The sequence below is a fragment of the Pseudosulfitobacter pseudonitzschiae genome, assembly GCF_900129395.1.
Lineage (GTDB): Bacteria > Pseudomonadota > Alphaproteobacteria > Rhodobacterales > Rhodobacteraceae > Pseudosulfitobacter > Pseudosulfitobacter pseudonitzschiae.
This window is the reverse complement of sequence record NZ_FQVP01000001.1, coordinates 169,397-225,169: the sequence shown is the minus strand read 5'-3', so window position 1 is coordinate 225,169 and position 55,773 is coordinate 169,397. Positions and strand designations below refer to the sequence as shown.

The following is a 55,773-nucleotide window of genomic DNA, read 5'->3' as shown; positions in this document are numbered from 1 at the left end:
TTGACACGTTGATCATAGGCGCCGGTGCGGCCGGCATGATGTGCGCGGCCCATGCGGGTGCGCATTCTGACAAGCGCGTCGTGATCGTGGACCACGCCAAATCGCCCGGCGAGAAAATCCGCATCTCGGGCGGCGGGCGGTGCAATTTCACCAATATGTATTGCGACCCGCAGGCCTTTATCTCGGGCAATCCGCATTTCGCCAAATCGGCGCTGGCGCGCTACACACAATGGGATTTCATCGAGCTGGTCGACCGCCATGGCATTGCCTGGCATGAGAAAACCTTGGGACAGCTGTTCTGCGACGGCTCGGCCAAGCAGATCGTGGCGATGCTGACGGGAATGATGGCCGATGCAGGGGCCACGTTGCATTTGCAAACTTCTGTCCAGAGTGTTGCAAAGTCTGCGGAAGGCTTTGCAGTTGCCTTGCAAACCCCTGATGGCGCTTTGCAAATTCAGACGCGCAATCTGGTTCTGGCCACGGGCGGCAAGTCGATCCCCAAGATGGGCGCGACCGGCTTGGCCTATGACATCGCGCGCCAGTTCGCGATACCCGTCACTGAAACCCGCCCCGGGCTCGTCCCCTTTACCTTTTCCGAAGGGCGCTTTGTCCCACTGGCCGGTGTCGCCGCCCCGGCGCGCATGGCGGCGGACGGCCCCAGCTTTGACGAGGCGGTGCTGTTCACCCACCGCGGCCTGTCCGGCCCTGCGGTGCTGCAAGTGTCCAGCTATTGGCGCGAAGGTCAGACCGTCACGCTGAACCTTGACCCGCAGAACACCATCGCCCCCGCCCTGCGCGCGCAACGCCAGCACTACGGTCGGCGCAACCTGACGACGGAACTGGCCGCCCATCTGCCGTCGCGGCTGGTGGACTTCATGAAAGACGACTGGGTGCTGACCGGCAACCTGGCCGACCAGTCCGACGCGCGCATCGACACGCTGGTGGACCGCATCCAGAACTGGCAGCTGACCCCCACGGGCACCGAAGGCTACCGCACCGCCGAGGTCACCCTTGGCGGCATCGACACCGACGCGCTGTCGTCAAAAACCATGCAGGCCAAGGACGTTCCGGGCCTCTATGCCATCGGTGAAGCGGTCGATGTCACCGGCTGGCTGGGCGGCTACAACTTTCAGTGGGCGTGGTCGTCGGGCATGGCGGCGGCGCGGGCGATTGCGGCAGCCTAAGACAAACCCAGCCGCGCCCGAACCTCTGCCACGAAGTCGTCGCCGCGTTTCTCGAAGCTGTCGTACTGGTCAAAACTGGCCGCCGCCGGCGCCAGCAGCACCGTATCGCCCGCCTCGGCGTCGGCCATCGCCGCCGCGACCGCCGAGGCCATGGTCCCGCAAACTTGCGTTTCGGCGTCCAGTTGCACGGCAAAAGCCGCCGCTTCGCGCCCGATCACATAGGCCTTTTTCACCGACCCCGACACCGCGTTCAGCGGGTCCAGCCCACCCTCTTTCTGCAAGCCACCACAGATCCAGCGGATGTTCTGGAACGCCTCCAGCGCCTTCAGCGCGCTGTCGACGTTGGTGGCCTTGCTGTCGTTCACATAGGCCACGCCGCCCGCCTCCGCGATCAACTGACTGCGGTGCGGCAGGCCGCCAAAACTGTGGAACGCCGCTTCGATCACGCGCGGGGCCAACCCCAGCGACCGGCAGGCGGCAAAGGCGGCGCAAGCGTTCTGATGATTGTGCGCCCCGGGCAAGCCCTTGACGCCGCGCAGATCAATCGACGCCACCTGCTTGCCCTTGCGATACTCCGACAGGAACCCCTTGCGCGCAAAGACGTTCCAGCCCGGTCCGGCCAGTTTCGCCGCGACCGAAATGCGGATCACACGGTCGTCGGTCGGTCCCTCGGACAGCTGCCCTGCCAGAAACCGTCCCTCGACCTCGTCCACGCCGATCACCGCGCGGTCGGGGCCACCCTCGGCGAACAGGCGACGCTTGGCCGCGAAATAGCCCCCCATGCCCGCGTGCCGGTCCAGATGGTCGGGGCTGAGGTTGGTGAACACGGCCACATCCGGCGTCAGGCTGCGCGCCAGGTCGGTCTGGTAGGACGACAGCTCCAGCACCACAACGCCGCCGTCCTGCGGCGGGTCGATGTCCAGCACGCCGCGCCCGATGTTGCCCGCCAGCTGGCTCTCGCGCCCAGCCTCGGTCAGGATGTGATGGATCAGCGCCGAAGTGGTCGATTTCCCGTTCGATCCGGTGACCGCGATCACACGCGGCACGGTGTCGTAAGAGGCCCATTCAGGTGTCGCAAAGCTCTGGAAGAACAGGCCGATGTCATTGTCCACGGGCACGCCCGCAAGCTGTGCAGCCGCCACGATAGAGTTGGGCGCAGGGTACAGATGCGGAATGCCGGGGCTGACGATCAGCCGCGCGATATCGCCAAAGGCGCTGGGATGATGCAGGTCCTGAACGGTGAACCCTTCAGCCTCGGCCTTGGCCTGCGCGGCCGGGTTGTCATCCCAGCAGATCGGCACCGCGCCACCGGCTGCCAGCGCACGGGCAGCCGACAGGCCCGAACGGCCCAGCCCCAGAACGGCGACACGGGCGCCTTGGAAACCTTGGACGGGGATCATTGGACGCAATCCTTTACGGTATGGGCCTTTACGGTAAGGGGTACAGGGGCTCTGCGCCGTCCCTGCCCTTGCAGGCAGCGCCCCCCACGGATTTCTTCAAACCTCAGACGCACAGATGCGGTCATGATTACCGGACCTTGAGCGTGGCAAGGCCGATCATCGCGAGGATCAGCGAGATGATCCAGAAGCGGATGACGATCTGCGGTTCGGCCCACCCCTTTTTCTCATAGTGGTGGTGGATCGGTGCCATCAGGAACACGCGCTTGCCGGTGCGTTTGAAATAAAGCACCTGGATGATGACGCTCAGCGCCTCGACCACGAACAGGCCGCCGACGATGGCCAGCACCAGTTCATGCTTGGTCGCAACCGCGATGGCGCCCAGCGCGCCGCCCAGCGCAAGGCTGCCGGTATCGCCCATGAACACCGCAGCGGGGGGCGCGTTGTACCACAGGAAACCCAGCCCGCCCCCAAAGAGCCCCGCGGTGAAAATCAGGATTTCACCGGTGCCGGGGACGTAATGCACGTCAAGATATTCGGTAAAGTCGACGCGGCCCACCGCATAGGCGATCACGCCCAATGCGCCTGCGGCGATCATCACCGGCATGATGGCCAGCCCGTCCAGACCGTCGGTCAGGTTGACCGCATTGGCCGACCCCACGATCACGATGATGGCAAAGGGCACGAACAGATAGCCAAGGTTGATCAGCGTGTCCTTGAAAACCGGCATCGCCAGCTGGTTCTGCAACTCGGCCGGATGATACAGCGCCGAAACATAGCCCGCGATGCCTGCGATCAGGAACCCCAGCAGCAGGCGCATCTTGCCCGACACCCCTGCGGTCGTCTGCTTGGACACCTTGGCATAGTCGTCGGCAAAGCCGATGGCGGCAAAGGATATGGTGACGAACAACACAACCCAGACAAACGGATTGTCCAGCCGCGCCCACAGCAATGTCGACGTCAACAGCGCCCCCACGATCAGCAGACCGCCCATGGTCGGCGTGCCGGCTTTGACAAAATGCCCCTCGGGGCCGTCATTACGGATCGGCTGGCCCTTGCCCTGGGTGCGGCGCAGCACGTTGATCAGCGGCTGACCAAAGATAAAGCCGAACAGAAGCGCCGTCAAAAAGGCCCCGCCCGCGCGGAAGGTGATATAGCGAAAGAGGTTAAAAACATCGCCACCGTCCGACAGTGCGGTCAACCAATAAAGCATTTCAGATGTTCCAACTCATTTTATTATTCTGGCCCGAAGCGGGTTCAGACGTTTTCGACCGGATGGCCCATTTTGCGGATTGCGTCAACGACCAGCGCCAGTTTCATGCTGAGCGAGCCCTTGGCCAGCACAACATCGCCTGCGTCCAGGCGCGCGCGCAGCACCTTGGCCATCTCTTCGGAGGTTTCACACCAGCGGCCGCGCTGATGCTCGGGCAGCGTGTCATACAGCGTGCGCATCAGCGGACCGATGCAATGCACGCGGTCGATGTTTTCCATCGCGTCCAGATCGGCCAGTTGTGCGTGCAGTTTTACGGCATCATCGCCCAGCTCTTTCATGTCGCCCAGCACCGCGATCCGTCGGCCCCGGCGCACACGGCCTGTGTCGTGGGTGACTTCGGCGGCGGCCAGCACGTCCAGCGCCGCCGCCATCGACGTGGGGTTGGCATTATAGCTGTCGTCGATCAGTTCCAGCGTCAGGTCACGTTCGACCGGATCAAGAAAGATCGTTTCACGCGCGCCGCGCCCCTTGAAGGGCGTCCAGCGCCCCAGACTTTGCGCCGCCAGCGCCAGATCGGCGCCCAGCTCGGCACAGGCGGCCAGCGCGCCCAACCCGTTCATCGCGAAATGCTGCCCCGCCGTCGCGATCTTGAACACCAGCGGGGTGCCGTCCACTTCGGCCTGCACGACGGTGGTGTCGCTCAGCAGCCGCACATCCTTCAGGACATAGTCAAAGCCGTGCCAGCCAAAGCCCACATCCTTGCGCTTGGCGTCCAGCGCCTTGGCCTGCAGGATGGCGGCGGTTTCCACGTCGTTGTTCAGGATAGCAGAGCCGCCGTATTCCAACCCGTCGATGATGCTGGCCTTTTCCACCGCGATGCCTGTGATGTCGTCGAATGCTTCAAGGTGTGCGGCGGCCACTGTCGTGATCAGCGCCACGTGCGGCCGCGCCATGCGGGCCAGCGGGGCGATCTCTCCGGGGTGGTTCATGCCGATCTCGATCACCGCGTATTCGGTGTCCTGCGGCATCCGCGCCAGCGTCAGCGGCACACCCCAGTGATTGTTATAGCTGGCCACGGACGCATGGGTGCGCCCCTGATCGGACAGCATGGCCAGCAACATTTCCTTGGTCGAGGTCTTGCCGACACTGCCGGTCACCGCGACCACGCGGGCACGGGTGCGGGCGCGGCCCTTGCGACCCAGGGCCTCCAATGCCTTCAGCACGTCGGGAACGATCAACAAGGGTGCGTTATTGGCGACACCGTCGGGCACATGGGTCACCAGCGCCGCGGCAGCCCCCTTCGCAAGGGCTTGCGCCACAAAATCATGACCGTCGCGCACGTCCTTCAGGGCCACGAACAGGTCACCCGGTTCCAGCGTGCGGGTGTCGATGGACACACCCTTTGCAGCCCAATCCTTGGTGACGGTGCCGCCCGTGGCCTCGGCGGCGTCGGCGGCGGTCCACAGCGGATCTGTCATGTCAGGCGTCCTTCCAGAGCGGCAACAGCAAGGCTGGCCTGCTCCGTGTCATCAAAGGGCAGCACGTCGTCGCCAACGATCTGCCCCGTCTCATGCCCCTTGCCCGCAATCAGCAGCGCATCACCCGGCTCCAGCATGTCCACACCGCGCAGGATCGCCTCTGCCCGGTCCCCGACCTCAAGCGCCTCGGGACAGCCGCCCAGAACGGCGGCACGGATGGTGGCAGGGTCTTCGGATCGGGGGTTGTCATCGGTGACGATCACCACGTCGGCATTGGCCGCCGCTGCCGCCCCCATCAACGGGCGTTTGCCTGCGTCACGGTCACCGCCAGCGCCGACGATGGCGATCAGACGGCCCATCACGTGCGGGCGCATGGCCGACAGCGCGGTTTCCACCGCATCGGGCGTATGGGCATAATCCACAAACACCGCCGCCCCGTTTTCGCGGGTCGCGGCCAGTTGCATCCGTCCCTTGACCGTCACCAGATGCGGCAGCGTGTCAAACACATGCGACGGCTCGGCCCCGCAGGCGATCACCAGCCCTGCAGCCAGCGCCACGTTGTCGGCCTGAAAATCCCCGATCAGGTTCAGACGCGCCTGATAGACCTTGCCCAGATGCACCAGCCGGATGTCCTGCCCCGTGGCGTCCATGCGTTGCCCCGCCAGATGCAGATCGCCCCCTGCGCGGCCCACGGTCATGACCTGCTGGCCGCGCGCCTTGGCGATGGCGGCCATATCGACACCGCGCTCGTCGTCAATGTTGATCACGGCAGTGCCGTCTTCGGGCAAAACACGGGCGAACAGGCCCGCCTTGGCGTCGAAATAGGCGTCAAAGCTGTGGTGATAGTCCAGATGGTCCTGCGTGAAATTGGTGAAACCTGCCGCGCGCAGCACCACGCCGTCCAGCCGCCGCTGGTCCAGCCCGTGCGACGAGGCTTCCATCGCCGCATGGGTGATCCCGCGCGATGCAGCCGCCGCCAGCGTGCGGTGCAGGGTGATCGGCTCGGGCGTGGTGTGGGCCAGCGGGGCGGTCCATGCGCCCTCGACACCGGTGGTGCCAAGATTGATCGCGGACAGGCCCAGCTCGATCCAGATCTGCCGGACAAAGGTCGAGACGGATGTTTTGCCATTGGTGCCGGTGACCGCGACCATCACCTGCGGCTGCGCGCCAAAGAACAACGCGGCGGTGCGGGCCAATGTCTCGCGCGGGGTGTCGGTGATGACAAGTGCCGCGTCAGAGGCCGCAAGCGCATCACGCGCCAGCTCGGCCCCCGCCCGGTCCGTCAGAATGGCAGAGGCACCGCGCTGCAATGCCCCCTCGATAAAGCTGGCTCCGTGCACACGGCTGCCCGGCATGGCGGCAAACAACGTGCCCTCGCGCGCTTCGCGGCTGTCAACGCACAGGTTGACCAGCGGCGGATTCGCCCCCGACACGGCCATCAGCCCCAGAGAATTCAACGTGATACTGCGGGGCGTGACCATAGAGTTGCCTTTTCGGCTTAGTTGCTGCTGGTCAGCGTTATATCAGCCAGTGTGGTCGGTTCAACGGTTGGTCTCAAACCCAGCAACGGCGCCAGACGGCGGATCATCTCGGCGGCGACGGGCACGGTGGTCCAACCGGCGGTGCGACGCGGCTTGTCGCCCGAAGTTTCCACCGGCTCGTCCAGCGAGACGATCAGCACGTATTTCGGGTCATTCGTCGGAAACATGCTGGCAAAGGTCGAGATGTTGCGGTCCTTGTAATAGCCACCCTGAGGGTTGGGCTTGTCCGCCGATCCGGTCTTGCCACCCACCGCATAGCCGGGCACTTCGCCAAAGCTGGCAGTGCCGTCGGTCACCACCTTGCGCAACATCATGCGGGCATCAGCGGCGGCCTTGGCGCTCATCACCCGTTCGCCCTGAAGGTTGCGCACGTCCTGCTTGAGGATCGTCGGCTTGACGATATAGCCACCGTTGGCAATCGCCGAATAGGCAGCGGCCAACTGCATGGGCGAGGTCGACAGACCGTGGCCATAGGAAACGGTCACCGCGCTCAGATCGGTCCATTGCTTGGGCAGCAACGGCTTGCCCTGGGCCGCTTCGACAATTTCGAAGGGGGTCGCTTCGAAGAAACCCAGTTTCTTCAGGAATTCCTGCTGACGCGCCGCACCGATCTGCAAGGCCAACCGGCCCGACCCACGGTTTGAGGAATGCATGATGACATCGGTGACGCTGATCACGCCATAGTTCTTGCGGTTGAATTCACCGATGGGATAGCCACCCACCCGCATCGGCGGCGTGGTGTCGATCATCGTGTCGGCGGTGACCAGCCCCAGATCGATGGCCTGCGCGGCTGCGAAAATCTTGAACACCGAACCCAGTTCGTACACGCCCTGCACCGACCGGTTGTACAGCGGGCTGTCGGACGGATCACCCGCGATTGCGGGGCGCGGGCGGTTGTTGGGGTCAAAGGTCGGCAGGGACACGACCGAGATCACCTCGCCGGTGTGCACGTCCATCAGAACCGATGTGGCGCCCTTGGCGTTCATCAGCTTCATGCCGCCCCACAGCACGCGCTCGGCGGCGGCCTGAACCGTCAGGTCCAGCGACAGGGTCAGCGGTTTGCCCGCATTGTCGGGATCGCGCAGATAGTTGTCGAAATATTTCTCGACCCCGGCCACGCCGATCACCTCGGCGGCGCTGACGCCTTCCTTGCCAAAGGACGCGCCGCCCAGAACATGGGCCGCCAGCGTGCCGTTGGGATAAAGCCGCATATCACGCGGACCGAACATCAGGCCCGGATCGCCGATCTCGTGCACGGCCTGCATCTGCTCGGGGCTCATGGTTTTCTTGATCCACAGGAACTTGCGCTTGCCGGTAAAGTCGCGGACCAGCCGGTCGTGATCCAGATCCGGGAAGATCTGCACCAGTTTTTCAGCGGCGGCGACCGGGTCGATCATGTGCGTCGGCTGCGCATAAAGCGCGTGGGTCTCGAAGTTGGTCGCCAAGAGCGCGCCGTTGCGGTCGACAATGTCGGCACGGGCGGCGGAAATGGACGCCCCCGGCGCATAGGTGCGCGGCTCCATCGGCTCGGAAATCGACAACAGCCCCATGCGCGCGCCCACCACGACAAAGGCGCAGACAAAGAACATGCCCAGAATCAACAGGCGGCTTTCGGCCCGCGCCCGCATCCGGTCGCGCATTTCCTCGTGGCGGATGCGTTTGTTCTCGCGTTCGATCGCGTCGGGGTTTTCGCCGTTCGCACGGGCAGGCAGGATACGCGCCAGCGGGCGCAGGGGGACGCGGATCATTCGCTTGCCTCCATGTTCGAGACATCCACGGGGTTGGTGATGGGCAGGAATTCGGGCGCAGGCGGATAGGCGACCTGATCAATCATGCCGAATTGCTCGGGCGCCAGCGGCAACAGGCCGAGGCTGTCAAAGTTCACATCCGCCAGATCGCGCAGGCGGTCGGGACGGTTCAGATAGGCCCATTCGGCCCGCAACACGGCCAGCCGCGCATGGGACTGCTGGATCTGGTGGCGCAGCCTGTCCGTCTGGGACAGGGCCTTTTGCGTCGCGTAATTCTCGCGGTAGGCCCAGAACGCCAACCCGATCACGGTCATCACTGTCAGAATATAAAGAACCGATCTCATTTATTCGAACACTCCAGCCGTATGCGGCATACCTATGGATTTTGCGTCAATCTGACCTGCGGGAACCTCGGTGCGCGTCGCCACCCGCAGCTTGGCCGACCGCGCGCGCGGGTTGGCGTCCACCTCGTCGGCGTCCGCGGCAATGGCCTTGCGGGTCTTCTGGGTAAATTGCGCGGCTTGCGCCTCGGCCTCGGGGGCATAGCGGTTGGCGTTGGCCTGACTGCCGGTGCGTGCGGTCAAAAAGCGTTTGACCATGCGGTCCTCGACCGAATGAAACGTGACCACAGCCAGTTGCCCGCCGGGTTTCAACGCCCGCTCGGCCGCCATAAGCCCCTGATAAAGCTCGCCATATTCGTCATTCACCGCGATGCGCAGCGCCTGAAAGCTGCGGGTGGCGGGGTGCGACTGGTTCGGCTTGGACCGTGGCAGGCAGGATTCGACGATCTTCGCCAGACGCAGGGTCGTGGTGATCGGCGCGATGCCACGCTCGCGCACAATCGCCTTGGCGATGCGACGGCTGGCGCGCTCCTCGCCGTAGTGAAACAGGATATTGGCCAGCACCGCCTCGTCCGCGTTGTTGACCAGATCGGCCGCCGACGGCCCGTCCTGGCTCATCCGCATGTCCAGCGGCCCGTCGCGCATGAAGGAAAAGCCGCGCTCGGCCAGGTCCAGCTGCATCGAGCTGACGCCCAGATCCAGTACAACACCGTCCAGATCCTGTACATATTCGTCCAGTTTCGAAAACACGCCCTGCTGCATGACGATCCGGTCGCCATAGTCGCCCGCCCAGCCCGCCGCCATCTCGAAGGCCAGCGGGTCACGGTCCACGGCAATCACGCGATCAGCGCCCGCCTCAAGCAGCGCACGGGTATAGCCGCCCGCGCCAAAGGTTCCGTCCAGCCATGTCCCCGTAATGGGCGCGCAGTGGCGCAGGATGGCGTTGATCAGAACCGGAATATGTGGCCCCCCAGCCATGATCAGTCCAGCTCCCCGTCCAGGTAGACGGACGGGTCAAGGTCCGGGTCATAGCCGTCGCCCTCAAGGTCGTCATGGACCGCGTCAAAGGTCTCCGGGTTCCAGATTTCAAAGGTATCACCCGAGGCGGCAAAGCGGGCCATGTCGGTCAGGCCGATCTTTTCGCGCAGCTTTGCCGACAGGACGATGCGGCCCGTCTCATCCACCACGGTTTCGATGGCTTGCGTCGAATACAGACGCTCCATCGCCTTGCGCTTGGCCGAACCGCGCGGGTGTTTCGAGATCTTCTCGTCAACCTCATCCATGGCCTCGATGGTGAACCCTTCGAGGTAATCGCGGGTCTTGCCGCCATAAACGATGATGATGCGGGGCGGCAGGCCTTCTTTCCAGTCAGGATCGGACCCTTCGATCACACGGCGAAACGAGGCCGGGATTGACACCCTGCCCTTTGCGTCCACCTTGTGGTCGCTTTCGCCTCTGAACCTGCGTGCCATCTGGCCTGGTCCGTCCCAATATTGCGCCCGTTATGGTTCGGGCTTTGTGTGTCTCGCGCCCCCGCGAATGCCGCCCCCAGTGCTTGAAATAAAAACGGCGGGTTGATCTGCTGCCACTGATCAACCCGCCGCCTTGTCCCGCTGGGCGGGATGTCCAGCTGCGCGCGCCACCTGGGGGGATGTCTGCTCGCTCGCGCGCCGGATCTTTGGTCTGATGAAAGCGAGGTGCCTGTATGAAACCTGCTAGAGTCTTGTTTGTCTGCGTGGGGTCGTTTGGTGCCCCGTGTCTCGTTCTCATCCGATGAACAAGTGATCGCATGGGAATTCATGGGCGGCAATAGTTTTTTATGGGACCCAGCCACAAATTGTTGTCCGAGCGTCACGTTATACACAACATATTGTGGATAAAAATCGGCGGATTTTGGCTTAATTTGTTCGAGATAACGGGTCGAACACAACATCTTGTGCGAGTGTGAGCCTAAAATCAGCCGCCCATAATTTCCCAAAAAACTTATCCACAGGGAGCAAAGATATCCCATGTTTCCCTTATGTTCTCAAGTGATTTTCAGAGATCCGCCCGGAATCGGTCCCAAATCCCGGAATCACGGCCCCGTGATTCGGATTTCAGAGGTCATTTCCCAATCCCGTCCCATGATTTCCCACACCTCCCGCGCCAGCCCGCGCCGATCCCATGAAATCCCGCGTCTTGCACATGAACTGCGGATCAGGTGAACGTCGCACCCATGACATCCCTGCGCGCCGCCCTTGCCATCTGGACTGACGCCCTGCGCGCGCTGGCGACGCAGGCGCTGTTCGTGGCGGGCGTGCTGTTGCCGCTGTTTCTGGTGGCGGGTCTGGTGCCTGCGCTGATTTACACCGTCGAAGTGCCACTGCCCCCGCCTCAAAAATATTGGGCCGGGGTCGTGGTCGGGGCCGTGATGGCCTCGGCGGTTTATGCGCTGATTGCTGCGCTGTGCTGGGCGCGGCGTGTCTATATATACAGACACACCGCCCATCAGCCTGAACACATCAGACTGAGGCGCCCTCAGGCCATACCGCCGTCGATCAGCCCCTTGGCAATTTTGGCATAGGCCTGCGCCATCGGCCCGTCGCCTGCCGCCACCGGCGTGCCGTTGTCGCCCGCCAGCCGCGTTTCCAGATCAATCGGCAAGGCCCCCAGCAAAGGAACCCCCATCTTCTGCGCCTCGGCCGCCACGCCGCCGGTGCCAAAGATCTCGTGCTGCGCGCCGCAATCGGGGCAGATGAACATCGACATGTTCTCGATCAGGCCCAGCACCGGCGTTTTCAGCGTCTTGAACATATCCAGCGCCTTGCGCGCATCAATCAGCGCCACATCCTGCGGTGTGCTGACCACGATGGCCCCCGTCAGTTCGGATTTGGTACACAGCGTCAGCTGCACATCGCCCGTACCCGGCGGCAGGTCGACCAGCAGCACGTCCAGCTCGCCCCACTGCACCTGCCCCAGCATCTGTTGCAGCGCGCCCATCAGCATCGGCCCCCGCCAGACCACGGCCTTGCCCTCTTCCATCATGAAACCGATGGACATCAGCGTGACGCCATGGGCGTGCAGCGGGATGATCGTCTTGCCGTCAGGCGACGCGGGGCGTTTGTTCACGCCCATCATGCGCGGCTGTGACGGGCCATAGATGTCCGCGTCCAACAGGCCGACCTTGCGGCCCTGTCTGGCCAGCGCCACCGCCAGGTTTGACGAAACGGTCGATTTGCCCACCCCGCCCTTGCCGGACCCGATGGCCAGGATGCGCTGAACCCCCGAGGGCTTGGTCGGGCCATCCTGCGGCTTGGGGTGGCCGCCGATTTTCAGGCTGGGCGGCGGGGTCGACGGTTTCGCGGCAGGGCCATGCGCCGTCAGCGCCACCTGAACGCTGTCCACGCCCGGTATGGCCGCCACGGCCGCCTGCGCCGCCTCGCGCACCGCGCCCATGGCCTGCGCCGCCTCTGGCGTCGGGGCCTCGATGACAAATCGCACGGCGGCGCCGTCGATCTGAATGGCACGAATCAAATCGCGGCTGATCAGGTCGCCGCCATCGGGCAAGGCGACTCGTTTCAGCGCGGCGGTGATCAGATCGTTTGTAAGTGTCATGTAATACCTCTTTCCACAGCCATTGTTGTGGCAGTTGCCGCCGCAGGTGCAACCCCTAACGGCGGTTTGCACAAGGCTTGGGCGCTTTGCAAAAATAGGTCAGTGACCCCTATGCATTTGCTGCATGGCAGCAATGTTGATACGTCTATTGTGCAGACGCAGCATTTCACTAAATTGAGGTCAACACGAACACAAACGAACACGAAACACACATCCGAGGCACCGACGAACATGGCCTATCTGAACCAGACAACAACATACACCAGCCTGACAGAGCGTCTTTTGGCGACCACAGCCCGCATCCTGGATGCCGCGGCAGCACGCCAGGCAAAACGCGCCGTCTACCGCAAAACATTCAACGAGCTGGCTGGCTTGGGTGATCGCGATCTCGCTGATCTCGGCCTGCACCGCTCGCAAATCCGCCGCATCGCTGCCGAAGCAGCCTACGGCGACAAGTAATAGAGTTCGGGCATTTCCACCTCCTCCCGGAAATGTCCGTCACGACGCGGCGGTATCTCTCCTCCTCCCTGATGCCGCCGCACCTTTTCCCCGATCAAACGGGGATACGACATCGCTGCCGGTCTCTCCTCCTCCCTGACCTGCGCAGTGACTAACGCGACGGCACCGCTCCTCCCTCAGGTGTCGTCGCACAAGATACCCCGGTCAAACGGGGGTACGGATCGCCACTTGGGTCTCTCCTCCTCCCTGACCCGGTGGTGAACTAGGCGGCGGCCCTTCCTCCCAAGTGCCGCCGCACCTTCTACCCCGGTCAAACGGGGATACGGATCGCCACTTGGCCTCTCCTCCTCCCTGGCCCGGTGGTGAAAATACGCGGCGGTCTCTCCTCCCAGATCCCGTCGCACCCTAAAATTGTCGGGCCTCTCCTCCTCCCTGGTTCCGACAATTGCAAAGGCGGCGGTCCCATCCTCCCGGGGCCGCCGTTTTTTTATGTTTTGCGGGGGTTTTCGGAATGTGGCGCCTGCGCGGGGCGCGATTGGCCGCTGTTCGGGACGCAGCTGTCACCCACCAAAGCCCGGATTCAAGGTGCGCAGCACCGCCGGGCAGCGCCCGACCGCCCCATGGGCGGGCGCTTCCTCACCGTCTTGCAGTTCATCACCCACACGCCAAAGATTAGAAATAAAGTGGCATCTACCGGCGTCGTGATGCCCACCCGCGGTCGGGCTCTGCCCTCAGTTGCAAGGTCACTCTGGACTCGAACCGGACATTCAGTGCAGATCGCACGAAGGGCTGCTTTCAGCCCCAAGGAGAGCAGACCTGTCGATCGGTTTGCCCAACCAAAACGCTTGTCGAAAAGCACTGCTGGCTCACGCTGACAACAGGTGAGGGTTACGCAGTGGCAAACCGCCTAGTGCACCACCCGTCGCCCTGCGGCACCGCCACGGCGCTGTGGGGTCGGCATATAGCGTGTCGCCGCTTTCAAATGGTCGCGAAAGGCGCTGACCGCAGGTCCTGGATTCTCATCCTCCCAATGCGACAGCACATCCTGGGCCGCCTGCCGGGGCCGCACATCCTGCGGCAGGGTGAACACCCATTCCAGAAACCCCGCCCGCGCCGCCGCATCGCCATCGACACCGGCATCATCCAGATCGGCAAGCCCTGCCACGATCTTTGAAAACATCTTTGCCCTTTCCCGTCACCGCCCGTGACGCATTCCATTGGTCGGACGGTTCGGAAAGGGCAGCGCGGAAAACAGACCTGCGCACAGCCGCTTTCATCGCCACCCGCGATTCACGTAACACCAAGGCTGGTTTCCGGGCTTGGGGCGGGCGGCCTTGCGGCCCACGAGCGACGCCTTCCCGGGGTCTGTGTCCCCAGTGGCCTTGCCAATCGCATCCCACCCTCACCGTTGCGGGGGCAGCGCCGGAGTCGCACCGGCTTCCCAATTCTCCGCCCGTGGGCGGCACCTTGGACCTTCAGCCTAAAAGCGATGCCGATTCACGGCAAGCGCAAAGGCGGCAACGGGCGGCTGTTTGCGACCTGTCTAGAACGGGATGTCGTCGGTGCCGGTGATGAACTTGGACACGACCTTTTTCAGCCCCGCCTTTTCAAAGTCGATCTCCAGCTTGTCGCCCTCGATCCCCACAACCGCGCCATAGCCGAACTTCTGGTGGAACACCCGTTCGCCCACGGTAAAGCTGCTGACCGCGCTGGCGTCGATGGTGCTGTTGCGGCTTTCGCGGGGCTGGCTGACCGGGCGCGTCTGGCTGCGCGCCTGCAAGCGCCGCCATCCGGGCGAATTGTAGACATTGGCATCAGCCGCCGCATCGTGCAGGCGGGATTTGACCTCGGCCATGCCGGCCGCGCCATAGTTGCCCCCGTGCAGCCCCGGCGGGGTCAGCACGTCAACATGGTCGGCGGGCAATTCGTCGATGAACCGCGACGGCAGCGCCGATTGCCACTGGCCGAAGACGAACCGGTTGGACACGAAAGAGATCGTACAGACCTCTTCGGCGCGGGTGATCCCCACGTAGGCAAGGCGGCGCTCTTCCTCCAGCCCCTTGACCCCGCTTTCATCCATCGAGCGTTGCGAGGGGAACAGGCCGTCCTCCCAGCCCGGCAGGAACACCATGGGAAATTCCAGCCCCTTGGCCGCGTGCAGGGTCATGATGCTGACCTTGGCGCCCTCGCCTTCCTGCTCGTTGTCCATGATCAGGCTGACGTGTTCCAGAAACCCTTGCAGGTTCTCGAAATTGTGCAACTGGTTGATCAGCTCCTTGAGGTTCTCCAGCCGCCCCGGCGCCTCGGGTGTCTTGTCGTTCTGCCAGTGGGCGGTATAGCCGCTGTCATCCAGAATCACCTCGGCCAGTTCGATATGGGTATAATCCGGCGTCGTGTCGGTTTCGGTGTCCACCACGCTGTCGTCGTCGTCCAGAATGCGGGTGCCATTGGCCCGCAGCATCGCGGACCAGCGGTCGATCCCCTCGACCAGCTTGCGCAACTCGGCACCGCCCTTGCCCTTGATCAACCCTTGTTCAACCGCAATCCGCGCGCCTTCCACAAGGTTCACGCCATTGGCGCGCGCCGTGATCTGGATCGTCTGCTGCGCCTTGTCGCCAAGGCCACGCTTGGGCGTGTTGACGATACGTTCAAACGCCAGATCATTGTCCGGCGACACCACGATGCGGAAATAGGCCATCGCGTCGCGGATCTCCAACCGCTCGTAAAAGCGCGGGCCGCCGATCACGCGGTAGGGCAGACCGATGGTCAGGAACCGGTCCTCGAAGGCGCGCATCTGGTGCGAGGCGCGGACGAGAATCGCCATTTCGTCCAGGTTCATCGGACGCAGGCCACGGGTGCCGCGCTGTGCCGCCTCGATTTCCTCGCCGATCCAGCGGGCCTCTTCCTCGCCGTCCCAATGGCCGATCAGGCGCACCATCTCGCCTTCGGTTGCCTCGGTCCACAGCGTCTTGCCCAGACGGTCGGTGTTGCCCGCAATCACGCCCGAAGCCGCCGCCAGAATATGCGGGGTCGAGCGGTAGTTTTGTTCCAGCCGCACCACATGCGCGCCGGGAAAATCCTTTTCAAACCGCAGGATGTTGCCCACCTCGGCCCCGCGCCAGCCATAGATCGACTGGTCGTCGTCGCCCACGCAACAGATGTTCTTGTGCCCGCTCGCCAGCAGCCGCAGCCACAGGTACTGGGCCACGTTGGTGTCCTGATATTCGTCCACAAGGATGTATTTGAACCAACGCTGGTACTGTTCCAGCACGTCAGGGTGTTTCTGGAAGATCGTGACCATGTGCAGCAACAGGTCACCGAAATCTGTGGCGTTCAGGTCGATCAGGCGGCGCTGGTACTGGGCATACAGCTCCACGCCCTTGTGATTGTACGCACCCGCATCCGCCGAGGGGATTTTATCCGGCGTCAGGGCGCGGTTCTTCCACGCATCAATGACACCGGCCAGTTGCCGCGCGGGCCAGCGTTTGTCGTCAATGCCCGCCGCACTGACCAACTGTTTCAACAGGCGCAACTGATCGTCACTGTCCAGAATGGTAAAGTTCGACTTCAACCCCACCAGCTCCGCGTGCCGCCGCAGCAACTTGACGCAGATGGCGTGGAACGTGCCCAGCCAGGGCATGCCTTCGATCTGCTGGCCCAGCATCTGGCCCACGCGGTTTTTCATCTCGCGCGCGGCCTTGTTGGTAAAGGTCACCGCCAGCACCTCGTTCGGGCGGGCGCGCCCCGTCATCAGCAGGTGCACGATTCGCGCGGTCAGGGCGCGTGTCTTGCCGGTGCCCGCCCCCGCAAGCATCAGCACAGGGCCGTCCATCTGTTCAACCGCAGCACGTTGCGCCGGGTTCAAACCGTCCAGATAGGGCTGCGGGCGCGCGGCCATGGCGCGGGCGGACAGCGAGGCGCCCTCAAAGGCGTCCATTTCATCGAAATTGCTCATGCGACCTTCTTAATTCGGAACGCGCGTTAAGAAAAGCCATGTTCCCAAAATGTTCCGATCACAAATTGCGTTTGATCCGTTTGGCGCAAAGCGGGCCTGACATGGCGCTTTTTGCAGCGCGGCGGGCTGGAATTTCCAGAAAAGGGTGCAAGTGGCTGTTCCGTAACAGTCCGAAGAGGTAGAAAATCAAGGGATGGGACAGTGCCGGACAGACGAACATCATGTTGCTGTACCCTGCGATAAATTCGTCCTAGACCTACGCCACCGCAAATCGACCGTTCCAACAAAGGATCCCCGTTTTGACCGAATTCTCGAAAATCCTCATTGCCAACCGTGGTGAAATCGCCATCCGCATCATGCGGGCCGCCAACGAAATGGGCAAAAAGACGGTGGCCGTCTTTGCCGAGGAGGACAAGCTGGGCCTGCACCGGTTCAAGGCGGACGAAGCCTATCGCATCGGCGAGGGCATGGGGCCGGTGGCGGCCTATCTGAGCATTGAAGAAATCATTCGCGTGGCCCGCATGTCGGGCGCCGACGCGATCCACCCCGGTTATGGCCTGCTGTCGGAAAACCCCGATTTCGTCGATGCCTGCGACGCGGCGGGCATTACCTTCATCGGCCCCCGTGCCGAAACCATGCGCGCCCTTGGCGACAAGGCCAGCGCGCGGCGGGTCGCCATCGAGGCCGGTGTGCCGGTGATCCCTGCCACCGAAGTGCTGGGCACCGACATGGACGCGATCCGCGCCGAGGCGGCCGAGGTCGGCTATCCGCTGATGCTCAAGGCGTCGTGGGGCGGCGGCGGTCGGGGCATGCGCCCGATCAACGGCCCGGACGAGCTGGAGGACAAGGTGCTGGAAGGTCGCCGCGAGGCAGAGGCGGCCTTTGGCAACGGCGAGGGGTATCTGGAAAAGATGATCCTGCGCGCCCGCCACGTTGAGGTGCAGATCCTGGGCGACAAGCACGGCGGCATGTACCATCTGTACGAGCGCGACTGTTCCGTGCAGCGGCGCAACCAGAAGGTGGTGGAACGCGCCCCTGCCCCCTACCTGACCGCAGAGCAGCGCGAGGAGATTTGCGCGCTTGGCTATAAAATCTGCAAACACGTGAATTACGAATGCGCCGGCACCGTCGAATTCCTGATGGATATGGACGACGGCAAATTCTACTTCATCGAAGTGAACCCGCGCGTGCAGGTCGAACACACTGTCACCGAGGAAGTCACCGGCATCGACATCGTCCGCGCCCAGATCCTGATCGCCGAGGGCAAGACAATCGCCGTGGCCACCGGCAAGGACAGCCAGTCGGACGTGACCCTGAACGGCCACGCCCTGCAAACACGGATCACCACCGAGGACCCGCAGAACAACTTTATCCCCGACTATGGCCGCATCACCGCCTATCGCTCGGCCACGGGTCTGGGCATCCGTCTGGACGGCGGCACGGCGTACGCGGGCGGCGTCATCACCCGCTATTACGACAGCCTGCTGACCAAGGTCACGGCCAAGGCACCCACGCCCGAGATGGCCATCGCCCGCATGGACCGCGCCCTGCGCGAATTCCGCATTCGTGGTGTCAGCACCAACATCGCCTTTGTCGAGAACCTGCTGAAGCACCCGACCTTCCTCGATTACAGCTACACCACCAAGTTCATCGACACGACGCCCGAACTGTTCCAGTTCTCGCGCCGCCGCGACCGGGGCACCAAGGTTCTGACCTATATCGCGGACATCACCGTGAACGGCCACCCCGAGACCAAGGACCGCCCCCTGCCCGCCAACGTCCGCGCGCCCAAGCCGCCGGTGCCCGCGCACGAGCCGACCATGGGCACCCGCAACCTGCTGGAGCAAAAAGGCGCGCAGGCCGTTGCCGACTGGATGAAGGCGCAAAAGCAACTGCTGCTGACCGACACCACCATGCGCGATGGGCACCAGTCGTTGCTGGCCACGCGGATGCGGTCCATCGACATGATCCGCGCGGCCCCGGCCTATGCCGGCAACCTGCCGCAACTGTTCAGCGTGGAATGCTGGGGCGGTGCGACATTTGACGTGGCCTATCGCTTCTTGCAGGAATGCCCGTGGCAGCGCCTGCGCGACCTGCGCGCGGCCATGCCCAACCTGATGACGCAAATGCTGCTGCGTGCCAGCAACGGCGTGGGCTACACCAACTATCCCGACAACGTGGTGCAGTTCTTTGTGAAACAGGCCGCCGAGAGCGGTGTCGACGTGTTCCGCGTGTTCGACAGCCTGAACTGGGTCGAGAACATGCGCGTGGCGATGGATGCGGTCGTGGACAGCGGCAAAATCTGCGAAGGCACGATCTGTTACACCGGCGACATGCTGAACCCCGACCGCGCCAAATACGACCTGAAGTATTACGTGCAGATGGGCCACGACCTGAAGGCCGCAGGCGCGCATATTCTGGGTCTGAAAGACATGGCAGGCCTGCTGAAACCGGCAGCGGCCAAGGCGCTGATCGGGGCGTTGAAACAAGAGGTCGGCCTGCCGATCCACTTCCACACCCACGACACCTCCGGTGCGGCTGCGGCCACGGTGATGGCGGCGGCGGATGCGGGTGTGGATGCGGTCGATGCGGCGATGGACGCCTTCTCGGGCGGCACCTCGCAGCCCTGCCTTGGCTCGATCGTCGAGGCACTGCGCAACACGCCGCGCGACACCGGGCTGGACATGGCCGCCGTGCGCGAGATGTCGGACTATTGGGAAGGCGTGCGCGCGCAATACGCGGCGTTTGAGTCCGGCCTGATGGCCCCCGCCTCCGAGGTCTACCTGCACGAGATGCCCGGCGGGCAGTTCACCAACCTCAAGGCGCAGGCGCGCTCGCTGGGGCTGGAAGACCGCTGGCACGAGGTGGCGCAGACCTATGCCGACGTGAACCAGATGTTTGGTGACATCGTAAAGGTCACGCCGTCGTCCAAGGTCGTGGGCGACATGGCCCTGATGATGGTCAGCCAGGGCCTGACCCGCGCGCAGGTCGAGGACCCCAAGACCGACGTGGCCTTTCCCGACAGCGTCGTGGACATGATGCGCGGCAACCTGGGCCAGCCTCCGGGCGGCTTCCCCGCAGGCATCCAGAAAAAGGTGCTGAAGGGCGAAAAGCCGTCAACCGACCGCCCCGGCAAGCACCTGAAACCCGTGGACATCGAAGAGACCCGCGCGCAGGTCATCAAGGAGCTGGAAGGCAAGAAGATCGACGACGAGGATCTGGCAGGCTACCTGATGTACCCCAAGGTGTTCATGGACTACATGGGCCGTCACCGCAGCTATGGCCCGGTGCGCACCCTGCCGACGCACACGTTCTTTTACGGGATGTCCCCCAGCGAAGAAATCAGTGTGGAAATCGACCCCGGCAAGACGATGGAAATCCGTCTGCAAGCGGTGGGTGACACCGGCGAAGACGGCGAGGTCAAGGTGTTCTTTGAACTGAACGGCCAGCCGCGCGTGATCCGCGTGCCGAACCGTCTGGTCAAATCCACCACCCAGCAGCGCCCCAAGGCGGAACTGGGCAACGCCAACCACATCGGCGCGCCGATGCCGGGCGTGGTGGCAACGGTGGCCACATCCGTGGGGGCGCAGGTGAAAGAAGGCGACCTGCTGCTGACCATCGAAGCGATGAAGATGGAAACCGGCATCCACGCCGAACGCGACGCCACGGTCAAGGCGGTGAACGTCCAGCCGGGCAGCCAGATCGACGCCAAGGACCTGCTGATCGAGCTGGAGTAAGCCGCCCCCCTCTGTCCGGCCCCGCCGGGCAGAGCCACCAAAGGAATCAGCCGTGCAACACCTCGCCCTAATCGCGCTGCTGGTTCCCGACTATGATGAGGGCATCGCCTTTTACGTCGACCGGATGGGATTCGACCTGCTGGAAGACACCGATTTGGGCGGCGGCAAACGTTGGGTGCGCGTGGCCCCTGCGGGGGCGCAAACCGCGTTCCTGCTGGCCCGTGCGGTGGGTGATCGCCAGACAGACGCCATCGGCAACCAGGGCGGCGGACGTGTCTGGCTGTTTCTGCAAACCGACGATTTCGCCGCCGATCATGCGCGCCTGCTGGCCGCCGGTGTCACGTTCGAGGAATCACCGCGCCACGAGCCTTATGGCACCGTCGCCGTCATGCAGGACAAATTCGGCAACCGCTGGGACCTGATCCAGTTCGCAAATCCCACGGCCTGACCCCGCCCCCTGCGACAAGATGAACTTTTTTTGACGAACCTCAATTTTCCACTTGCAGCCGGATGCCCGCGTTTGTAGATCAGCCCTACCAAAAGGAAGCGGGCGTAGCTCAGGGGTAGAGCATAACCTTGCCAAGGTTAGGGTCGGGCGTTCGAATCGCCTCGCCCGCTCCAATTTGGTCCTGCCCACCCACGCAGGAAACAGACAAGGCCGCCTTCGGGCGGCCTTGCTGCGTTTTGGGGGGCGGTTTTATCCTTTGACCCCGCCCCATTGCCCTTGCCGGAATCGCGCCCCGCCGGTAAGAACGAATAAAGAACACATATCACGCGGTGCGCGGGCTCTTGATCCTTGGGGTCCGACCCCGTTTTATGTGTGCAAAAAGGGCGGTCGACATGCTGACATCTGTAGAACTTTGCGCCGGTGCCGGCGGTCAGGCCCTGGGGCTGGAGCGGGCGGGCTTTGCCCATACGGCGCTGGTCGAGATCGACAAACATTGCTGCAACACCTTGCGCCACAACCGCCCCGAATGGAACGTTCTGGAAGAGGACATGCGTATCTTCAAGGAACGCGCGTCCGAGTATCGTGGCATGGACCTGCTGGCCGGTGGCCTGCCCTGCCCGCCGTTTTCGGTGGCCGGCAAACAGCTTGGCGAACAGGACGAACGCAACCTGTTCAACGATGCCCTCGACATCGTGGCCGACGCCCGCCCCCGTGCGGTGATGATCGAAAACGTGCGCGGGTTTCTGGATGCGGTGTTTCACGACTACCGCGAAAAGCTGAAAACGCAGCTTGATAAACTGGGGTACAAGACCGACTGGCGGCTGTTGAATGCATCCGACTACGGCGTGCCGCAGCTTCGGCCCCGCGTGGTGATTGTCGCGATGCAAAAGGAACGCGCCGATTTCTTCGACTGGCCCGATCCGCAGCCGCACAACCCGCCCACCGTGGGCGAAACCCTGCGCGACCTGATGGCAGCGGGCGGCTGGCGCGGTGCCGATGACTGGGCCGCCAAGGCGGACGAGATCGCCCCCACCATCGTCGGCGGATCGAAAAAACACGGCGGCCCCGACCTTGGCCCCACCCGCGCGCGCGCCGCATGGGCCACGCTGGGCGTCGAAGGGCGCACCATCGCGCCCGAAGCGCCCGATGCCCTGCATCAGGGCATGCCCCGCCTGACCGTGCCCATGGTGGCGCGCATTCAGGGCTTTCCCGACGACTGGCACTTTACCGGCGCGAAAACCAACGCTTACCGTCAGGTCGGCAACGCCTTTCCGCCCCCCGTGGCACAGGCCGTATCGACCCAGATCGCCAAGGCGCTGCGCAAACGCGTGCTGCGGGCTGTGGCGGGCTGACGGTGCAAACCGCCACCTTCCGGCCCTAGACCTGTGAAACAGTCGCTTCCCGACAGCATCGTCACCCCAGACCACCGCGATCACGCGCTGCTGTCCACCATCGCCGCCGACATCACCGCGCGTGCCGGAGGCCCTGAGGCGCTGGCCACGCAATTCGCCGCCATGCTGCGCCGCTGTGTCGATGATGTGATCATGACGCCCAAGACGGGGCGGCGGTCGTACGAGGAACTGGAAAAGACCGAGAAAACCTATATCGGCACGCGGGTCGAGATCGAGCTGCGCGCCATGCTGCGTCTGCCACGGGGCAAGCTGGACACGGTTGTGCAGGGCCATGACGTGGACATCAAGAACACCATGCACAGCAACTGGATGATCCCGACCGAAGCGGTCGATCACCCTTGCATTCTGGTCGCCGCCGACGAGGTGCGCGCGCGATGCTATCTGGGACTGATCGTGGCGCGGCCCGACTACCTGACCGCCGGTCAGAACAAGGACGCCAAGAAAAGCGTGTCAGCCCAAGGCTTTGCCAACATCCTGTGGCTGCTGCGCCACCATCCCTATCCGGCAAACTTCTGGCGCACCGTGCCGCCCGAGATCATCCCGCAGATTTTCGCAGGCGCCTCGGGCAATCAGCGCATGGCGGCGCTGTTCCGGCATATTCAGGGCACACCCATCACCCGCGACGTGGTCGAGGCGGTGGCTCAGCAACAGGATTTCATGCGCCGCATCCGCTCGGACAAGGGGCGCGGCACCCGCGACCTGCTGGCGCGCGAGGGCATCGCGCTGTTGTCCGGCCACTATGACGCGCCACTGATCGCGGCCCTCGGCCTGCCCCACTGCACGGGCAGCGAGTTCGTATCCTACCGCCCCGTCACGCAGGAGCAGGCCGATCTGGCGGCGGTTCATGGGGTGGTGCTGGACTGGGCCTGACTGGGGAACATCGGTCGGAACCGGGGTGCGCGACATGATTGCCTTATCCGGAGCAACGCAAAGCCGCGCATCGTCGGGCCGTGGTGCGGCGAACCTACCTCGCAGCATTCCACTTTATGGCAGCCAAACACATCCCACCGAGCTGTCTCGCACAACAGAACCCAAATCGCCGTGCCGTGGGGCGGCCCGGCGATGCGCGGCGGCCTGCGGCCTTGTTCCGCGCCTGGAGAAATGCGGAACGGGTTGAACTCAGTACACCGCCGACCCTCGTTAAAAAGCCTTGAACGTCATCGTCGTCAGCGACCGTTCAATGCCCTCGATGTCCAGCAGATGATCGTTGATATATTTGCCCACGTCCTCGCCTTCCGGGATATAGGCCTTCATCATCAGCTCGTAATGACCGCTGGTCGAATACAGCTCGGAATGGATTTCGCGCAGCGCGATCTCCTTGGCCACCTTATAGGTCGTTCCCGGCTTGCACTGGATCTGGATGAAAACACATGTGGACATGGGGCCTCCGGGGCGGTTGATGTGGGTGTAGTGCTGACACAAATACACCGCCCTGCGCAATCCCTGCCGCGCGCTCTTGGCCTGCGCAGATCCTGCGCCTATAAGGGCCGCACAGTCATGTGAGGCCCCCAATGCGCAGTGCGACCATCACCCGTCAGACGGCGGAAACCGACATTTCGGTCACCATCAACCTGGATGGCACCGGTTCCTATGACAACCAGACCGGCATCGGGTTCTTTGACCACATGCTGGACCAGTTGGCCCGCCACTCGCTGATCGACATGACGATCCGCGCCAAGGGTGACCTGCACATCGACGACCACCACACGGTCGAGGACACCGGCATCGCGCTGGGTCAGGCGCTGGCACAGGCGCTGGGTGACAAGCGTGGCATCGTCCGCTACGGCAGTTGCCTGCTGCCGATGGACGACGCGCTGGTGCGCACCGCGCTGGACCTGTCGGCACGGCCCTACCTGATCTGGAACGTCACGCTGCCGACGGCCAAGATCGGCAGCTTCGACACCGAACTGGTGCGCGAATTCTTCACCGCATTCGCCACCCACGGCGGCATCACCCTGCACGTCGACATGCTGCACGGGTTCAACAGCCACCACATCGCCGAGGCCGCGTTCAAATCCGTCGCCCGCGCCCTGCGTCAGGCGGTGGAAACCGACCCGCGCAAGGCCGACGCGATCCCTTCGACCAAGGGCGCGTTGTAACGTGCTGACGGCGATCATCGATTACGAAAGCGGCAACCTGCATTCGGCGCACAAGGCATTCGAGCGCGTGGCAAACGAAACCGATGCGGGCACTGTCTGTGTCACATCGGACGCCGATGTGGTGGCCAAAGCGGACCGCATCGTGCTGCCCGGCGACGGTGCCTTTCCGGCGTGCTGGGAAGAGTTGAGCGGTCGTTCCGGCCTGCTGGCCGCCTTGCAAGAGGCGGTCGAGGTCAAGGCGCGCCCATTCCTTGGCATCTGCGTCGGAATGCAGTTGATGGCCACGCTGGGCCGCGAATACCGCGACACGCCGGGGCTGGACTGGATCGGCGGTCAGGTCGTGGCGATCACCCCCGACGATCCGGCGCTGAAGGTGCCGCATATGGGCTGGAACGATCTGGTGCTGGACGCCCCCCACCCGGTTTTCGACGGCATCGACACCGGCGATCACGCCTATTTCGTGCACTCCTACCACTTTCAGGTCGCGGACCCCGCGCAGCGTCTGGCGCATGTGGACTACGGCGGCGATGTCACGGCCGTGATCGGCACCGGCACCATGCTGGGGATGCAATTCCACCCCGAGAAAAGCCAGCGCACCGGCCTGCAGATGATTGCCAATTTCTTAAGCTGGAAGCCCTGAGGCTCAGTCCACCCGGTGCCACGTCTGGCTTTGACAGACGGGGCCAAGGCAGCCTTTGACCGTCATTTTCGCACCCGACACTTTCAGCGTGCCGTCATATTCGCGATTGTGCGCCGGCACAAAGGCGCGGCCGGCATAGACATCACCCTGCGGCACCATATCCCAGAACAGCCGCTTGCCCACATTGGGATGCGCGATCGGATTGCCCTGCGCGTCAAAGGCACGGGTGATCGTCCCGCACAGGGCCTGCCCACAGGGCTTGGCCACGACATGCGCGGTCTGGCCCTTCTTGTCCGGCTCGGTCAGCCACGTCCCGACCGGCGATCCGGCCTGTACCGCGCCCGCCCACAGCGCCAGCGCACCGCCGAACAGGGCCGGTCCAAGACGCGGCATTTTACCGGCAGAAACATTGGACATCGCAACCATGCAAGACACCTCCTTGAGCGGGAAAAGACCCTGATCTGACACGCCCGAATCGCGGCGTGACCTCAAAGGTTAAGATTTCATTTAGCCCTGTTTCGCATCGGTTCAAGACAGTCTTGTGACCGCACCCCACGGCGCGACCAAAGTTCGCCGCCAATACAGGCAAAATGCTGAAAAACGGGCCTTCTCGCAGAGTGCAGCGAAAGCCCGGTTTCGCGGCTTGAGTTGCCCGTTGGCGCGCGTTGCACCTATGACTGGCGTGAAACGATGAGGACCACGCCGCAGATCAGCAGTCCGGCGCCGAGCACCTCGGTCAGGATGCCCTGAATGCTGATACTCTCGGACCGAAACAGATCCCACGCCAGCCCGAACACCAACTGGCTCGCGACCAGCACGGCGATGGTCGGTGCAGCGCCAAGGCTCTTGTATCCGGTGATACTGGCAAAGACAAAAAAGGTGCCGAGCAGCCCTGGGATCAAGAACCACGGCCGGAACACGGCTGCAATCTCTCCGAACCCGCCCTTCCATAAGAGCAGCGCTGACAGCACCATCAACCCTACGGCAGAGTTCATAAGCAAGGCCACCAGCACCGAAGAGGCCGCGCCGGTGATTTTCGCCATCACAAGATTCTGTACTACCAGCGCCGCACCGGCCGCCACGAGAAGCGCAGGCGTGATACCAGACGTCATTTCGCCTCCGGGCTGTCGCGATCCGTGCGCGCGTCGACTGTGAGCTGCATGAAAGCCAGGTCCAGCCAGCGACCGAACTTGGTTCCCACTTCCCGTAACCGACCTGCATGTTCGAACCCCAGTTTTTCATGCAGGCGGATCGAACCGGTGTTTCCGGCCTCGATTCCGGCCACCATCACATGTTTGCCAATGTCGCGGGCCCGTTCGATCAAAGCGACCATCAGAACTTTTCCGATCCCGCCGCCGCGCTGGTCAGCCCGAACATAAACTGAATGCTCAACGGTGTGCCGATACCCGTCCCAGGCGCGCCAGTCACCGAAAGAGGCATAGCCCAGCACGTCACCTTTATCCGACACTGCCACGAGAACCGGATAACCAGCCTTTTCACGATCAGCGCGCCACGCGCGACGGTTCTCTACGTCGATCGTGGTTTCATTCCAGATGGCCGTCGTGTGTTCAACCGCATCGTTGTAAATCGCAGTGATCCCAACAAGGTCACGGTCCTCAGCATCGCGAATCTGCATGTTCAGCCCCAGCTTGACACTATGATTGCACAATTGTCCACTATAGTGGACCACCTGTCAATCTGGGAACTATAGTAGACTGACCGCCAACGTGGGGACCCAAGCGCAACCTCAGCCGGTGCGCAAGACCGCTACGGCATAGGTACAGGGTCCGGTGCCCTCGTTTCTGAACACGCAGTCCTCAGGCGGCCCAAGGTGCAGGCAGTCGCCCGCGCAAAGCGCGTGACGGACATTGCCTTCGTCAAAGGTAAGGTCGCCTTCCAGAACCCAAATCAACTGCTGGATGAATGCATAGGCTGACGCAGGCATGGCGACTTCCTTGCCGGCGGGGAGGGTAACCTGGACAAGATCCAGTGGCATATCGGACTTTGGCGACACTTGCCGCCGAACATAGCCTGTCTCGGGATCGGTCCAAATCGATTGCTCTGCCTTACGCAACAGATTTCCCCCCGCCGCTTCGGTCCGGGCAAGCAGGACGGACATGCTAAGCCCGAAGGCCCCTGAGAGCTTCCCAAGAAAACTGGCCGTTGGGGAACTGTCGCCGCGCTCGACCTTGTGGACCATAGCGCGCGAAACTTTCGCCCGGTCGGCCAGATCACTGAGCGACCAACCCCGGTTTTCGCGCTCAGCACGAATGCGGGCGCCCAGTCTTACATTGATATTATCCACGTCCATCGTGCTATCATAGTAGACTGCACAGATCGACGACAAGGTCTTGCTTCGCATTCGCGAGCGACAGTTGCGTCCCGCTCACCGGACCTTCGCACACACTGTGTCGAAGGTCCGGTTCGGACATGTATGACCCTTGGGGCCAAACTGTTAAGCCTTACAAATGTGATCAGCCCTAGTTCACCCGGCTCCACGTCTGTTTCTTGCAGATCGGCCCGACACAGCCCGACACTTTCAACGTGTTGCCGGACAGCGCCATTTTCGAGCGGTATTCCTTGCCTGTCGAGGGCTGCCAGATGGTGCCGCCACTGTATTTGCCACCTCCGTCGGCCTTCATGTCCCAGACCAGCTGGCGGCCGATGTTCGGCGATTTATACTCACCTGTATTGTTGAACGTATTGGTGATCGTCCCGCACAGCGACGCGCCACAGGCTGCGAATTTGACGTAGGCATAGGCGCCATCGTCCACTTCGGTCTTCCACGTGCCCAGAACCGGATCGGCCAGCGCCGCCCCTGCCATGGCCACGCCCATTGCAGCTGCAATAATAAAGCGTTTCATCGGTTATCCTCCTGTTGTCCTTTTACCCTGATACACCGCGCCCCCGTCTGGCAAGGTTGTCGTAAGGTCGCGTTGCAAATCCGGCGGCCCCGTGCCAAAGCGTTGCGAAAATCGAAAGGTGCCGCCATGATCCTCTATCCCGCGATTGATCTCAAGGACGGCCAGGCCGTGCGCCTGGTGCACGGTGACATGGACCAGTCCACGGTGTTCAACGACGATCCGGCGGCACAAGCGCGTGCCTTTGTCGATGCGGGCTGCACATGGCTGCATCTGGTTGATCTGAACGGTGCCTTTGCAGGCCAACCGGTCAACGCCGCCCCTGTCGAGGCGATCCTCAAGGCCTGCCCCGTGCCCGCCCAACTGGGCGGTGGTATCCGTGACATGGCGACCATCGAACGCTGGCTGGACAAGGGGTTGGCCCGTGTCATCCTGGGCACCGTGGCCGTCGAGAACCCGGATCTGGTGCGCGAAGCCGCCCGCGCCTTCCCTGGCAAGGTGGCGGTGGGCATCGACGCGCGCAACGGGCGCGTGGCGACCAAGGGCTGGGCCGAGGAAACCGACGTGATGGTCACCGACCTTGCCAAGTCCTTCGAGGACGCAGGCGTCGCCGCGATCATCTACACTGACATCATGCGCGACGGCGCCATGGGCGGGCCCAACGTGGACGCCACCGCCGATCTGGCCCGTGCCGTGTCGATCCCGGTGATTGCCTCGGGCGGCGTGTCGTCGTTGCAGGACTTGCAGGCGCTCAAGGCCACCGGCGTGATCTCGGGCGCGATCTCGGGCCGCGCGCTGTACGATGGCGCGATTGATCTGGCACAGGCGCTGGCGGCGCTGAAAGACGGCTAATCGCCCTCGGGCTTGCTGCCGTCGATCTGCTCCTGCAACGCCGCGCGCGTGGCCTTGGCCTGCGCGATCCGGTCGGCCAGTTCCTTGCGCATCTGTTCGCGCGCGTCCCTCCGCAATTTCCAGCTCAGCGTGTTGCCCGCCCGCACCGGCACCGAGGTCACGTCATCCTGCAACTGCATCTCCTGACGCAATCCCTCTTCCGTACAGCGGGCCACCCGCCGGACACCGATATGAAACATGTCGGGCAGTGACAGCAGCACCACCGCATTGCCCAAAATCTTCGGGTGCGTCAGCAGGAAATGCATATACCGCAGCTCGATCACGATGCGCAGCCGAAACTCGGGCTTGAGCGGCGCGATAAGCGCGTCGATGTCAAAATTGACCATGGCCCGACCGAACCCCGCCACCAGCGCATCATCCAGCGCCCTGGCATCGGCAAATCCGGCCTGCGTCATCAACACACGGCCCGCCTGCGCCGACGCTGCCGCAACATCGGCGGCGGATGGCAGGATATTCGGGCCCATATCGTAGACCAGCAAATGCGCAGGCGCGGTCAGCCCCTTGGGGTACACATCCGGCCTGCGGCTTTGCGTGGCGCAATCCCAGTGCAGTCTGCTGCTTTGCCTGATCCGGTTCCATTGCCGCACCATCCCCGGATCGCTGCCATAGCCTTGCGGCAACTCCGTGACATCCCGTTTGTGCGTGGCGGTGAATGTTGCCGCGCCGATTTGTACCTTTGTCATAATACAACCCTCAAAAGCCCCGATCCTACACGGGTCGCGCGCAAATCCAAAACGCCGGCTTGCCCCAGCGCCTGCGCCCGCCTATAGCAACCCCATGCTGAAAACCCGCATCATCCCCTGCCTTGATGTCGCCGATGGCCGTGTGGTCAAGGGCGTGAACTTTGTCGATCTGGTGGACGCAGGCGACCCCGTCGATGCCGCGCGCGCCTATGATGCCGCGGGCGCGGACGAGCTGTGCTTTCTCGACATCCACGCCACCCACGAAAACCGTGGCACCATGTTCGACGTGGTCCGCCGCACCGCCGAGGCGTGTTATATTCCCCTGACCGTGGGCGGTGGCGTGCGCACTTCGAACGACGTGCGCGACCTGCTGCTGGCCGGCGCGGACAAGGTCAGCTTCAACTCCGCCGCCGTGGCCGACCCCGACGTGCTGGCCCGCGCCGCCGACCGCTTTGGCAGCCAATGCATCGTCTGCGCCATCGACGCCAAAACCGTGGAACCGGGCCGTTGGGAAATCTTCACCCACGGCGGGCGCAAGCCCACGGGCATCGACGCGGTGGAATTCGCGATTCTCGCCGCCGAAAAGGGCGCAGGTGAAATCCTGCTGACCTCGATGGACCGCGACGGCACCAAACAGGGCTTCAACCTGCCCTTGACCCGCGCGATTGCCGATGCGGTGCCGGTGCCGGTGATCGCCTCGGGCGGTGTCGGCACGCTGGACCACCTGGTCGACGGCGTGCGCGAGGGCCATGCCTCGGCGGTGCTGGCGGCATCCATCTTCCACTTCGGCACCTACACCATCGCCGAGGCCAAGGCGCATATGGCCGCCGCGGGCCTGAACATGAGGCTGACATGACCCTGAACGACCTCTACGACACCATCCTTGCCCGCAAATCCGCCGATCCCGACAGCAGCTGGACCGCGCAGTTGCTGGCCAAGGGGCCGGAAAAATGCGCCGAGAAGTTCGGCGAAGAGGCGATCGAGGCAATCATCGAAGCCGTGCGCGACGACAAACCCGCCCTGACCTCCGAGGCTGCCGACGTGCTCTATCACCTGCTGGTGATGCTGGCCGCGCGCGACGTGCCGCTAAACGACGTGCTGGCCGAACTGGCCCGCCGCCAATCGCAATCCGGCATCGCGGAAAAAGCCGCGCGCTAACCTCTCACAGCTTCGAGCTGATGATGCCGGTGGCAAACCCGCCCATGCGCAATTCGCCGAACAACCGCTGATATTCGATCTTGGGACAGCGGTTCTGGATCACCGTGATCCCCCGCGCCTCGGCCTTGGCCGCCGCCGGGCCATGTTCCACACCGATCTGCATCCAGATGGTGCGCAGCTCCGGCAGAACCTCCAGCGCCTCGTCCACGATGGCGGGCACCGCATCGGGCTTGCGGAAAATATCGACCATGTCCACCGGGGCGTCGATCTCTGCCAAACCCGCCACGATCTTCTGACCGAACAGCATCTGCCCTGCGGCACCGGGGTTCACCCCGATCACGCGGTAGCCGCGCAGCGACAGATAGCGCGCCACGTAATAGCTGGGCCGCACGGGATTGGTCGACACCCCCACCACCGCGATCACCTTGGTGCGTTTCAGCACATCCTTGAGCAGTTCATCCGAATATTGCATGGCTATCCCCTGTGTTGCCGCTTTCCTACACCGCCACGCGACATAAAAAAAGCGCCCCGAAAACCAAAGGTCCGGGGCGCAAGGTGTGGAACGAGGGACAGTGCTTGGGACATCAGGAGTTCCAGACCTGCTGTCTATGACCCAACACATAATAACTTATCGTGGGTTATGAAGACCGTCTCTCATTTGTGTGAACGAAACGTAAAAACCGTGAGCCGGAATTCGCTCAATCGCGGGTTCCGGCGTGGCTTAATCCAGAATATCTTCGACAATATCAAAGACGTCCTCGACCAGATTCTTTAAGCGAAAGCTTTTCTTGCGTTTGATCTTGCGCGGCTTTGCGGGCTTTGCCGCCTTTGGCTGAGGCATCCGCGCGGCCTGTACCCGCTCTTTCTCACGCTCGGGAACCGGCAGCATCTTGAGATTGTGCAACGGCGCGCCGCATTGCGCGCAGGTCAGTTCGTGCCGCGCGCGGTCCAGAACCAGCGCGGCCCGCGTCCCGCAATAACAACAGGTCGCGATCTTGGTCGGGTAGCCCATGGAATGCCTTTGCTTCAGCTGCGTGCCTTGCTGGCATATAAGGCCAATGCAGCGGCATTCGAGACGTTGAGCGAGCCAAACCCGCCGCTTGCGTCAATTCGTACCAGCGCATCGCAGGTTTCCTTGGTCTTTTCGCGCAGGCCCGGCCCTTCGGCCCCCAGCACCAGCGCCACAGGGTCGGACGTGCGCCCGGCCACGGCCGCCTCGATGGTCTGCTCGGCCTCGCCGTCCAGCCCCAGCACCAGATAGCCCATGCCTTGCAGTTCGGTGATCGCATCCGCCAGGTTGCGCACCCGCAGATAGGGCTGGCGTTCCAACGCCCCACTGGCGGTTTTCGCCAGCGCCCCGGTTTCGGGCGCGGAATGGTGGCGTGTGCCGATGACGGCGGATGCGCCCAGCACTTCCGCCGACCGCAAAATCGCGCCCACGTTGTGCGGGTCAGTCACACGGTCCAGCAGAATCACGCGCGGCACTTCGGCACCAATGGCCACATCGGCCAGCCTGCCCCACTCCAGCGGCTTGACCTCCAACGCGGCCCCCTGGTGCACCGATCCGGGGTCCAGCGGCGCCTTGAAGCTGCGCGGATCAACGATTTCCGGCTCGATACCCGCCTCTGCAATCGCCTCGGCCAGCTTGTTGTGGGCGTTCAACGTCACGATAAGGCGCAGTTTTTCCCGTTTCGGGTTCAGCAGCGCATCGCGCACCGCGTGCAGGCCGAACAGCCAGACCGTCGTGGCGGCCTCGACCTTCTTGGCCTGTTCCTTGGCCACCACCCATTTGGGCTTTTTCGTATTCGCCATTGGCTAACCTCGAGTTTTCATGGGGCAAATGTCATGTCTTTGCCCGAACCTGCCGCCAAGTCGAAATTCTGCCTTGACGCCCTTTGGGACCGCTTGTAATCACGCCCCCACGCCCAGCGCAATGCGGATGGGCCGAAAGTGGGCGACAGGCCGCAAGGTGTGGCAGGGGACTGTAACTCCCTCGCGGAGACGCACGCCTGGTTCGATTCCAGGGTCGCCCACCACTTTCCCTTTTTATCCGAATGTGATGTCCATCCATGATGGCCGCCCCGACCGGTGACCCCTCAGCCCCACATGACCCAGCCCCAGGCCATCGCGAGATAGGTCATCTGGTGCAGCGCCTGATCGGCCCCCATCGCACGCCAGAACCCCGCGTCGGCGGGGGTGTGGCAGGTGCGGTCGGACCAGCGGCCCTTGGCCCAGTCGATGTGATAATGCGCCACCCATTCCGCCAGAATAAGAGGCAGAACCAGCGCAACAGACGATCCGACGATCAGCAGAACCAGGGCAGACCCCAGCGCATGAACGCCCGCGTGCTGGGCGCGGCCCATGTGCACATAACGGCCGCGATCCGACAGCATCCTGGGAGTCTGCAAATAGAAATCCGCAAACATATGCTTGATCTGAAACAGAAAAAGCAGAACCAGCAAGGATGTTATCGTGGCGGTCAAAGGGCCGTCTTCTCCTGTAATCATCCGCAGCCTAATGCGTTGATCCCCTCTCGTCTATCATTGTGGCATCGAAATGACCGGCCTGCGCTGCCATGTGGCAGATACCCATTGCCCGACGCGCGCGCCCCTTGCTAGGTTGGCGCGATTGAATGCAAGGCGCATGTGCCCCGCTCATGCGCCCTAAGACAACGTTTGGACAGTCCCATAGAACGCAATATTTTCAGCTTTATTTTCAAGCATTCCAAACGCGACCAGTTCATCCTGCTGCTGGTCACCCTGACGCTGTTTCCGATGCTGTACCTGACGCTGGAACTGCCGAAACGCATCATCAACGACGCCATCGCCGCCCAGTCGGATGTGGTCGAATTCTACGGAATGTCGTTCACGCAGATCCATTTCCTGCTGATCCTGTGCGGGCTGTTCTTGCTGTCGGTGATCCTGCACGGCCTGATGAAAATGCGCATCAACACCATGAAAGGCGTGCTGGCCGAACGGATGCTGCGCCGCTATCGCTATGGGCTGATCGCGCGCATCCTGCGGTTTCCCCAGCCCTATTTCGAGCGCACCTCGCAGGGCGAACTGGTCAGCATGGTCACCTCCGAAAGCGAGCCGATGGGCGGGCTGATGGGCGACGCGCTGGCGCAGCCGGTGTTGCAGGCGGGGCAGATGCTGACGATCCTGGGGTTTCTGTTTGCGCAATCGGTCACCTTCGGTCTGGCCGCCTGTGCGCTGATCCCCCTGCAGGCGTGGCTGATCCCCAAGTTGCAGCGGCGCATCAACCTGCTGAACAAGAAACGCGTGGTGCAGGTGCGTGCGCTGGCGGCCGAGATTGGCGAAAGCGCGTCCGGTGCGGCGACGCTGCGGGTGAACGGCGGCTGGCGTTACCGCATGGCGATGATCACTGACCGGCTGGGGCGGCTCTACGAGATCCGCTTTGACATCTACCAGAAGAAATTCTTCATGAAGTTTCTCAACAACTTCATCACCCAGCTGACCCCGTTCTTTTTCTTCTCGATCGGCGGCTATCTGGTCATTCAGGGTCAGGTCAGCCTGGGCGCGCTGGTGGCGGCGCTGGCCGCCTACAAGGACCTGTCCAGCCCGTGGAAGGAACTGCTGGATTACTACAACCAGGCGCAGGACATGCAGCTGCGCTGGGAAACCATCGCCGAGCGCTTTGCGCCGAACGGCATGATCGACGAGGACAAGTTTTACGGTCAGCCCGACAGCCTGCCGCGTCTGGACGGTGACGTGGTGCTGGACGGTGTGACCGTGCGCGATGCGGACGGCAACGCGGTGCTCGAGGACATCACCGCCACCCTGCCTGCGGGCCGCAGCATCGCCATCACCGCGCCCAGCGACGAGGACCGCCGCGCGCTGGCGCAGGTCATGACCCGCGAGACGATGCCCACCAGTGGCCGCATTCGCATCGGGGACCATGCGCTGAACGACCTGCACCAGGGCGTGATCGCCGCACGCATCGGCCATGCCACATCGCGCCCGGTGCTGTTTCAGGGCACCTTTGGCGACAACATCATGATGGCGCTGAAACACCAGCCCCATGGCGAGGGCAAGGATGCGGCCTTTGCCGCTGAAGCCTTGCGGGCGGGCAACAGCGACGACATGCTGGACGCGCCCTGGCTGGACCACGGGCGCGCCGGAGCCGAGGACGACGATGCGCTGCTGGATTGGTGGCTGGCGCTGGTGGGCGGCATGGGCAGCAGCCCCACCCTGTTCCGCCGCGCCACCGAACAGCGCATTGACGCGGCGACCCACCCCGACCTGGCGCAGCGTCTGGTCGACCTGCGCCCGGATGTGGCCGCCGCGCTGGAACAGGCCGACCTGGCCCGCCACGCCTATGTCTTCAGCGAGGACGCCTATAACCCCGCCCTGCCCGTCGCCGAGAACCTGCTGTTCGCCACCGCACGCCAGCCGGTGACGCCCGCGTTCATTGCAGGGCAAACGGAATTCCTCCGCCTGCTGGCAGACCTGGGGCTGGACCGCGACCTGCTGGCGCTGACCCGCGATGTGATCGACCTGCTGCGCCAGATCTTTGGCATCGACGGCACCGATCATCCGCTGTTCCGCAAGCTGACGCTGGACGCGGAAACCTATGAGGCGGCCGTTACCATCCTGTCGCGCCAGCGCGAGGGCACCCCGCTGACACCTGCGGACACGGCGTTGCTGCTGACGGTGCCGTTCCAGATCACATCGGACCAGATCGGCGCGGGCTTTCCCGACGAGATCAAGGACCGCGTGCTGGAAATGCGCGGCCTGCACGCGCCTGCCCTTCAGGCCAGCATGGGCGCCGCCTTTGCGCCGATCCGCGCAGGCGAGATTGTCGCGGGCCTGACCGTTCTGGAGAACGCCCTGTTCGGCAAGATCTCGAACGGCGCCGGGTCCAAGGGCGACGAGGTGCGCGCCAAGGTGGCCGAGGTGATGCAGGACAGCGGCATGGGCCGCGACGTGATGCGGCTGATCCTGGACGTGCCGATTGCGCTGGGGGGTGCGAACCTGCCTGCCTTCTATGCCGAACCCGCCGCCGTCAGCCGTGCGGCGATCAAACGCCCCGATGTTCTGATCCTTGAATCCGCGCTGGCCAGCTTTGACGCCGCGACACAAGAGGCGATGTTCGAGAACCTGCGCAGGTTGCTGCCCGACACCACGCTGATTTTCATTGCCTCGGGGTTCGACAACGCGGACGCCTTTGACATGCAGCTTGAACTGGTCGACGGGCGCATCGTCGGCGGCACCGCCGCCCAGACCAGCACCGAGGACAGCGCCACCAGCGCCGACCTGGCGCGCAAGGTGCAGGCGCTGGGATCAACCGACCTGTTTTCGGGCGTGTCGCGCAAACAGTTGCGATTGCTGGCCTTTGGCGCGCGCTGGTACAGCTGCGCTGCGGGCGATTACGTGTTCTACAAGAACGACCCGCCCGCCGACGGCGCCTATATGATCCTCGAGGGCGAGGCCGACCTGTGGCTGCCGCGTGCCGGTCAGGACAAGCAGCTGATCACCACCGTTGGCCCCGGTGCGCTGGTGGGCGAACTGGGCCTGATCCGCAACGAGCCGCGCGCGCTGGACATGCAGGCCAAGACCGACCTGACCTGCCTGCGCATCGGCGTCGAGGAGTTCCTGGCCGTGGTCGAGAATGATGCCACGACGGCGTTCAAGCTGTTGCAGGTGGTGGCGGGGTACGTGAGCACGTAAGGGAGTGACATCGTCAGGTGATGTTGTCCCCCAGCGCGGATTCAAGGCCGAAGGCCGCCGCGCATCATGCCGTAGGCATGTCTTCGACATGACGGGCCGTCCCCAGGCACGGCGATTTGGTTGCTGTAGTGCGGAACAGTTCGGTGGGAGGTGTTTGGCTGCCATAAAGTGGCAGTAACTGAAGCTGCATCGCCGCACCTCGGCCCAGCGACGCGCGGCTTCGCGCTCAAATGCGAAAGACGCCCTCCTACGGCATCAACACCGCCTGACGCGCCACCGAAATCGTATCCACACTCAGATCATCGTACGTAATCCGCACATCCAACTGCTGCACCGACCCCGCCGGATAGCTGCGATAGGGCAACCCGTCGCTGTCCGTGATCGCCCCCGGCGTCGGGCTGTCCACGTGACAGTCGGGCATCGGCCAGACCTCCATCGCCCCGCCATTCACCGCCATCTCGATCTGCACCAACCCGCAGCGCCACGCCCACAGGTGCGTCACGTAAACCAGATCCTGACCGTCATAGTCGCGCACCGCCACCCAATTGCCCTTGGTCGCGGTCAGGATCGGCTTGACCTCAAGTGCTGTCAGGAACTTGCCCGTGGCCACCTGTTCCTCGGCCACCAGGGCCTGTGTCGCCACGTCGGGTGCAGCGTCACCGCCGCCCCCTGACCCCATGGCGATCAACGCCACCAGAATATCCAGCATCTTGAAATCCCTCTCTCAAATCTCGCCTTTTGCCGTTGACGCAACCGCTCTATAGTTGTCGCAAAAGACAACCGCAGGTATCGGGGCAGATACGATTATGGCACGCAAACCGGCCAAAACACAGGATTTCAACGTGGTTGTCGTCGGCCAGTCCGGGCGGCTGGGGTACGAGGCGATCCTGTTCGCGGCCTCCTTGCGCCACCACTCCCCGAAATTCAAAGGCCGCCTGCTGGTCGCCGAGCCGCAACCCGGCCCCCTGTGGCCCAACGATCCGCGCATCAAACCGGAGGTGCGCGCGGCGCTGGAACAACTGGGTGCCGAGATCGTGCCCTTTCACAACGCGCATTTTGGCGCGGCCTACCCATATGGCAACAAGATCGAGATGCTGTCGGCCCTGCCCGAGGGCGAACCTTTCGTGTTCTTCGACACCGACACGCTGATCACCGGCGACCTGACAACCGTGCCCTTCGACTTTGACCGCCCCTCCGCATCGCTGCGGCGCGAAGGGTCCTGGCCCAAGCCCGAGCTTTACGGCCCCGGCTACGCAGGCCTGTGGAAATCGCTTTACGACAAATTCGGGCTGGATTTTGAAAGCAGCCTCGATTTGTCCGAACCGGATGAATACTGGGCGCGCTACCTGTATTTCAACGCGGGCTATTTCTTTTACAAATGCCCCCGCGTCTTTGGCGACCGTTTCCGCGAATACGCGCTAGCGATCCGCGACGATGCGCCGGTCGAACTGTGCTGTCAGGCGCTGGACCCCTGGCTGGATCAGGTCGCCCTGCCGCTGGTGATCCACAGTCTGGGCGGCGGGCGCGACACGTTGCCCCCCGGCCTGCTGGACGGGTCGGTCAGTTGCCACTACCGGCTGCTGCCGCTGCTCTATGCCCGCGAGGCCGCCCATGTGATCGAAACGCTGGAAGAGGTGGCCGCCCCCAACAAGCTGAAAAAAGTGCTGAAAGGGTCCGAGGCGATCAAACGCATGGTCTATCAGGGGCGCGGCGAAAAGGTGCGTGCGCTGTTCGATCAGAACAACCTGCCCCGCCGCGAACAGGCGATCCGCAACCGGATCAAATCCGAAGGCTTCTGGATGCGCTGAGCCACCGCGCGCAGCGCTCACCCGACCTTAACCCCTGGGCGGCATCCTTACCCCCGTTGCAACACCCCGCCGGCGTGGGCCATCGACCCAGCCGGCAGCCTACCAGGACCAGAGGCGCGCAAGCCGCGTCATATCTGAACGGTTCAGACATGCAGGGATAAAATCCTGTCTCAACTCCGATCTGGCGGCGCCGCCTTTTTTAACGGGCTTCCCACGATCCACATCAGATAAAACGAATGAACTGCACCGGAGCGTTCCGGCGCAGCCGTTCTGCGTTGCCGGCCTTGCGCCATGAACGACCAAGCCGCCCAGAGTGGAGGGCGGACATGGTGCGAAGCGGTCATTCAGGTTTCACGCATCCGGGCCGGAACTGAAGGTCCGCGCGTTCGCGCTCTGACATGCTCCGAATATCAGGATGAGACAAAGGATCTTTGCACCAGTGGCCCTCCATCTCGGGTGTTGCCCCGCGTTTGAACCGCTGCGTCCTGAACAGGCTGGCGATTTTGATAAATGTATCTTTCATACCGCTATAATCGCTCAAAGCGGCAGGTCCGGGAATCGACTTTGCAACGATCCCGGTTTAGAAAAACTAAATGGAAAATCTGAATGCCATACCCCTTTCCGCGCTCAGGGCCATCGAGGCGATTGCGCGCAACGGAACACTTGGACTTGCGGCCGACGAGTTGGGCGTGACTGCGGGCGCATTGAGCCAGCGGCTTGCCAAGGCCGAGGCCGCGTTTGGGCAAAGCTTGTTCGTGCGCACTGCGGCGGGCCTCAAACCTACACCGATCTTTGCAGACGTCGTGCCACGTTTGACCCACGCGATATCTGAACTGTCTTCTATCGTCGCTGACATCCGCTTGCCGAAAGAGAATACGCTGACAGTTTCAGTGGCCCCGATTTTTGCAAGCCGTTGGCTTATCTGGAGAATAAACAAGTTTAATCAACAAAACCCGAACTTGAGCGTGCGGATCGTGCCATCACTTGAGGTGATCAATCTGGACCTCTCTGAAGTGGATGTAGGAATACGTGTCAGTCAAGATGCCGCAATTGGAAGGAATGCGGTCAAACTGTTGGATCAGCGTGTTTTTCCCGTTTGCGCACCTGATCTGGCGCGAACAATCCACACCCCCCATGACCTTTTGAAACTCCCCGTTATCCGGGAAAACGAAAAGCTTTATGGGTGGAAGAGCTGGATGTCTGATCAAGGCATTGAAGGGTATTCTTTGCCGGACGGGCCAACCTATGCCGACGCGTCGCTGTGTTTAGATGCGGCAATGACAGGGCAAGGTGTTTTCATGGCGTGGGAGACCCTGGCTTGTGATGCCTTGGAACGAGGGCAGGTATCGGCGCCTTTCAACCTGCGCGCACGGACCGGAGCGACCTATTGGTTCGCCACAAGTCAACGTTCGCGGCGAAAGCAGAACGTGAACAGGTTCAAGGACTGGCTAGAGGCAGAGCTGGCCTGTTCCATCAGCCTCTGGAACAGCACGTCACACTAGATCACCACCTTAAACAGCAAAACCGGACCTCTGCGATTTACACAAAGGTCCGGCTTTTCATTTTAGCTCAGCACATGGCGCAACGGCCACGGCTGTGTCACGTCCAAAACCCTCAGGCAGGCTTGTCCAGCAACGTGTAGGTCGAGATCATAGCGTCCTGCACTTGCGCACGAGCGATCTTGCCGCCTTCGGTGCGCTTGCTGCGGGCGCCGACGGCCTTTTTGATCACGCGGCCGATCTGCTGGTTCAGCGACACGCGGGCGCGCGACGCGGCGCGGCTGCCTGCCTGTGCGCCGCCGGTGCTGGCCAGTTCGTATTGCGCAGCGAAATCGTCATCCTTGGCGATGTCCTGCACCACCTTCAGGATGAAGTGGTCGTCGAACTTACCGGCGGCATCCATCGCCTTGGCACGGGCCACGACGTCGCTGATAACCTTGCGTTTCGCGGCCAGACGCTGGCCCAGCGCATCATCCGCCGGGGCGGACTGGATCACGTGGGTTTCCACCATCTGCTGCATGTAGTGGGTCAGGTTCATACCTGCCGCTTTCGCCTGGGCATCCATGAACTGGCGCACGCTGGGCTCTACGGTAAAGGTGACTGTGCTGGCCTTGGCCAGTTTCTCAAGCCGTTTGGCCCGGCGCGCAACACGGTCCGCCGCAGGTGCTGCGGTCTCTGTGTTGTCTGCTGCCACAACCTTGGCTTTTGCATTTCGGGTGATTTTTTCAACTTTGCCCATTTCGGGTCTCCTGTGTGAAAACATACTTGTCATGTATGCGATAGACGCGTGCGAGTCAACATACATGTGGTGTATGCGCTCAGCCAAAACCTGCCGACAATCGCCCGTTGAGTGAACCCGGGTTTCGGCCTACACCTGCTCAAGGAATTCCCAGAGGAGGACAGACTATGACAGATGCACCCGCACACGGCTTTGACACGCTGCAAATCCACGCAGGCGCCCGCCCCGATCCGGCCACCGGCGCGCGGCAGACGCCGATCTACCAGACCACGGCCTATGTGTTCCGCGACGCCGACCACGCCGCGGCGCTGTTCAACCTGCAAGAGGTCGGCTTTATCTATTCGCGCCTGACCAACCCCACCGTCGCCGTACTGCAAGAACGCATCGCCACGCTCGAGGGCGGCGTGGGCGCGGTCTGCTGCTCGTCCGGTCACGCGGCGCAGATCATGGCGCTGTTCCCGCTGATGATGCCGGGCAACAACGTGGTGGTGTCCACCCGCCTTTATGGCGGCACGGTCACCCAGTTCACCCATACCATCAAACGCTTTGGCTGGAACGCGAAATTCGTCGACTTTGACGATCTGGACGCGGTCAAGGCCGCCTGCGACGACCAGACACGTGCGGTCTTCTGCGAGGCCATCGCCAACCCCGGCGGCTATATCACCGATCTGGACGCCATCAGCGCGATTGCCGACGAAGCCGGCGTGCCGCTGATCGTCGACAACACCTCGGCCACGCCCTACCTGTGCCGCCCCATCGAACATGGTGCCACGCTGGTCGTGCATTCGACCACCAAATACCTGACCGGCAACGGCACCGTCACCGGCGGCTGCGTCGTGGACAGCGGCAAATTCGACTGGTCGGCCTCGGACAAGTTCCCCTCGCTCAGCGCGCCCGAGCCTGCCTATCACGGGCTGAAGTTCCACGAGACATTCGGCGCATTGGCCTTCACCTTCCACGGCATTGCCATCGGCCTGCGCGATCTGGGCATGACCATGAACCCGCAAGCCGCGCATTACACGCTGATGGGCACCGAAACCCTGTCGCTGCGTATGGACCGCCACGTTGAAAACGCGATGAAAATCGCCGAATGGCTGGAGAACGATCCGCGCGTGGACTACGTGACCTATGCGGGCCTGAAATCCTCGCCCTATAACAAACGGGTCGAAAAGATTTGTCCGCGCGGCGCGGGCGGCCTGTTCACCTTTGCGGTCAAGGGCGGTTACGAGGCTTGCGTGAAGCTGGTCAACAGCCTGGAAATCTTCAGCCACGTGGCCAACCTGGGCGACACCCGGTCGCTGATCATCCACTCGGCCTCGACCACGCACCGGCAGTTGACCGAAGAGCAACAGATCGCGGCGGGCGCGGCCCCCGAGGTGGTGCGTGTCTCGATCGGCACCGAAAACGCCGACGACCTGATTGCCGATCTCGATCAGGCGCTGGCCAAGGCCACCGCATAAAACACGACAAACAAAAACGGGCGGGGGTTTATGCCCCCGCCCGCATCATCCCGTCGCGCTGCCGTTATTGCGCGATGTCGAAAATCACCGACACCTGCGCATCGATCGTGACCTCGCCCGAGGCAACCGGGGCACCGCTGTCGCTGCGCGCCATTTCCATCATCTTGGGACGTCCGCCGTTGTTATAGGCGGTGATGCGCCGGACCGGGCCCAGCTCGACCCCCGCAGCGGCAGCCAGTTGCGCCGCCTGCTCCATCGCGTCCTGCACCGCACGTTCGCGCGCCTGCGCCTCCAGCGGCTCGGGCGATTGCACGTCAAAGCGCAGGCCCGACATCTGATTCGCACCGTCTTGCAGCACCAGGTCGATCAAGCCACCCAGGGCCTCCAGATCGCGCACCCGCACGTTCAACATCGACGTGGCGACAAACTCGACCGGCTTGTCCGCAGTCTCGCCGTTGTTCATGTCACGCGGCTGCATGTTCTGATCGGCATAGACCGTCAGCTGGCTGGACTGCACGTCAGAGGATTCGATGCCCTGCTCGGTCAGCCGTTGCAGGATGGCGTCCATGTTCTCGTTCACCGCCTTCACCGCATCCTGTGCCTGCGGGGCGCGGTGCATCACGCCCAAGCTGATCACGGCCATGTCAGGTGCCACGGCAACCTCGCCCTGCCCCTGCACCTCGATCTGTGGGGGCATGGTATTGCCCGCGTCCTGCGCCAGTGCGCCGCCTGTCATTGCCGCCAGTGCCAGCGCGCTGGCCATCATCATATTGCGCATGTCTCGTGTTCCTCTTTGGTTATTCACGTTGGCGTTGGATCGCCATACCGCTCCTAGATGTGTGGTCCTCCGCGCATTGACCAGATGTATCAGGTCTTTTCCTTTTCATGGGCGGCTGGCTGTTCTATTCTGCGTCAAACGTCCGGTTGTGATCCAGGGGTCCGGTTTGAATGGTAAGGGCATGATATGAAGCCAAATTTCGCGCTAAGCCTGTCATTTGACGGCATCCGCCTGCTGCACCGTGCAGCGGGAGGCTGGCGCGTGGTCGGCGAAGTCTCGCTTGCCGCCGAAGACATGGCCGCGGAACTGGCTGCCCTGCGCAAGACCGCCTCGGATCTTGAGCCGCGCGGCGTGCGCAGCAAGCTGGTCATTCCCAACGAACAAATCCGCTATCTGACCATCGACAGCGGCGATATCGACACCGAGGGCCGCTGGTCCGCCGCCTTTGCCGCCCTCGATGGGGCGACACCCTATGCGGTGGACGAACTGAGCATCGACATCTGCGCCGACGGGGCACAGACCCACATCGCCGCCGTCGCCCGCGAGACGCTGGACGAGGCCGAGGCTTTCGCCATGCAGCACCGGTTCCACCCGGTCAGCTTTGTGTCGATCCCCGGCGAGGCCGGATTTCTGGGCGAGCCGTTTCTGGGCGTGACCCGCCACGCCGCTGACCTGCTGGAACCGGGCGACGAGGTCACCCCCGATGGCATTGCAGTGGTGGTGGTCGGCGACATCAAGACGCCGGTGGGCCCGGTCGTGACCGAGGATGTGACGCCCGTTGCTGCAAAGGAAACGCCCCCCGTCGCGGACGCCGACGTGCCTGCCCCTGTCGAGGACGCAGAGGCCGCAACCGTCGAAGCACCTGTGGCAGAGCGGAAACCTGCGCCCGACGCCAAGCCTGCGCCAGCGCCAGAACCGACGCCTGCGCCCGACGCCAAGCCTGCACCAGCGCCAGAACCGACGCCTGCACCGGAAGCCAAGCCTGCGCCGGAGCCAGCACCGACGCCTGCGCCTGAAGCCAAGCCTGCGCCAGCACAGCCAACGCCGGCGCCCGAAGCCGCCGCGCCCCCCGCGACAGAAGCCACGCCCGAGGCCGCAACACTCAAACCCGAGCCTGCGAAACCGGAGGCAACGCCAGAACCCGATCCCGCCACCTTCGGCTTTGCCAGCCGCCGCACGGCTGCGGCCAATCCGCCCGCTCTGGGCGGTGCCAACCGCAAGGACAGCCCTGCCGCACCGGTTCCGCTTTCGGCCAGTCCGCGCGTCACGCCGGTGCCGGTCGCTGAAAAGCCTGCACAAGCGGCCCCGAAAGCCGGGGCCAAGCCCCCTTCGGAGAGCGCCGCGACCCCGATGGATTTGGCCAAGGCCAGCGTGACAGGCTTCATGAGCCGCCGCCGCAAGCCCAAGCGGATCAATCCTGCGGCGGCCCCGCTTGCGCAAACCGCGCACCCCATCGCCGATCCGCCCGCCGACGAAGCGCAGCGGATGACCGTCTTTGGCGCGCGCAGCAAGCCTGGCGACAAGGTCGGCGGCAAGCCGCGTTACATGGGGCTGATCCTCACCGCCGCACTTCTGGTGTTCCTGGCCGGTGTCGCGGCCTGGGCGTCGGTGTTCCTGGACGAAGGGCTGGCGCGGTTCTTCAACCGTGCCGAAGACCCCGTCGTGGTCGAAGCGCCCCCCGATATCCTGCCCGAACCGGACCCCGAACAGATCGAGGACGGTGCCGAAGTGGCCAGCCTTGATCCCTCCCTGAGCGACGAGGACGCCGCCGTTCTGGACGCCCTGGGCGATCCACAGGCGCAGCCCGAAGAAGAACCGGCAATCGATCCCGAACGCGAACGTCAGGCCGCCGAGGCGCGCTATGCGGTCACCGGCATCTGGCCCCTGGCCCCGCAAGAACCCGAAGCTGCCCCGGTTGTGCCGCTCGAAGATCTCTACGTCGCCTCGATCGACCCGGTCAGCCCCGCGCGCGACGCGGTGGCCCTGCCTGCGCCCGCATCGCTGGACACCGATCTGACGCTGGTCGCCCTGCCTTCGCCTGCCGCTGCGGGCACCAGCTTTGCGCGCGACAGCGAAGGCCGGGTGATCCCCACCGAAGAGGGCGCCGTGACCCCCAACGGCGTGACCCTCTTCAAGGGCCGCCCCGCCGTGGTGCCGCCGCCCACGCCCACACGCTTTGCCGAAACGCCCGAGGTCAACCCCGAGCTGGAACGTCTGGGCCGCGCCCGTCCGCGTGCCCGCCCGGACGATCTGATCGAGAATGCCGAACGCGCCAACCTGGGCGGACTGACCCGCAACGAACTGGCCGAGGTGCGCCCGAAACTGCGCCCCGCCGTGGCCAAGGTGGAAGAAGAAAAAGACGAGGTGCCCACGGCGCAGGCCACAACCGTGTCGTTCCGCCCCAACGGCCGTCCGCGCAATTTTGACCGCACCGTCGCCCGCGCCCGCGCCGCACAGCCCGAACCGACGCAGGCTGCTGCCGTTGCGCCCGTGACCACCACGGCCCCTGTGGCGGTGGCGCCGAAAATCCCCTCCAAAACCAGCGTCGCAGCCGGCGCCACGGTGAAAAACGCGATCAACCTGCGCAAGGTCAACCTGATCGGCGTATACGGCAAACCGTCCTCCCGCCGCGCGCTGGTGCGCCTGTCAAACGGCCGCTACCAAAAGGTGCAGGTCGGTGACCGCATCGACGGCGGCCGCGTGTCCGCCATCGGCGACAGCGAACTGCGCTACCAGAAGGGCGGGCGCAATGTGGTTCTGAAGATGCCATAGGTGCACTGCCCCCGGTGCCGCCATGGTATGTCGGGTCAGGTGCCGCCTGCAAGCAGGTCCCGCAGCTTTTCCAGCGTCTTTCGGGCATGTGCGACCTCTTCGGTGCCCAACCGCCCGGCCACATCCGACAGCCAGTCGCGCCTGACCGCATCGGCCTGTGCATAGACGTGACGCCCCGCCGGGGTCACCGTGACAAGCTGCGCGCGCTTGTCGCCGGGGTTGTCTGCCATGGCCAGCAACCCATCACTCACAAGCGCGTTCACGATCCGCTGGACCGCCTGCCGCGATGCCCCTGTTTCACGGGCAAGCTGGGAAACCGTCAACGCAGATGCGGACCGACACACGCCCCCCATCACCTGCCACCGCGCGCTGCTCAGGCCAAAGGGCGCCACCTTTTGGTCGCCCTGCGCGATCAGGGTGCCGTTCAGCCGGAAAACTTCAAGGATCAATCCGCCAAGGCCATCCACGTCTTTTGTCACTTTACCTACCCCTTGATATTTGACAACATGTTGTCAATATTCGAGAGACAACGCAATAGGAGACTGTCATGCCCAATGAGCCGTTTTTCAGAATCGACAAGTTCATGGTTCCCACCGCGTCCAGAGAGCTGTTCACGGACCAGCTGAAGAAAACACACGACGCGCTGGACGCGCTGACGGGGTGCGAGGAGAACATGATCTTTGAACAAAGCGAAGGACCGGGTCAGTTCAACATCGTTACATTTGTGAAATGGCGTGACCGCGAATGCTACGAAGCGGCCCGCAATGCCGCACAGGACCACCAGGCGCTGTCCGGGTTCGACCCCGCCGCCTTTATGGCTGACCTCGGGGTGGTGCCCGACCTTGGGAATTACACCTGTCTCGCCTAGCCCGCGACGCAGCGGGGACCGGGGGAACGGTGCGACCGGTCTCTGACAGGCCGCCGGTATGATGCGCGGCGGCCCTTGGCCCCCGCGACACAGGGCCGCCTTGCTGGCACCGGCCCTTTGCAGTTTCAGCACTCCCAGGAAACGGGTATCGCCCTGCAAACAGGTTGTCCTGACAAGATATTGGACATAGCAATGTTCTGAATGTTCAACCTGAAATAGTAGCCTCGATGTAAAGAGTGGGAGAGTTCATGAACGAAGTTGTCGACACGCAAGGGTTGGGTGAAACCGAGGAAGGCCAGCGCGCTTCCAGCAAACTCTTGTGGGGCCTGCGCGCGCTTGGCGTGATCATGGCTGCGCTGGTCTGGCTCCTGCTTGGCCTGGCCGAGGATCTGGGCGGCGACGCGCGTGCGGTGGCTGCGGTCGCCACGCTGATGGCCGTGTGGTGGATGACCGAGGCCGTGCCGCTGCCTGCCACCTCGCTGCTGCCCATCGTGCTTTTGCCGACGCTCACCGGAACAACGGTCAGCCAGGCAACAGCCCCCTATGCCAGCTCGCTGGTGTTCCTGTTCGTCGGTGGCTTTCTGATCGCAATCGCCATGGAAAAATGGGGCCTGCACCGCCGCATCGCCCTGCTGGTTCTGGACCGCGTGGGTGTGTCGCCCAAACGGATCATTCTGGGGCTGATGATCGCCTCGGGCTTTCTGTCGATGTGGGTATCCAACACCGCCACGACACTGATGATGCTGCCGATCGGCCTGTCCGTGCTGGCGCTGGTGGTCGAAAGCCGCGCGGACAACCAGACCGCCGCCGACCTGCACGAAGGCCTGAAGAAAGGCACGATTTCCGATGTGGTGGACGACCCGAACGTCAAGATGTTCGGCGTGTGCCTGGTTCTGTCCATTGCCTGGTCGGCCACCATGGGCGGTCTTGGCACGCTATTGGGATCGCCGCCCAATGCCATCGTGGCAGGCTACGCCGCGGACGAGCTGGGACGTCCCATCGGGTTTCTGGAATGGATGATGCTGGGCGTTCCGCTGGCGACCATCTTTATCGGCATCGGCTGGTGGCTGATGGTGAATGTCCTCTACCGCTTCGATCTGGAGTCGATCCCCGGCGGCAAAGAGATGATCCGCGGCGAAATCGCAGCCCTTGGAAAGATGAAACAGGGGGAAAAGATGGTTGCCGCTGTCTTTGGCGGTGCCGCGTTCCTGTGGGTGGTGCCCGGCCTGCTGGCAGGGATTCCGGGGCTTGGGTTCCTGGATGGCCTCGATGACACCGCCATCGCCATCGGCGCGGGCATTGCGCTGTTCCTGCTGCCGGGGCGCGGCCGTGGCGAGATGGTGCTGAACTGGAACGATGCCGAAGACGGATTGCCCTGGGGTGTTCTGCTGCTGTTCGGCGGCGGCTTGAGCCTTGCGAGCTCCGTGGCCTCGTCCGGGCTGGATGACTGGTTCGGCAGCCAGGTCGGCGGTCTGGGCAGCCTTCCCACGATCCTTCTGATCGCGACGATCGTGCTGATCGTGCTGTTCCTGACAGAGATCACCTCGAACACCGCAACGGCGGCGACGTTCATCCCCGTGCTGGGGGGCGTGGCCGTCGGGATCGGAGTGGCCCCGCTGAGCCTGCTGATCCCCGCCGCCTTTGCCGCCACCTGTGCCTTCATGCTGCCCGTGGGCACGCCGCCCAATGCGATTGTCTTTGGGACCGGCAACGTGACCATCGGTCAGATGATGCGGGGCGGTGTTGTCCTGAACATCGTGGGCGTGATGCTGATCACGATTGTTTTCTACCTGCTGGGCGGCTTCGTTCTGGGGATCTGAGGATCGCTCACCGGCAGGCCGTGATGCGGACATCCGGTCATCGTGCCTGGCAGCTTCCGGTTGCCAGGCACAGTCCGACGTTCAGTCAGATAGCAAAGCAGCCAAATCCTCAGTTCGGCGCGGCACCTTCCAGCTCGCCATTGGCGATCTGCTCGGCCTCGATGCTCTCGAACAGCGCCTTGAAGTTGCCCTCGCCAAAGCCGTCGTCGCCCTTGCGCTGGATGAATTCGAAAAAGATCGGACCGATCACGGTTTTCGAGAAGATCTGCAACAGGATGCGGGTTTCGCCCCCGTCCACAACGCCTTCACCGTCGATCAGGATACCGTGTTTCTTCATGCGCTCGATCGGTTCGTCATGGTCGACCACACGGGTTTTGGACAACTCGTAATAGGTGTCCGGCGGGCCGGGCATGAACTTCACGCCCCTCTCGGCAATCGCGTCGGTGCTGTCGTAAATGTCGTCCGACCCCACCGCGATGTGCTGGATGCCCTCTCCCTTGTACTTTTTCAGATAGGCCACGATCTGGCCTGTCTCGCCGCGATCCTCGTTGATCGGGATGCGAATGCGCCCACAGGGCGAGGTCAGCGCACGGCTGAACAGACCGGTGAACTTGCCTTCGATGTCGAAAAAGCGGATTTCGCGGAAGTTGAACAGGTTGCCGTAGAAATTGAACCACGTGTCCATGTTGCCCTTGTGGACGTTGTGGGTCAGGTGATCGAGGTAAAAGAACCCGACGCCGCGCGGCTTGGACTGCTCCAGCCATTCGAACTCTTCGTTATAGGGCGAGGTCTCGTAATACTGGTCGATGAAATAGATCAGCGAATCCCCGATACCGTAGATCGCAGGCACGTCCATGACCTTGCCGCCACCCTCGTAGGGTTTCGCGCCCTTGGACACCGCATGATCAAACGCCTTTTGCGCATCCACCACGCGCCACCCCATCGAGGGCGCGCAGGGCCCGTGTTCTTCCACGAATTTCGCGGCATAGCTGTCCGGGTCGGCGTTCAGGACATAGGTGATATCGCCCTGCTGCCACAGCTCGACATCCTGCGTCTTGTGTTTGGCCACCTTCACATAGCCCATGCGCGCGAACAGGTCGCGCAGCTCTTGCGGTTCGGGGCTGGCGAATTCGACAAACTCGAACCCGTCGGTGCCTGCGGGGTTTTCATCGGTGATCTTGGATTTCGGCGCGTCGTGCGGGAACGGACCCATGGGGCAGCCCTCCTGAATATGTGGTGAATATCTCTTGGGATTAAGAATAGGCCGTTGCCCTTGCGTTTTCTGCGCATAATTGGTCATGGCACTGGTCATATTCGCGTATTTCACGCATCATTGCCGAAATGGATACGGAAAACACGCACCATGCTGGACGATCTCGACACCCGCCTTCTGGAAGCCCTGCAAAAGAACGCCCAAGCCACCGCGCAAGAGCTGGCCGACACGCTGCACCTGTCGCCCAGCCAGATCGGCCGCCGCCGCCAGCGGCTCGAGGCGGCGGGCTATATCGAAGGCTACACCGCCCGGCTGAACCCGGCCAAGCTGGGGCTGAACGTGCAGGGGTTCGTGCAAGTGCACCTTGGCACCCACGGGCCGGACCATTCGGCGGCCTTTGCCCGGCTGGTGCGCAGCCGCCCCGAGATCACGAGTGCCTGGACCATGACCGGCGATGCCGATTACCTGTTGCGGGTGTTCTGCGCCGACCTGCCCGCGCTGAACGCGCTGATCCACGAGGTGCTGTTGCCGCATCCGGCCGTCGCACGGGTGCACAGCCAGATCGTGATGGACCAACTGAAACGCGACGGCCCCCTGCCGACCTAGACCAACGTCGGAGCCGGAGCGGCCATTCAAAATGCCGACGCTGGTCAGCGTATGGCGGACGGAGCGGACGTCCACCAAAGCCCGGAATCAAGGCACGCAGTGCCGCCGGGCAGCGCCCGACCGCCCGTCGCACCAAAGGTGCGCCGTGAATAGTCGGCACGCCTCTGGCGTGACGGGCGGGCGCTTCCTCACCGGCTAGCACCTCTTCACCCACACGCCAAAGATTAGAAATAAAGTGGCTCCCACAAACGTTCAGATGCCCACCCGCGGTCGGGCGCTGCCCTCAGTGGCAAGGTCACTCTGGCCTCAAAGCGGACTTTTGCCGCTCCCGCAAACATGATCGGTGCCGAACCTGACAGCCAACGGCAGCTATGCGGACAAAGCGGACCATGCGCAACTGGCTACTTAGTAGGGAGCAGAAAGAGGTTTTTGATGTTCCTATCTGCATCCAGTACGTTCACGAGCATCGCGAATTCGCTCCATTCTGGCCATTCGTGCCCCGCCAAGTGATGGTCGATAGCGATCTGGCGAAAATTAATGTATGCGTTGTAAAAGCGCTTGTTACGAAATGACATCTCAGAGCTCACTTCAACAAGCTCCTTGCAAATTTCATAACGATCCAATGCACTTGTGGTGTCTCCAGCGAACAAATCAATGTCAGCATTAAACAAGTTGTAGCCTACCGATCTCGGAAATTTCGCAACAAGCGCGTTGGTGATATTTCTTGCCGTGATGAAGTCACCTTTTGCGGCTAGACGTTGGGCTCTGAAAATCTGGTAATTTCTGAGAAGCTTCATGCTGGATGGCTCGTTTTCAGTTCAACAACAATCCTGACAGTTGTGCGGCCAGGGTTCAATATGGCCTCAAACCCGACCTTCGCTACAATCCCCACCAACCTCCGGTCTTCCACTTCGGCCCCGTTGATGACGCAAAGATCAAATCCACCTGACATAGAACAGAACCGCAGCCATTGCCGTTGTCCTTCGTGGCATTCCCCGCCAATATGCAGCCAACCCAGCACCAGGAGCCCGCGCCCATGGAAGGCTTTCTTTACCAGGCCTCGATCTATCTGCTTGCCGCCGTCATTGCCGTGCCGATTGCCGCCCGCCTTGGGCTGGGCTCGGTGCTGGGCTATTTGACGGCGGGTATCCTGATCGGCCCCGTGCTGGGCCTTGTGGGATCGGAAACCGAAAGCCTGCAACACTTTGCCGAGTTTGGCGTGGTGATGATGCTGTTCCTGATCGGCCTGGAACTGGAACCGCGCGCCCTGTGGGACATGCGCCACAAGCTGCTGGGTCTGGGCGGTTTGCAGGTCGCCCTGTCCACGCTGGTGTTGATGGGTGTGGCCATGGCCTATGACCAACCATGGGGCGTCGCGCTGGCGATTGGCCTGACCCTGTCGCTGTCCTCGACCGCCATCGTGCTGCAAACCCTGTCGGAAAAGGGGCTGATGCAGACCAACGGCGGGCGCTCGGTGTTTTCGGTGCTGCTGACGCAGGACATCGCGGTGATCCCGATCCTGGCATTCCTGCCGCTGATCGCGGTCACAGTCCCGATGAAACTGGCCGAAAACGGCGCCATCACGCTGGCCACGGACGATCACCACAGCATGAGCCTGGTCGAAGGGCTGCCCGCATGGGGCGTCACGCTGGTGACCATCGGCGCGATTGCCGCGGTGATCCTGGCGGGCATCTTCCTCACGCGGCCCGTGTTCCGCTTTATCCACGCCTCCCGCCTGCGCGAGATGTACACGGCGCTGGCGCTGCTGATCGTGGTCGGCATCTCGTTCCTGATGATGCTGGTGGGCCTGTCGCCCGCCCTGGGCGCATTCCTGGCCGGTGTGGTCCTGGCCAGCTCGGAATTCCGTCACGAGCTGGAAACCGACCTTGAACCGTTCAAGGGGCTGCTGCTGGGCCTGTTCTTCATCACCGTCGGTTCGGGCATCAACTTTCCGCTGCTCTTTGGCAACGCGCCTGCGATCCTGTCGATGGCGCTGCTGGTGATCCTGCTCAAGGGGGCGATCCTGTGGGGGCTGGCCATGGTGTTCCGCATCAAGGGCCGCGACCGCTGGCTGTTTGCCCTGTCGCTGGCACAGGCGGGCGAATTCGGCTTTGTGCTGGTCAGCTTTTCCGTGGGCCAGGGCATCCTGCCCACCGGCATCGCGGAAATCCTGCTGCTGGTGATCGCGCTTTCGATGCTGATCACGCCGCTGCTGTTCATCCTCTACGAGGTCATCAGCCGCCACATGACCGACGGCAGCACCGCCTATGAACCCGACGAGATCGACGAGGAAGGCCCGGTGATCATCGCGGGCATCGGCCGCTTTGGCCAGATCGTCAACTGGCTGGTGCAGGGATCGGGCTTTGCCACCGTGGTGCTGGACCACGACATGGAAACCATCCAACTGATGCGCCGCTTTGGCGTCAAGGGCTTCCTGGGCGATCCCACCCGCCCCGACATCCTGATGGCCGCAGGCATCAAGGACGCACGCGTCCTGGTCGTCGCACTTGACGATCCAGAGGCCGCGATCAAACTGACCACCTATGCCCGCAAGCTGCGCCCGGACCTGCACATCGTCGCACGCGCCTATGACCGCACCCACACCTACCGCCTGTATCAGGCAGGGGCCAATGACATCGTGCGCGAAATGTTCGACAGCTCGCTGCGCGCAGGTCGCTATGTGTTGGAAAACGTGGGCCTTTCAGAATACGAGGCCGCCGAAGCCGAGCGCGTCTTCTACCACCACGACCGCAACACCGTGCGGCAACTGGCGGCGCTGTGGAAACCGGGCGTGAAGATCGAGCAGAACAAGGAATACGTCGCGCGCGCCAAGGAACTGCAACGCGACCTCGAAACCGCCCTGCTGTCACGCGAACCGGAAAAGAAACGCGCCTGACCTCGCTTTCTTTTGGCCCGAAAAATCCCCGCCGGAGGCACGCAGCCCCCGGAGGGGGCTGCAAAACATCGCGTGGCGCGTCAGCGCCGCATTCCTTAGGATAGCGCCGCGACCTCTGCGGCCACGGCCTCGGCCCATGCGGCATAGACCAGGGGTCCGGGGTGAAACCCGTCCGCCGCCATGACCTGCGCGTTGATGGCAATATCGGGACGCACGCGGCGCAGGTCTGGCATCTGCTTTGCCATGTCGATCAGCGCCGCATCAAAGACCGCCGCCCGCGCCGCCATGACCGTGGACAGCGGGCGCGGCAGGGCGGGCAGATCGCCCATCGGCGGCAGGGCCGAGGCGCAGATCAGCCGCACACCGCATTTGGTACGTAAAAGGTCATAAAGTGTACAAGACTGCGCCACCCAGCGCGCCAGCGGCACGCCGTTCTTGCAGTCGTTCACCCCCAGCCCCACGACCGCCACGTCAAAGCGCCCCATCGCCGCCTCCTGCAGCTCGGCCAGCACCTGCGCCGTCGTCGCCCCGCTGCGTGCGTGCAGTTCCCACGTCACCTCGCGTGTGCTGCCCAGTCGCGCCGCCAGTTGCCCCGACAGCGCCTCATCCTGCATCGCAACGCCCACACCCGCCGCTGAACTGTCGCCCAGGATCAGCACCCGCAGGGGCGCGCCGGACCCAAGGCGACCCTTGCGTGGTCCGTCCGCCTCGGCCAGGCGCGGCACCCGTGCGCGCACCCACAGCCCCTGTGCGGCGAGCACCGGCAGCAACGCAAGCACCGCGCCGCGTTTCATCTCTCAGCCCGCCGACACGCCGGCTTCGGCAAAGGTCGCCATGCCGCTCAGGCAGGCCACCGCGCCTTGCAGAACGCCGATCGCCAGCGCAGCGCCCGAGCCTTCGCCCAGGCGCAGGTCCAGTTGCAGCAGCGGGGGCTTGCCCAGTTCCGCCAACAGCTTGCCATGTGCGGCCTCGTCGCTTTGATGTCCCGCAACCGCGTGGTCCAGCGCGCCGGGCACTTCTGTTTCCAGACAGGCTGCGGCGGCACAGCAGATGAAACCGTCGAGGATCAGCGGAATGCCTTCGATCCGTGCGCGCACCATAGCACCGGCCATCGCCGCCATTTCGCGCCCGCCAAAGGCAGAGAGCGCCGCAAGCCCGCGCACATCGCCGTGGCGTTTCAGCCCCGCGTCCACCACATCGCGTTTGACCGCCATCCCCGCGTCATCCACGCCGGTGCCACGCCCGACCCACGCTTCGCCGCCGCCGCCGTACAGGGCCGCTGCAATTGCCGCCGCCGCCGTGGTGTTGCCGATGCCCATCTCGCCCACCACCAGCAGGTCCGAGGTCGGGTCCACCGCATCCCAGCCCGTGCGCAGGGCGGCGACGCAATCCGCCGCGCCCAAGGCTTCGCTTTCGGTGAAATCCGCCGTGGGCCGGTCCAGTTCCAGCGCCGCGACCTGCATCCGTGCGCCAAAGGTGCGGGCCAGTTGGTTGATCGCGGCACCGCCGGCCTGAAAATTGCCGACCATCTGCGCCGTGACCTCGGGTGGAAAGGCCGACACGCCCCGCGCCGCAACGCCGTGGTTGCCTGCAAAGATCACGATCTGCGGCGCGACCAGAACGGGCCGCTCCATCCCGCGCCATGCGCCGTACCAGATCGCCAGGTCCTCAAGCCGCCCCAGCGAGCCGGGGGGTTTCGTCAGCTGGCCATTGCGCGCGGTGGCCCCTGCCTGGGCTGCCGTGTCCGGGCCGGGGGCCGTGCGCATCAGCGCGGCGAACGCGTCCAGTGTCTCGAATTCAGGTGCCATTGCGCAAAATCCTTTTGCTTGCCTCGGGGGTGGGGCCTGTTTACCCGTTGGTGCGCATAGAACAAGCGCAGCAAAGGCACCGCGATGATCAAAGACGACAACAGCCGCGCATGGGAGGTGATCGTGGCGCTGGCCCTGTTGACCCGCCTGCCCTTGCCGCACGCGCCATCAGCGGCCTTTGCCCGGCAGGCACAGGCGGTCTGGGCCTTTCCGCTGGCGGGTCTGGCGGTGGCTCTGGTTGCAGCGGTGATCGGCTGGCTGTGCATGGCGGCAGGCCTGCCCGTGCCGGTGACGGCGGGGCTGATGCTGGCCACGTTGATCGTCACCTGCGGTGCGATGCACGAGGACGGGCTGGCGGACACCGCCGATGGCTTTTGGGGCGGGTTCGAGCCCGCGCGGCGGCTGGAGATCATGAAGGACAGCCGCATCGGCACCTATGGCGTGCTGGCGCTGGGTCTGGGGGTCGGCCTGCGCTGGATGGCGCTGAGTGCCACGTTGGCGGTGGGCGTCGGCCCGATGGTGGCGGCTGCGGTGTTGTCGCGGGGGGTGTTGCCTGTGCTGATGGCGTGGATGCCACAGGCGCGGCGCACGGGGCTGTCGCATCAGGTGGGGCGGCCATCGCCGTCCGTGGCGCTGGCCGCTCTGGGCATCGCGGTCGTACTGGCGCTGGTGGTTGCAGGCTGGGGCGTGATCTGGGCGCTGGTGCTGGCTGCGCTGGCCGTGGGCGGGCTGGCCGCGCTGGCACAGGCCAAGATCGGCGGGCAGACCGGGGATGTTCTGGGCGCCGCGCAGCAACTGGCCGAACTGGTGATCCTGCTGGCCCTGATCCCCTAGGGGCCGTTAAGCCACCTGTTTTTTCGGCAGCACGAGCTGGAATTTTGTACCGACATCCAGATCGACACGTTCGATCGACCCACCGGCTTGCGCAGAGAACGCGGTGATGAGTCTTTGCCCCA

At 63.4% G+C, this 55,773-nt stretch carries 53 protein-coding genes, 2 tRNA genes and 1 riboswitch (2 of these 56 only partly in view); of the genes, 24 read left to right on the top strand and 31 right to left on the bottom strand.

Annotated elements, in window-relative coordinates; all coding sequences use genetic code 11:
- On the top strand, positions 1-1,184 hold the 3' portion of the coding sequence (locus tag BUC08_RS01065; protein WP_037921441.1) for a BaiN/RdsA family NAD(P)/FAD-dependent oxidoreductase. 7 nt of this gene lie to the left of the window's left edge; 1,184 of the gene's 1,191 nt are visible here — the last part of the coding sequence; its start codon lies off the left edge, out of view; its stop codon occupies positions 1,182-1,184.
- On the opposite strand, the gene murD is transcribed toward BUC08_RS01065, so the two are convergent.
- The 8 genes from murD to mraZ form a co-directional block, all read right to left on the bottom strand.
- Positions 1,181-2,584, bottom strand: a complete 1,404-nt coding sequence (murD, locus tag BUC08_RS01060) for a UDP-N-acetylmuramoyl-L-alanine--D-glutamate ligase (protein WP_037921442.1) — start codon at positions 2,582-2,584, stop codon at positions 1,181-1,183. The genes BUC08_RS01065 and murD overlap by 4 nt on opposite strands.
- Positions 2,585-2,711: 127 nt before the next feature.
- A complete protein-coding gene (gene mraY / locus BUC08_RS01055; protein WP_037921446.1) occupies positions 2,712-3,794 on the bottom strand; it encodes a phospho-N-acetylmuramoyl-pentapeptide-transferase in 1,083 nt (360 codons plus the stop codon).
- 44 nt (positions 3,795-3,838) lie between these two features.
- Positions 3,839-5,272, bottom strand: a complete 1,434-nt coding sequence (locus tag BUC08_RS01050; RefSeq protein ID WP_037921449.1) for a UDP-N-acetylmuramoyl-tripeptide--D-alanyl-D-alanine ligase — start codon at positions 5,270-5,272, stop codon at positions 3,839-3,841.
- Entirely contained in the window at positions 5,269-6,753 is a 1,485-nt protein-coding gene (locus BUC08_RS01045; protein WP_037921451.1) for a UDP-N-acetylmuramoyl-L-alanyl-D-glutamate--2,6-diaminopimelate ligase, read from the bottom strand. Before BUC08_RS01045 ends, BUC08_RS01050 begins: the two co-directional genes overlap by 4 nt.
- 17 nt (positions 6,754-6,770) lie before the next feature.
- Positions 6,771-8,561 carry a peptidoglycan D,D-transpeptidase FtsI family protein gene (locus BUC08_RS01040; protein WP_037921454.1) on the bottom strand — a complete coding sequence of 597 codons (1,791 nt, stop codon included), beginning with the start codon at positions 8,559-8,561 and terminating at the stop codon, positions 6,771-6,773.
- On the bottom strand, positions 8,558-8,905 hold the full coding sequence (gene ftsL / locus BUC08_RS01035) for a cell division protein FtsL (RefSeq protein WP_028956029.1): 348 nt from the start codon (positions 8,903-8,905) through the stop codon (positions 8,558-8,560). Before ftsL ends, BUC08_RS01040 begins: the two co-directional genes overlap by 4 nt.
- Positions 8,906-9,880: a 16S rRNA (cytosine(1402)-N(4))-methyltransferase RsmH gene (gene rsmH, locus BUC08_RS01030; protein WP_037921457.1), complete on the bottom strand. Its 975-nt coding sequence runs from the start codon at positions 9,878-9,880 to the stop codon at positions 8,906-8,908. It lies immediately after the preceding gene.
- A 2-nt stretch (positions 9,881-9,882) separates the two neighbouring features.
- The gene (gene mraZ, locus BUC08_RS01025) at positions 9,883-10,374 is read right to left on the bottom strand and encodes a division/cell wall cluster transcriptional repressor MraZ (RefSeq protein WP_037921460.1); all 492 of its coding nucleotides are present in this window, start codon (positions 10,372-10,374) and stop codon (positions 9,883-9,885) included.
- 743 nt (positions 10,375-11,117) lie between these two features.
- Here mraZ and BUC08_RS01020 point away from each other — a divergent pair.
- On the top strand, positions 11,118-11,465 hold the full coding sequence (locus BUC08_RS01020) for a hypothetical protein (RefSeq protein ID WP_037921461.1): 348 nt from the start codon (positions 11,118-11,120) through the stop codon (positions 11,463-11,465).
- Here BUC08_RS01020 and BUC08_RS01015 read toward each other — a convergent pair.
- A complete protein-coding gene (locus tag BUC08_RS01015; RefSeq protein ID WP_037921462.1) occupies positions 11,420-12,496 on the bottom strand; it encodes an Mrp/NBP35 family ATP-binding protein in 1,077 nt (358 codons plus the stop codon). The genes BUC08_RS01020 and BUC08_RS01015 overlap by 46 nt on opposite strands.
- A gap of 231 nt (positions 12,497-12,727) precedes the next feature.
- Between BUC08_RS01015 and BUC08_RS01010 the strand changes: the two genes are divergently transcribed.
- The gene (locus tag BUC08_RS01010; RefSeq protein WP_037921464.1) at positions 12,728-12,955 is read left to right on the top strand and encodes a DUF1127 domain-containing protein; all 228 of its coding nucleotides are present in this window, start codon (positions 12,728-12,730) and stop codon (positions 12,953-12,955) included.
- A 907-nt stretch (positions 12,956-13,862) separates the two neighbouring features.
- On the opposite strand, the gene BUC08_RS01005 is transcribed toward BUC08_RS01010, so the two are convergent.
- A complete protein-coding gene (locus tag BUC08_RS01005) occupies positions 13,863-14,135 on the bottom strand; it encodes a hypothetical protein (RefSeq protein ID WP_037921471.1) in 273 nt (90 codons plus the stop codon).
- Between the two features lie 107 nt (positions 14,136-14,242).
- Positions 14,243-14,440: riboswitch (cobalamin riboswitch) on the bottom strand.
- 58 nt (positions 14,441-14,498) lie between these two features.
- Positions 14,499-16,910: an ATP-dependent helicase gene (locus BUC08_RS01000; protein WP_037921474.1), complete on the bottom strand. Its 2,412-nt coding sequence runs from the start codon at positions 16,908-16,910 to the stop codon at positions 14,499-14,501.
- Positions 16,911-17,209: 299 nt separating this feature from the next.
- Between BUC08_RS01000 and BUC08_RS00995 the strand changes: the two genes are divergently transcribed.
- The 5 genes from BUC08_RS00995 to BUC08_RS00975 all read left to right on the top strand — a co-directional run bounded on the left by BUC08_RS00995 (position 17,210) and on the right by BUC08_RS00975 (position 23,377).
- Entirely contained in the window at positions 17,210-20,647 is a 3,438-nt protein-coding gene (locus tag BUC08_RS00995; RefSeq protein ID WP_037921477.1) for a pyruvate carboxylase, read from the top strand.
- Positions 20,648-20,699: 52 nt separating this feature from the next.
- Complete coding sequence (locus BUC08_RS00990) at positions 20,700-21,095, top strand: VOC family protein (protein WP_037921478.1); 396 nt, start codon at positions 20,700-20,702, stop codon at positions 21,093-21,095.
- Between the two features lie 98 nt (positions 21,096-21,193).
- Positions 21,194-21,268: transfer RNA gene (locus BUC08_RS00985), tRNA-Gly, on the top strand.
- 219 nt (positions 21,269-21,487) lie between these two features.
- Positions 21,488-22,447: a DNA cytosine methyltransferase gene (locus BUC08_RS00980; protein WP_037921479.1), complete on the top strand. Its 960-nt coding sequence runs from the start codon at positions 21,488-21,490 to the stop codon at positions 22,445-22,447.
- A 33-nt stretch (positions 22,448-22,480) separates the two neighbouring features.
- Positions 22,481-23,377, top strand: coding sequence for a NaeI family type II restriction endonuclease (locus tag BUC08_RS00975; RefSeq protein WP_037921480.1), 897 nt, complete (start codon positions 22,481-22,483; stop codon positions 23,375-23,377).
- Between the two features lie 270 nt (positions 23,378-23,647).
- Here BUC08_RS00975 and BUC08_RS00970 read toward each other — a convergent pair whose 3' ends face one another.
- The gene (locus BUC08_RS00970; RefSeq protein ID WP_028956017.1) at positions 23,648-23,887 is read right to left on the bottom strand and encodes an Lrp/AsnC ligand binding domain-containing protein; all 240 of its coding nucleotides are present in this window, start codon (positions 23,885-23,887) and stop codon (positions 23,648-23,650) included.
- 131 nt (positions 23,888-24,018) lie between these two features.
- Here BUC08_RS00970 and hisB point away from each other — a divergent pair, with 131 nt between their 5' ends.
- Together hisB and hisH are read left to right on the top strand one after the other, a co-directional pair.
- A complete protein-coding gene (gene hisB, locus BUC08_RS00965) occupies positions 24,019-24,606 on the top strand; it encodes an imidazoleglycerol-phosphate dehydratase HisB (RefSeq protein WP_037921485.1) in 588 nt (195 codons plus the stop codon).
- Position 24,607: 1 nt separating this feature from the next.
- Positions 24,608-25,246, top strand: coding sequence for an imidazole glycerol phosphate synthase subunit HisH (gene hisH, locus BUC08_RS00960; protein WP_037921497.1), 639 nt, complete (start codon positions 24,608-24,610; stop codon positions 25,244-25,246).
- A gap of 3 nt (positions 25,247-25,249) precedes the next feature.
- On the opposite strand, the gene BUC08_RS00955 is transcribed toward hisH, so the two are convergent.
- The 5 genes from BUC08_RS00955 to BUC08_RS00935 all read right to left on the bottom strand — a co-directional run bounded on the left by BUC08_RS00955 (position 25,250) and on the right by BUC08_RS00935 (position 28,110).
- A complete protein-coding gene (locus BUC08_RS00955; protein ID WP_051693886.1) occupies positions 25,250-25,672 on the bottom strand; it encodes a DUF2147 domain-containing protein in 423 nt (140 codons plus the stop codon).
- A gap of 245 nt (positions 25,673-25,917) precedes the next feature.
- Positions 25,918-26,358 (bottom strand): DMT family transporter, encoded by a 441-nt coding sequence (locus BUC08_RS00950; RefSeq protein ID WP_037921498.1) that lies wholly within the window; start codon positions 26,356-26,358, stop codon positions 25,918-25,920.
- Positions 26,355-26,882, bottom strand: coding sequence for a GNAT family N-acetyltransferase (locus BUC08_RS00945; protein WP_037921500.1), 528 nt, complete (start codon positions 26,880-26,882; stop codon positions 26,355-26,357). Before BUC08_RS00945 ends, BUC08_RS00950 begins: the two co-directional genes overlap by 4 nt.
- A gap of 111 nt (positions 26,883-26,993) precedes the next feature.
- The gene (locus BUC08_RS00940) at positions 26,994-27,608 is read right to left on the bottom strand and encodes a helix-turn-helix domain-containing protein (RefSeq protein ID WP_081855299.1); all 615 of its coding nucleotides are present in this window, start codon (positions 27,606-27,608) and stop codon (positions 26,994-26,996) included.
- A gap of 118 nt (positions 27,609-27,726) precedes the next feature.
- Positions 27,727-28,110, bottom strand: coding sequence for a DUF2147 domain-containing protein (locus BUC08_RS00935; RefSeq protein WP_037921501.1), 384 nt, complete (start codon positions 28,108-28,110; stop codon positions 27,727-27,729).
- Positions 28,111-28,236: 126 nt separating this feature from the next.
- On the opposite strand from BUC08_RS00935, the gene hisA reads away from it, so the two are divergent.
- Positions 28,237-28,959, top strand: a complete 723-nt coding sequence (hisA, locus tag BUC08_RS00930) for a 1-(5-phosphoribosyl)-5-[(5-phosphoribosylamino)methylideneamino]imidazole-4-carboxamide isomerase (protein WP_037921503.1) — start codon at positions 28,237-28,239, stop codon at positions 28,957-28,959.
- On the opposite strand, the gene BUC08_RS00925 is transcribed toward hisA, so the two are convergent.
- Positions 28,956-29,702, bottom strand: a complete 747-nt coding sequence (locus tag BUC08_RS00925; RefSeq protein ID WP_037921506.1) for a hypothetical protein — start codon at positions 29,700-29,702, stop codon at positions 28,956-28,958. The genes hisA and BUC08_RS00925 overlap by 4 nt on opposite strands.
- A gap of 94 nt (positions 29,703-29,796) precedes the next feature.
- On the opposite strand from BUC08_RS00925, the gene hisF reads away from it, so the two are divergent.
- Complete coding sequence (gene hisF, locus BUC08_RS00920) at positions 29,797-30,558, top strand: imidazole glycerol phosphate synthase subunit HisF (RefSeq protein ID WP_037921509.1); 762 nt, start codon at positions 29,797-29,799, stop codon at positions 30,556-30,558.
- Positions 30,555-30,860, top strand: a complete 306-nt coding sequence (locus tag BUC08_RS00915; RefSeq protein WP_037921511.1) for a phosphoribosyl-ATP diphosphatase — start codon at positions 30,555-30,557, stop codon at positions 30,858-30,860. The genes hisF and BUC08_RS00915 overlap by 4 nt, the downstream gene beginning before the upstream one ends.
- A 4-nt stretch (positions 30,861-30,864) precedes the next feature.
- Here the strand turns inward: BUC08_RS00915 and BUC08_RS00910 are convergent, their stop codons facing one another.
- The 3 genes from BUC08_RS00910 to rlmB all read right to left on the bottom strand — a co-directional run bounded on the left by BUC08_RS00910 (position 30,865) and on the right by rlmB (position 32,672).
- Positions 30,865-31,332 carry a CoA-binding protein gene (locus tag BUC08_RS00910; protein WP_037921513.1) on the bottom strand — a complete coding sequence of 156 codons (468 nt, stop codon included), beginning with the start codon at positions 31,330-31,332 and terminating at the stop codon, positions 30,865-30,867.
- Positions 31,333-31,581: 249 nt separating this feature from the next.
- The gene (locus tag BUC08_RS00905) at positions 31,582-31,872 is read right to left on the bottom strand and encodes a hypothetical protein (RefSeq protein WP_037921517.1); all 291 of its coding nucleotides are present in this window, start codon (positions 31,870-31,872) and stop codon (positions 31,582-31,584) included.
- A gap of 14 nt (positions 31,873-31,886) precedes the next feature.
- Positions 31,887-32,672: a 23S rRNA (guanosine(2251)-2'-O)-methyltransferase RlmB gene (gene rlmB / locus BUC08_RS00900; RefSeq protein WP_037921519.1), complete on the bottom strand. Its 786-nt coding sequence runs from the start codon at positions 32,670-32,672 to the stop codon at positions 31,887-31,889.
- Positions 32,673-32,812: 140 nt separating this feature from the next.
- Between rlmB and BUC08_RS24535 the strand changes: the two genes are divergently transcribed.
- A tRNA-Tyr gene (locus tag BUC08_RS24535) sits at positions 32,813-32,896 on the top strand.
- 60 nt (positions 32,897-32,956) lie between these two features.
- Here BUC08_RS24535 and BUC08_RS00895 read toward each other — a convergent pair.
- Positions 32,957-33,367, bottom strand: coding sequence for a DUF3307 domain-containing protein (locus BUC08_RS00895; protein ID WP_174861678.1), 411 nt, complete (start codon positions 33,365-33,367; stop codon positions 32,957-32,959).
- Between the two features lie 267 nt (positions 33,368-33,634).
- On the opposite strand from BUC08_RS00895, the gene BUC08_RS00890 reads away from it, so the two are divergent.
- Positions 33,635-36,550 (top strand): ABC transporter transmembrane domain-containing protein, encoded by a 2,916-nt coding sequence (locus tag BUC08_RS00890; protein ID WP_081855310.1) that lies wholly within the window; start codon positions 33,635-33,637, stop codon positions 36,548-36,550.
- 247 nt (positions 36,551-36,797) lie between these two features.
- Here BUC08_RS00890 and BUC08_RS00885 read toward each other — a convergent pair whose 3' ends face one another.
- On the bottom strand, positions 36,798-37,259 hold the full coding sequence (locus tag BUC08_RS00885) for a hypothetical protein (RefSeq protein ID WP_037921526.1): 462 nt from the start codon (positions 37,257-37,259) through the stop codon (positions 36,798-36,800).
- Positions 37,260-37,356: 97 nt separating this feature from the next.
- Here BUC08_RS00885 and BUC08_RS00880 point away from each other — a divergent pair, with 97 nt between their 5' ends.
- Entirely contained in the window at positions 37,357-38,358 is a 1,002-nt protein-coding gene (locus BUC08_RS00880) for a hypothetical protein (RefSeq protein WP_037921528.1), read from the top strand.
- Between the two features lie 593 nt (positions 38,359-38,951).
- Positions 38,952-39,860 carry a LysR substrate-binding domain-containing protein gene (locus tag BUC08_RS00875; RefSeq protein WP_037921531.1) on the top strand — a complete coding sequence of 303 codons (909 nt, stop codon included), beginning with the start codon at positions 38,952-38,954 and terminating at the stop codon, positions 39,858-39,860.
- Between the two features lie 112 nt (positions 39,861-39,972).
- On the opposite strand, the gene BUC08_RS00870 is transcribed toward BUC08_RS00875, so the two are convergent.
- Entirely contained in the window at positions 39,973-40,596 is a 624-nt protein-coding gene (locus BUC08_RS00870; protein ID WP_037921539.1) for a hypothetical protein, read from the bottom strand.
- Between the two features lie 167 nt (positions 40,597-40,763).
- Between BUC08_RS00870 and BUC08_RS00865 the strand changes: the two genes are divergently transcribed.
- Positions 40,764-42,056 carry an O-acetylhomoserine aminocarboxypropyltransferase/cysteine synthase family protein gene (locus BUC08_RS00865; protein ID WP_037921541.1) on the top strand — a complete coding sequence of 431 codons (1,293 nt, stop codon included), beginning with the start codon at positions 40,764-40,766 and terminating at the stop codon, positions 42,054-42,056.
- A 64-nt stretch (positions 42,057-42,120) separates the two neighbouring features.
- Here the strand turns inward: BUC08_RS00865 and BUC08_RS00860 are convergent, their stop codons facing one another.
- Positions 42,121-42,834, bottom strand: coding sequence for an SIMPL domain-containing protein (locus BUC08_RS00860; protein ID WP_037921544.1), 714 nt, complete (start codon positions 42,832-42,834; stop codon positions 42,121-42,123).
- A gap of 186 nt (positions 42,835-43,020) precedes the next feature.
- Between BUC08_RS00860 and BUC08_RS00855 the strand changes: the two genes are divergently transcribed.
- A complete protein-coding gene (locus BUC08_RS00855) occupies positions 43,021-45,606 on the top strand; it encodes a hypothetical protein (RefSeq protein ID WP_037921547.1) in 2,586 nt (861 codons plus the stop codon).
- Positions 45,607-45,641: 35 nt separating this feature from the next.
- Here the strand turns inward: BUC08_RS00855 and BUC08_RS00850 are convergent, their stop codons facing one another.
- The gene (locus BUC08_RS00850; RefSeq protein ID WP_037921550.1) at positions 45,642-46,085 is read right to left on the bottom strand and encodes a MarR family winged helix-turn-helix transcriptional regulator; all 444 of its coding nucleotides are present in this window, start codon (positions 46,083-46,085) and stop codon (positions 45,642-45,644) included.
- Positions 46,086-46,153: 68 nt separating this feature from the next.
- On the opposite strand from BUC08_RS00850, the gene BUC08_RS00845 reads away from it, so the two are divergent.
- Both BUC08_RS00845 and BUC08_RS00840 read left to right on the top strand, forming a co-directional pair.
- Entirely contained in the window at positions 46,154-46,474 is a 321-nt protein-coding gene (locus BUC08_RS00845; protein WP_037921553.1) for an antibiotic biosynthesis monooxygenase, read from the top strand.
- Positions 46,475-46,722: 248 nt separating this feature from the next.
- On the top strand, positions 46,723-48,294 hold the full coding sequence (locus BUC08_RS00840; protein WP_037921557.1) for an SLC13 family permease: 1,572 nt from the start codon (positions 46,723-46,725) through the stop codon (positions 48,292-48,294).
- Between the two features lie 109 nt (positions 48,295-48,403).
- Here BUC08_RS00840 and hppD read toward each other — a convergent pair whose 3' ends face one another.
- Positions 48,404-49,507: a 4-hydroxyphenylpyruvate dioxygenase gene (gene hppD / locus BUC08_RS00835; protein ID WP_037921560.1), complete on the bottom strand. Its 1,104-nt coding sequence runs from the start codon at positions 49,505-49,507 to the stop codon at positions 48,404-48,406.
- A gap of 150 nt (positions 49,508-49,657) precedes the next feature.
- On the opposite strand from hppD, the gene BUC08_RS00830 reads away from it, so the two are divergent.
- Entirely contained in the window at positions 49,658-50,113 is a 456-nt protein-coding gene (locus BUC08_RS00830) for an Lrp/AsnC family transcriptional regulator (RefSeq protein ID WP_028955994.1), read from the top strand.
- Positions 50,114-50,514: 401 nt separating this feature from the next.
- On the opposite strand, the gene BUC08_RS00825 is transcribed toward BUC08_RS00830, so the two are convergent.
- A complete protein-coding gene (locus BUC08_RS00825; protein ID WP_037921568.1) occupies positions 50,515-50,910 on the bottom strand; it encodes a hypothetical protein in 396 nt (131 codons plus the stop codon).
- 239 nt (positions 50,911-51,149) lie between these two features.
- On the opposite strand from BUC08_RS00825, the gene BUC08_RS00820 reads away from it, so the two are divergent.
- Positions 51,150-53,009 (top strand): monovalent cation:proton antiporter-2 (CPA2) family protein, encoded by a 1,860-nt coding sequence (locus BUC08_RS00820; RefSeq protein ID WP_037921571.1) that lies wholly within the window; start codon positions 51,150-51,152, stop codon positions 53,007-53,009.
- Between the two features lie 95 nt (positions 53,010-53,104).
- On the opposite strand, the gene BUC08_RS00815 is transcribed toward BUC08_RS00820, so the two are convergent.
- Together BUC08_RS00815 and cobT are read right to left on the bottom strand one after the other, a co-directional pair.
- Positions 53,105-53,803 (bottom strand): SGNH/GDSL hydrolase family protein, encoded by a 699-nt coding sequence (locus BUC08_RS00815; protein ID WP_037921574.1) that lies wholly within the window; start codon positions 53,801-53,803, stop codon positions 53,105-53,107.
- A gap of 3 nt (positions 53,804-53,806) precedes the next feature.
- Positions 53,807-54,817, bottom strand: coding sequence for a nicotinate-nucleotide--dimethylbenzimidazole phosphoribosyltransferase (cobT, locus tag BUC08_RS00810; protein WP_037921577.1), 1,011 nt, complete (start codon positions 54,815-54,817; stop codon positions 53,807-53,809).
- 84 nt (positions 54,818-54,901) lie between these two features.
- Here cobT and cobS point away from each other — a divergent pair, with 84 nt between their 5' ends.
- Positions 54,902-55,651, top strand: coding sequence for an adenosylcobinamide-GDP ribazoletransferase (cobS, locus tag BUC08_RS00805; RefSeq protein ID WP_037921580.1), 750 nt, complete (start codon positions 54,902-54,904; stop codon positions 55,649-55,651).
- Positions 55,652-55,657: 6 nt separating this feature from the next.
- Here cobS and BUC08_RS00800 read toward each other — a convergent pair whose 3' ends face one another.
- Positions 55,658-55,773 carry the 3' portion of a sensor histidine kinase gene (locus BUC08_RS00800; protein ID WP_037921583.1) on the bottom strand. It continues 883 nt past the right edge of the window, so 116 of the gene's 999 nt are visible here — the last part of the coding sequence; the start codon falls outside the window, past its right edge; the stop codon is at positions 55,658-55,660.

What these genes read in the sequence shown, in the direction of transcription:
- murD (WP_037921442.1), bottom strand. Translation starts at nt 2,584, where the DNA reads ATGATCCCCGTCCAAGGTTTCCAAGGCGCCCGTGTCGCCGTTCTGGGG.
- mraY (WP_037921446.1), bottom strand. Translation starts at nt 3,794, where the DNA reads ATGCTTTATTGGTTGACCGCACTGTCGGACGGTGGCGATGTTTTTAAC.
- BUC08_RS01050 (WP_037921449.1), bottom strand. Translation starts at nt 5,272, where the DNA reads ATGACAGATCCGCTGTGGACCGCCGCCGACGCCGCCGAGGCCACGGGC.
- BUC08_RS01045 (WP_037921451.1), bottom strand. Translation starts at nt 6,753, where the DNA reads ATGGTCACGCCCCGCAGTATCACGTTGAATTCTCTGGGGCTGATGGCC.
- BUC08_RS01040 (WP_037921454.1), bottom strand. Translation starts at nt 8,561, where the DNA reads ATGATCCGCGTCCCCCTGCGCCCGCTGGCGCGTATCCTGCCTGCCCGT.
- ftsL (WP_028956029.1), bottom strand. Translation starts at nt 8,905, where the DNA reads ATGAGATCGGTTCTTTATATTCTGACAGTGATGACCGTGATCGGGTTG.
- rsmH (WP_037921457.1), bottom strand. Translation starts at nt 9,880, where the DNA reads ATGGCTGGGGGGCCACATATTCCGGTTCTGATCAACGCCATCCTGCGC.
- mraZ (WP_037921460.1), bottom strand. Translation starts at nt 10,374, where the DNA reads ATGGCACGCAGGTTCAGAGGCGAAAGCGACCACAAGGTGGACGCAAAG.
- BUC08_RS01020 (WP_037921461.1), top strand. Translation starts at nt 11,118, where the DNA reads ATGACATCCCTGCGCGCCGCCCTTGCCATCTGGACTGACGCCCTGCGC.
- BUC08_RS01015 (WP_037921462.1), bottom strand. Translation starts at nt 12,496, where the DNA reads ATGACACTTACAAACGATCTGATCACCGCCGCGCTGAAACGAGTCGCC.
- BUC08_RS01010 (WP_037921464.1), top strand. Translation starts at nt 12,728, where the DNA reads ATGGCCTATCTGAACCAGACAACAACATACACCAGCCTGACAGAGCGT.
- BUC08_RS01005 (WP_037921471.1), bottom strand. Translation starts at nt 14,135, where the DNA reads ATGTTTTCAAAGATCGTGGCAGGGCTTGCCGATCTGGATGATGCCGGT.
- BUC08_RS01000 (WP_037921474.1), bottom strand. Translation starts at nt 16,910, where the DNA reads ATGAGCAATTTCGATGAAATGGACGCCTTTGAGGGCGCCTCGCTGTCC.
- BUC08_RS00980 (WP_037921479.1), top strand. Translation starts at nt 21,488, where the DNA reads ATGCTGACATCTGTAGAACTTTGCGCCGGTGCCGGCGGTCAGGCCCTG.
- BUC08_RS00970 (WP_028956017.1), bottom strand. Translation starts at nt 23,887, where the DNA reads ATGTCCACATGTGTTTTCATCCAGATCCAGTGCAAGCCGGGAACGACC.
- hisB (WP_037921485.1), top strand. Translation starts at nt 24,019, where the DNA reads ATGCGCAGTGCGACCATCACCCGTCAGACGGCGGAAACCGACATTTCG.
- BUC08_RS00955 (WP_051693886.1), bottom strand. Translation starts at nt 25,672, where the DNA reads ATGGTTGCGATGTCCAATGTTTCTGCCGGTAAAATGCCGCGTCTTGGA.
- BUC08_RS00950 (WP_037921498.1), bottom strand. Translation starts at nt 26,358, where the DNA reads ATGACGTCTGGTATCACGCCTGCGCTTCTCGTGGCGGCCGGTGCGGCG.
- BUC08_RS00945 (WP_037921500.1), bottom strand. Translation starts at nt 26,882, where the DNA reads ATGCAGATTCGCGATGCTGAGGACCGTGACCTTGTTGGGATCACTGCG.
- BUC08_RS00940 (WP_081855299.1), bottom strand. Translation starts at nt 27,608, where the DNA reads ATGCGAAGCAAGACCTTGTCGTCGATCTGTGCAGTCTACTATGATAGC.
- BUC08_RS00935 (WP_037921501.1), bottom strand. Translation starts at nt 28,110, where the DNA reads ATGAAACGCTTTATTATTGCAGCTGCAATGGGCGTGGCCATGGCAGGG.
- hisA (WP_037921503.1), top strand. Translation starts at nt 28,237, where the DNA reads ATGATCCTCTATCCCGCGATTGATCTCAAGGACGGCCAGGCCGTGCGC.
- BUC08_RS00925 (WP_037921506.1), bottom strand. Translation starts at nt 29,702, where the DNA reads ATGACAAAGGTACAAATCGGCGCGGCAACATTCACCGCCACGCACAAA.
- hisF (WP_037921509.1), top strand. Translation starts at nt 29,797, where the DNA reads ATGCTGAAAACCCGCATCATCCCCTGCCTTGATGTCGCCGATGGCCGT.
- BUC08_RS00915 (WP_037921511.1), top strand. Translation starts at nt 30,555, where the DNA reads ATGACCCTGAACGACCTCTACGACACCATCCTTGCCCGCAAATCCGCC.
- BUC08_RS00910 (WP_037921513.1), bottom strand. Translation starts at nt 31,332, where the DNA reads ATGCAATATTCGGATGAACTGCTCAAGGATGTGCTGAAACGCACCAAG.
- BUC08_RS00905 (WP_037921517.1), bottom strand. Translation starts at nt 31,872, where the DNA reads ATGGGCTACCCGACCAAGATCGCGACCTGTTGTTATTGCGGGACGCGG.
- rlmB (WP_037921519.1), bottom strand. Translation starts at nt 32,672, where the DNA reads ATGGCGAATACGAAAAAGCCCAAATGGGTGGTGGCCAAGGAACAGGCC.
- BUC08_RS00895 (WP_174861678.1), bottom strand. Translation starts at nt 33,367, where the DNA reads ATGATTACAGGAGAAGACGGCCCTTTGACCGCCACGATAACATCCTTG.
- BUC08_RS00890 (WP_081855310.1), top strand. Translation starts at nt 33,635, where the DNA reads ATGCTGTACCTGACGCTGGAACTGCCGAAACGCATCATCAACGACGCC.
- BUC08_RS00885 (WP_037921526.1), bottom strand. Translation starts at nt 37,259, where the DNA reads ATGCTGGATATTCTGGTGGCGTTGATCGCCATGGGGTCAGGGGGCGGC.
- BUC08_RS00880 (WP_037921528.1), top strand. Translation starts at nt 37,357, where the DNA reads ATGGCACGCAAACCGGCCAAAACACAGGATTTCAACGTGGTTGTCGTC.
- BUC08_RS00875 (WP_037921531.1), top strand. Translation starts at nt 38,952, where the DNA reads ATGGAAAATCTGAATGCCATACCCCTTTCCGCGCTCAGGGCCATCGAG.
- BUC08_RS00870 (WP_037921539.1), bottom strand. Translation starts at nt 40,596, where the DNA reads ATGGGCAAAGTTGAAAAAATCACCCGAAATGCAAAAGCCAAGGTTGTG.
- BUC08_RS00865 (WP_037921541.1), top strand. Translation starts at nt 40,764, where the DNA reads ATGACAGATGCACCCGCACACGGCTTTGACACGCTGCAAATCCACGCA.
- BUC08_RS00860 (WP_037921544.1), bottom strand. Translation starts at nt 42,834, where the DNA reads ATGCGCAATATGATGATGGCCAGCGCGCTGGCACTGGCGGCAATGACA.
- BUC08_RS00855 (WP_037921547.1), top strand. Translation starts at nt 43,021, where the DNA reads ATGAAGCCAAATTTCGCGCTAAGCCTGTCATTTGACGGCATCCGCCTG.
- BUC08_RS00845 (WP_037921553.1), top strand. Translation starts at nt 46,154, where the DNA reads ATGCCCAATGAGCCGTTTTTCAGAATCGACAAGTTCATGGTTCCCACC.
- BUC08_RS00840 (WP_037921557.1), top strand. Translation starts at nt 46,723, where the DNA reads ATGAACGAAGTTGTCGACACGCAAGGGTTGGGTGAAACCGAGGAAGGC.
- hppD (WP_037921560.1), bottom strand. Translation starts at nt 49,507, where the DNA reads ATGGGTCCGTTCCCGCACGACGCGCCGAAATCCAAGATCACCGATGAA.
- BUC08_RS00830 (WP_028955994.1), top strand. Translation starts at nt 49,658, where the DNA reads ATGCTGGACGATCTCGACACCCGCCTTCTGGAAGCCCTGCAAAAGAAC.
- BUC08_RS00825 (WP_037921568.1), bottom strand. Translation starts at nt 50,910, where the DNA reads ATGAAGCTTCTCAGAAATTACCAGATTTTCAGAGCCCAACGTCTAGCC.
- BUC08_RS00820 (WP_037921571.1), top strand. Translation starts at nt 51,150, where the DNA reads ATGGAAGGCTTTCTTTACCAGGCCTCGATCTATCTGCTTGCCGCCGTC.
- BUC08_RS00815 (WP_037921574.1), bottom strand. Translation starts at nt 53,803, where the DNA reads ATGAAACGCGGCGCGGTGCTTGCGTTGCTGCCGGTGCTCGCCGCACAG.
- cobT (WP_037921577.1), bottom strand. Translation starts at nt 54,817, where the DNA reads ATGGCACCTGAATTCGAGACACTGGACGCGTTCGCCGCGCTGATGCGC.
- cobS (WP_037921580.1), top strand. Translation starts at nt 54,902, where the DNA reads ATGATCAAAGACGACAACAGCCGCGCATGGGAGGTGATCGTGGCGCTG.